This is a genomic window from Wolbachia endosymbiont (group A) of Pherbina coryleti (assembly GCF_964026875.1).
GTDB classification, from domain to species: Bacteria; Pseudomonadota; Alphaproteobacteria; order Rickettsiales; family Anaplasmataceae; genus Wolbachia; species Wolbachia pipientis.
This window is the reverse complement of the sequence record NZ_OZ034706.1, coordinates 1-57,671: the sequence shown is the minus strand read 5'-3', so window position 1 is coordinate 57,671 and position 57,671 is coordinate 1. Positions and strand designations below refer to the sequence as shown.

Here is a 57,671-nt window from a genome sequence, read left to right as displayed (position 1 = left end):
CGATAATTATGATGTATTAATACTAGACACTGCAGGCAGGCTTCATATTGACAATAATATGATGAATGAGTTGAAAGCCGTAAAGGAAATAGCTTCACCTGCAGAAGTTATTTTAGTAGCCGACGCAATGATAGGCCAGGATGCGGTCAACATTGCCAAATCATTCAATGAGGTAATAGGTGTAACCGGCATTATTCTTACCCGTGTTGATGGTGATGCACGTGGTGGTGCTGCTCTTTCTATGAAAATGATCGCCGATTGTCCAATTAAATTTATTGCTTGTGGTGAAAAATTAAGTGACCTCGATGATTTTTATCCAGATAGAATTGCAAAAAGAATACTTAGCATGGGTGATGTTGTCTCATTGGTTGAAAAAGCTGCTGAGATTGTTGGTCAGGAAGAAATTGATAAGTTACAAAAGAAAGTGAAAAAAGGTAAATTCGACCTAAACGACCTAGTGGGAATGTTAAAAACTCTGAGTAAAATGGATGGCATTAGCAACATAATGAAATTCATTCCTAGTTCATTTACAAAAAAGCTAAGTAGCAGTGTGCCAGATGACAATAAAGTGAAAAAATATATAGCCATCATAAACTCAATGACTGAAAAAGAAAGGCAAAATCCAGATATTTTAAATGGCAAAAGAAGACTTAGAATTTCTAAGGGGTCCGGAACAACTGTAACTGACATTAATCTTCTAATTAAGCAGTATAATCAAATGAGCTCTATGGTAAATAAGTTCAGTAAAGTTGACCATAGTAAACTCAAAGAATCTGATTTGATGGATATGCTAAGCAGAAAGTAAGTCAGCAGGTAGTGGAATGAGACAAATCATCAGTAAACCTTTAGCTATATCAAAAGCGGCTTAGGTCTCGCAAAAAAATTTACAGCTTCTTGCTAGCCAAGAAATTTATTATTAATTTTAAGAAATACTATAGCTGACCCAAGCAACACGTCATACCGCGATTCATTTCATAACTGTACGAACATTGTATAGCTCTTTTTACAATAATCCGAACAGATCATAATATGCTACTGCTCTACCATAGCCATAAGCACATATCTTATCCTATTCGGACTATTGCGAGAAGTGCTATAGTGTGGGACACCAGTGGGGTGTCATCCGAGTAGCTTGACTACTTGGATCCAGAAAAAAGAATGGTGTCATGAAAGTAGCCTCCTTCTCCTGTCATCCCAGCGCCCAGAGGTGTCATCCTTTTTTTTGGATTCCAGACTGGAATGACAGCCATACGCGTCAAGTTAAGGAAATAAAGGTATGAAAGAGATAGAATAATAAGGTATAAGTTCTCCCAGATATACTTTTAGTGAGAGAACCAATGAATAAAATAACTTGCTTATCAAAAAAGCTCAAAGAATTTTTTAATGAAAAAGCAGAGAAAATCTCAATTACAACAAGGTTTATAAAAAGAAAGAGAAAGCTAAAAGGTTCATCATTCGTAAAAGCCATGGTCTTGGGTAATATAGGAGTTGATAATTGTAGCGTAGAAACAATGTGTCAATTACTAAACGAGGACTCGATAGATATAACAAAACAAGGTTTGGATTTTAGATTTACTGAAGAAGCAGTGGAATTTATGAAAAGGATGTATAATGAATCTGTGATTCTCTTTAAAAATATCTTGCAAGTTGATTGCAAAATCTTACAGCAATTTAATAGTGTTAAATTATTGGACAGTAGCTATATTACTCTACCTAACAGTATGGAAGAGATGTATAAAGGTTATGGTACTAGCTACAGTGGCTATGAAAGCAATACTAAGTCTGGAATAAAGTTACAATTAGTTTTCGACTACATGAATCAGATAATAGACCAACTTAATTTAACGGAGGGGGTAAGATCAGACCAGGGATATAGGAAACATTTAAGTAATATATTAAGCAATGATTTGCTAATATCTGATCTCGGTTATTTTGTGCCAAGTTCTTTTAAACAAATCAATGAAATAGGAGCTTATTTCATAAGTCGTCGATACCAACATATATGATGTAGAAACAAATCAAAAAATGGAGTTATTAGAATGTTGAGAGGATAAGTTATTTTTAGAAAACGAGGTATTGTTAGGAAAAGAAGCAAAAATTAGAGTAAGAATTATATGTCAGAAACTAACTGAAGAACAGTCTATGGGCAGAAGAAGGAAAGCTAATAGATTAGCAAGATCGCAGATCCTCTAAAAGAAATCAAAAATTGTTGAACTGGTCAATATTTATAACTAATGTTCCAGAAAATAAAATTAGTGCTGAGCAAGTATTAACGATTTACAGAGTAAGGTGGCAAATTGAGTTATTATTTAAATTGTATAAAAGCCATATCAGGCTTGATAAGCTAAAAGGAAAGCCATGCAGAGTATTATGTGAACTATATGCTAAATTGTGCGCAATTCTTATATTTCACGGCATAGTTGGTTGCACAGAAGTGAAAAAGAATACAGAACTTAGCTTAACAAAGGCATTTATTGAGCTAAAAAGGCGGGTTAGAGAGTTATTTTTAGTATTAACCAAAATTAATAGTTTAAAAGCATTTCTTAAAAAACTCACTATAACTTGGTCGCGATTTTCATTAAAAGACAAACGTAGAAGGGCTAGAGTATCCACTTTAACCTCTCTAAATTTGCTCACAATCTCTTAACTTGACGCGTATGGGAATGACAGCAGTCCTACGTCATGCCACCGCGAACCGTCATACCGCGATTCATTCGCGGTATCTCTAGATCCCGCTAACAAGCAGCGGGATGACGAATTACTTAACCATCATCTACACCGTCATACCGCGATTCATTCGCGGTATCTCAAAGCATAGATCCCGCTAACACGTAGCGGGATGACGAGGTCATGCCACCGCGCGAACCGTCATACCGTCACGGTATCTCTAGATCCCGCTAACACGTAGCGGGATGACGAATTACTTAACCATCATCTACACCGTCATACCGCGATTCATTCGCGGTATCTCAAAGCATAGATCCCGCTAACACGTAGCGGGATGACGAGGTCATGCCACCGCGCGAACCGTCATACCGTCACGGTATCTCTAGATCCCGCTAACACGTAGCGGGATGACGAATTACTTAACCATCATCTACACCGTCATACCGCGATTCATTCGCGGTATCTCAAAGCATAGATCCCGCTAACACGTAGCGGGATGACGAGGTCATGCCACCGCGCGAACCGTCATACCGTCACGGTATCTCTAGATCCCGCTAACACGTAGGGGAATGACGAGGTCATGCCGCCGCAAACCGTCATACCGCCGCGGTATCTCTTAGCCGCTAACACGTAGCGGGATGACGGTTGTTGTTTAGCTATAAATATTAAGAAATTTACCAAACGAAAAAAAAGGCAAAAGAAGCCCTGGGGTTATTATCCGCTTTAAAATATTGGCGTTTTTTATGTTTTAAACGCTTGACAAGCAAGATTTAGCTGCTTTTAATTGCAACTAACCTACGCTGCAAATGTTTAAGAAATTTACTAAGCAGAAAAAAAGACAAAGAATCCCCGAGTTAGCTAGTCTTTTACTATCTCTGTCGAGTATTGGCATTTTTTGATGTCTTGTAACGCTTTATAAGCGCGTTCAGCTTATTTAGATAAAAATCTAGATGTAGATGAAGTTTTGTAAAGACATACAGTATCTATATACTGCAAAAAATTGAACATAAGACGCCGATACATTAAGTAATCCTTACCTTTTAATCTGCAGATTGGCGAAAGCAAATACAATAGCTTCAGTTTCATGATAAGGGCGCTGGCGGAGTTTGTCAAGTAAGTTTTTTCGTTTCTATTGTAATGACAGTTATGGCCTGTGCAAGAAATCTATTGATTTACAGCAGGTTCTTTGTTACAGTTCGTAGTTATGCAAAGAAACTTAAAGCCTCATGAGTTTATTTACAGCCAGTGGTTTACATAATTTGGAGCTGTATAGCTGAACATTGTATATGATAATATTAATAACAAACGATGATGGTTTTGGAAGTGAAGGAATAAAATTACTCAAAGAGGTTGCACGGAATTTTGCGTCAGAAATATGGATAGTGGCACCAGATACTGATAGAAGCGGAGCTGCAAGATCTCTTGATTATCCAGTGAAACAATCTATTGGAATAAAACAACATAGTGAAAGGGAATTTAGTGTGTCTGGTACTCCTGCAGATTGTGTCATTATTGCGCTAAATAAAGTTATGAATAAAAAACCAGACTTAATATTGTCCGGAGTAAATATTGGATCAAATGTCGGGGACGATATTTGTTATTCAGGAACAATTGGTGCTGTAATGGAAGGTGCTGCAAGGTCTATACCTTCTATTGCGCTAAGCCAAGTTTATCATGATAAAATAGACTGGCACAATACAAAGGTTTTTGCACCAAAGGTTATTGCCAAGCTAGTTAAGGTTGGTTGGCCTAAAAACATAGTGATGAGTGTAAATTTTCCTGCTACGGAAAAAGTAAAAGGAGTAGAATTTGCTGAACAAGGTGAATATAACATTGATGGGGATTTAACTTTTACTGAAAATTCGAATGGCTCTTTTAGCTTAAATTGGTCTCGAGAGCACTCAGGCAGTGGTAGTATAAATAAAATAAAAGAAGGATTTATTACTATTACACCGGTAAAATTAGATTTTACAGATTATGATACATTGAATACTATGAGAAATTCTTGTGCAGACGAATTTTCTTCTATAGCTGACTGAGAAAAACATTTGCATTGCTCCTAATAGATATTTTCTATTGTGTTATCGCGAGCAATTATTTTTTCTTCACCTGTATCCATGTTTTTAATCTTTAAAGTTTTACTACTCAATTCTTCATCGCCAAAGATTAAAGCAGCTTTAGCATTTGCTTGATTTGCTTTTTTCATTCGGGTTCTGAGCGTTCCGCTATATTCATAGATTACATATAAACCATTTCTGCGCAATTCATTTGCAAGTGTTAAAGCATGTTTTTCAGCCTCTCTACCGATTGGAATTAGGTAAATAGGTCGCTCTTCTTTCGGAGAATAATTGATTAACTCCATTATGCGCTCAATACCCCCTGCAAATCCTATTGCTGGAGTGTGTTTTCCACCTACTGAAGATACTAAATTATCGTATCTTCCACCGGCAAAAACTGCCCCTTGTGCACCTAAATCCTCTGTAACAAACTCAAACACTGTGTGGCAATAATAATCCAAACCTCGAACTAGTTTATTGTTTACGGTATAAGGTATATCAAGAATTGTTAATCCATTTAGTATTTGTTCAAAGAAATCTGAGGACTCTTTCGTATAATAATTGCTGATTTTGGGCGCATCAGAAATTATTGATTTATCTTTCTCGTCCTTGGAATCCAGTATTCTGAGTGGGTTTTTGATCAACCTATTTTTGCTATCTTCTGATAGATCATTTTGATACTTTGTAAAGTATAAGATCAAAGCTTCTCTATATTTAGTTATTGTTTCACCATCACCTAAAGAGTTGATTTCCAGCTTTACATTTTTATTGATGCCAAATTCAGTTAGTAAGTGCTGAGCGAGTGATATCAATTCAATATCAGCTTTTGGATCTTCTATGCCAAAAACCTCAAAATTTATCTGATGAAATTGCCTTTGTCTTCCCTTTTGCGGTCTTTCATAGCGAAATGCAGGTCCTGTTGAGAATAATTTTATCGGTGTTTGCAGTTTTTTTTCAATGAGTAGCCTGACAATCGCTGCAGTGAACTCAGGACGTAAAGTTATGCTCTTTCCCCCTTTATCATTGAAGCTATACATCTCTTTAGTGATGATATCTGAGCTATCACCTAAGGTTTTTGTAAAAACCTCCGTGTATTCAAATATTGGAGTTTGGGCGGGCAAAAAGCCGTATAAACTTGAGATTCTGTTTGCTGTTTGCTCTATGTATTTAAACTTGTACCATTCATCAAACAGGAGATCTTTTGTTCCTCTAACCGTTTGATTAGTCATAGTGTGGTCTCTATACCTGCAATCTCTGGTATGTGGTAGCTCAGCATATTTTGCACTCCTTGCTTTAAAGTAATTGCAGCACTTGGGCATCCAGAGCAAGCTCCTTGCAACTCAACATAAACTATTCCATCTTTATAGCCACGAAATTTGATATCGCCACCATCTTGAGCAACTGCAGGTTTGATATAACTTTCCATCAATTCTTTTATTCTATTTACAATTTCTATATCATTCTCATCGAAAAATTCTTCATCCGGTATATTATTATCATTTACTCCTTCTTTATCTAGTGCTTTTCCACCTGAAGTAAAGTGATCCATGATTGTAGTTAAAATTTCTACTTTTAATGTATCCCAATTAATTCCACCCAATTTTGTTACTGAAATAAAATCATGACCAAAAAACACTCTTACCACATGTTCTATTTGAAAAAGATTTGCTGCTAGTTTAGAATTTTTTATCTCATTTGCATTTGAAAAACCAGCCGTTTCTCCTTCGTTTAAAATTTCAAATCCAGGAAGGAATTTTAGCGTATTTGGGTTTGGTGTTTCTTCAATCTGGATGAACATGTTATTTACCATGACAATTATAATTGTTACTATTTAATCATAAAATGATAAAAAAATATACATGTCATTCATCTTTTTTCTTTTTTTAGTATTCATAGTAATTACATTTGTCTTGCCTAGCGTTGTTGTATTTTTTCTTTTCCTGACAAAAAAAAATAATATGAGTTTCATGATGAACTCTATATTGAGTAAGTTTTTGAACGAATTTAATAGCAGTAGAAGTTGTACTGAAAATTACACTGGTGATAACATGTCCAAGGATGAAGCATTAAAGATACTGGGGCTGAATCCTGAGGCAAGTCAAAATGAAATCAATAAAGCATATCAAAATTTAATGAAATTAGTTCACCCAGATAAGGGAGGCTCGGAATATTTTGCGCAAAAGCTAAATGCGGCACGTGATAAATTGTTAAAAAAGTGATCTTAAAAAAAGTTTTCGTTTAACGAATTTCTTCCTTTGCTTTTTCTAAATACTCCAATATTGCTTCATGTAGTGCAGTCCATGTTATCTGTTCTTCCAGGGAAGGTATAAATTCTTGTCTCCAAGCATTCTTAAACTCCTGAAACCACTGTTTTTCAAAACCCTGAAATTCTAAAGAAATATCTACTTTAAAGCTATCAATTAAACTGGAAACTTCTGCAGCTTTAGAGCTATCTAGTGATTTTAAAGATAACACTCCACTCTTTAAAATCTCTAACTCTTCCAATACATTAAGCTTAAATGGTTTATAGAGTGAAGACCATATGCGATATCTTAAATAAGAATCATAGTATAACTTAATTTTGTACATTAAAGTGGTAGATGCATCAGGAGAAATGTTATTCTCATATTGTGCAAGAGAAGATAATAAATTCTCATAATCTACTTTGCTTAAACATGGTTGTAGAGTCGATTTAATTTTTTCACTAAAGGTTAGATAACTAGAAGAAATGCCATGACTATATTCACTAAAGAATTCAGGAAATATATCTGCTTGTTCTAGTTTAAGAGGTAGATCTTTTCTAATTTCTCTTGGTAAATTATGTATTGAAAACTGATAAATAACCCATACAAAATTCTCATCAAACTCATCTGAGTAATCAGCATTATTATCAGGAAAAATTACATTACCTTTCTTATCATTCCAAGGTTCTATCTTATAGAAAAATCTGTTCAGCCTTTGTTTTAATTTCAAAATACCTTCATTTCTATCACCTGCTTTATACAATGTTTTGCCCATTTTGTGTTTAGCATCTTTAGGGTTTATTCTGTCACTTATGTGCAATCCAATTTCATTTTTCTCTAATAACTCCCAATCAAACAATTTGTGTGGATCTGGTTTACGCATTGTATAGCCAAGCTCTGGATCATACACTATAGTTCCTATTTCAGAATGACTAAATATCATATCCCTTTTAATTTTAAAACGCTCCATAAGGTATAAAATCAGCTCTTTAACAGATCTCATTTGCTCTTCCGGAAAAGGCTCAAGTCCTGTGTTTACAATTTCAATACCTACAGAATAGTTGTTAAGCTTCCGTAACTCTTCAAGCTTACTATCTACCTTAACTCTTGCATAACTAATACCAGCATGCCATGCTTCTTTCTCTAATGGAACCATTAAGGTGATGCTGCCATCCCTATCGACAATAAAATGAACTGACAATCCTCTAGCATTCAGCGTATCTTTTGTACCTTTTAGTGTTGATGTTTCAGTATGGTGAACTATAACCATTAACACTTTTTTACCTGCCCTATCACCATAATTTAAAGCTGAAGCTGGATCTAAAAATAACAAATCCTGATCTTTCAATAATGGTAATTTTTCTTGTAAATCTTGAAAATCATTCTCGATATTGCTTGAACTGGATACTTGCCCAGATATGAGAAATGCTGAGACAGTAATCAGTAAAACTAATAAATATTTGTTGACTTTAGATAGTTGGATTTTCATACCATCTTCATAAACACTTTGTAGATAATTTTTCATTATATAGTTAGAATAGGGTTGTTGAATAAATTTACAAGACAAAATCATACTAGTCTGGTAGTAGTAACATGTTCAGAGATGGAGCATTTAAAGTGCTAGGAATAGATTCTGGAGCGAACCAAAATGAAATCAATAAAGCATATCAAAATTTAATGAAATTAGTTCACCCAGATAAAGGAGGCTCGGAATATTTTGCACAAAAATTAAACGCAGCACGTGACAGGTTGCTGAAGAGGTAATTAATATTGCTTTAAAGTTTTTATTTGTGCGTAAAGGATAAGTTGCTACAATAAAAAAATAAGATAAAAGTAGCAATGGACATGTGTTCAGAAAGGTTTAAGTTATGCAGGAAGATAACAAAAAAGAAACAATAAAAGAAGAAAAAGGCATATTAGGATGGATAGAATATAGATTGCCTATATTTTCTTTTCTAAGACACACTGCTTCTTACCAAGTGCCAAAAAACTTAAATTATGCTTGGAACTTTGGCTCTTTGGCTGGTATAGCGCTGATTTTACAAATAATAACAGGTATATTTCTTGCTATGCACTACACTCCGCATGTTGATTATGCGTTTAATAGTGTAGAGCGCATAATGCGAGATGTGAATTACGGGTGGTTAATACGCTACACTCACGCTGTTGGAGCATCGCTCTTCTTTATGGTAGTCTATGTTCATATAATGCGTGGATTATATTACGGATCTTATAAAAGACCGAGAGAGATGGTGTGGTTTATTGGAATATTTATATTTTTTGCAATGATGGCAACTGCCTTTATGGGATATGTATTGCCTTGGGGACAAATGAGTTTCTGGGGTGCAACAGTTATAACCAACTTATTTTCTGCTATACCTTTAATTGGCAATAAAATAGTTATATGGTTATGGGGTGGTTTTTCAGTGGATAACCCAACACTTAACCGTTTTTTCGCTCTGCATTATCTTCTGCCTTTTGTTATTATTGCTTTAGCTATGCTTCATGTGATAGCTCTGCATAGGTTTGGCTCTGGTAACCCAAGTGGAGTGGAGGTAAAATCAGATAAGGATACCATCCCTCTCTATCCTTATTATATAGTCAAGGATTGCATAACTTTTGGTCTGTTTTTTGTAGTTTTGTTCGCATTTGTTTTCTATGCTCCCAATTATCTTGGGCATCCAGACAATTATATAGAAGCTGATTCTATGGTCACTCCGGTACATATAGTGCCAGAGTGGTATTTTTTACCTTTTTATGCAATGCTACGTTCAATTCCAGATAAACTTACTGGTGTGCTTACCATGTTTGCGTCTATTTTAGTGTGGTTTTTGTTACCTTGGCTTGATAAATCAAAAGTTAAAAGTGGTGCTTATCGCCCGGTGTTTAAGAAATTTTTTTGGGTTTTTGCAATAAATTTTGTACTTCTTGCCTGGCTTGGAGGACAAGAGGTAAAAGAGCCTTACATCACTATGAGTAGGCTATCTACTCTTTATTACTTTGCATACTTTGTGATAGTTTTACCACTGCTTAGTAAGTATGAAAAGCCAAAAGAACCACCAAAAACCTTAAGTGATTCTGTGCCGGAGATGAGGTGATGTCAATTCAAAGCAGATCTCTTACAAAATTCTCTGTCATCCCAGAGCTCTCTTCTGTCATCCCAGAGCCCTCTTTTGTCATCCCAGTGCTTGACACTGGGATCCAGAAAAAAAATAAATGGATTCCAGCATCATGTACACAATTGTATGAACGTTGTATACAACACACAGTGTCATTCCACTATCTTCCGTTGTCATCCCAGTGCTTGACACTGGGATCCAGGTATAAAAATACTTACAAATCATGCAATGGACAACAGATTCTAGGAGTGCATGATAACCATAATGTCAGTGATGAAATAAGCTGGATTCCAGTGTCAGCTACTTGCATGACATCAATTCGAAATTTACTAAAACAGTGGTTATGCATGGGATCTAATGTATTTGCAATCTTCTGCATGTTATTTCTATCTAGTCTTATATCTGCAGAAGAATTTAAATCATCACCAAATAAGAAAATAGACTGGAAATTTGATGGAATTGTCGGATCTTTCGATAGAGAGTCAATTCAGCGTGGCTATAAAGTGTATAAAGAAGTCTGTGCTGCTTGTCATTCAATGAATAGGGTAGCATTTCGTAATTTGCAAGATGTCGGTTTTTCTGAAGAAGATGTAAAACAAATAGCAGCTTCTTATCAAGTTAAAGATGGTCCGAATGATTTGGGTGAAATGTTTGACAGACCTGGAGTACCTTCGGATTATTTTATTGCGCCTTTTGATACAAAAGAAGCAGCTGCAGCAAGCAACAATGGTGCAGTCCCACCAGACTTATCATTAATTATTAAAGCAAGGCATGATGGTGCAAATTATGTCTATTCATTGTTAACAGGCTATCAAAACGGCGAACACGATGAAAATGATTTATATTTTAATTCGTATTTTCCAACAGGCAGATTAGCTATGGCGCCACCACTTTCTGAAGGAATGGTGGAATATGATGGTGCAAGGCAAGCCACAGTTGAAAATATGGCGTATGATGTGATAAATTTTTTACAATGGGCAGCAGAGCCAGAATTAGAGCGCCGGCATAAACTTGGATTAAAAGTAGTGGCGTATTTTATAATTTTAACAGTGTTTTTTGTATTAACTAACAACAAAGTTTGGAGCAAGCTCTATAAAAAGAAGTGATAGTCAATTTTGCCTCAAGCACAATGGTTGTCATCCAAGTAGCTAACACTGGTTCCTTTATGACGGTGTCATCCGAGTAGCTGACACTGGGATGGCTTTGTCGCATCGTACCTTATACGGTAATAATTTACGATAAATTCATGTAGCCATTTCGAATTTAGCCATACCAATGTCAGTAAATTTATTAAGCAAACAGCACTTAATGAGCAGTTCTTTTTCACGATTTATAGCTCTTTTCATAGAAGTCCGGATGTGATAAGGATAGATAATGATAAGGAGGTTGAATGCCAGCAGCATATAGTTATGATTTAAGAAAAAAAGCAATGGAGGCGCTAGACGAAGGAGAAAGCAGAGAAGCAGTGGCAGCAAGATTTAAGATTGGACGAACTACTTTATGGGAGTGGCAGCACTGTAGGCTTGACCATAAATTATGTTAAGATAGAAAATGACTATTTTAGATAGAGCTTGATGTAATGCAGTGCGATACAAAATAACGGTAGAATATAATGGTAGTAATTTCTCTGGTTGGCAAAAACAGCAACACTCTGCTAACTCAATCCAGGAGAAGATAGAAAATGCTATATTTAATTTTAGTGGTGAGAAAATTGCCTTGTACTGTGGTGGCAGGACTGATGCAGGGGTTCATGCTTTAGGACAAGTTGCTCATTTTGATATGGAAAAGGAATTTGAGCTTTATAGAATAAGAAATGCAATAAATTATCATTTAAAATCAATTCCTATAGTCGTGCTCAATGTAGAAGTTGTAGATGATGCGTTTCACGCACGGTTTTCAGCAAAAAAAAGATATTACGAATACAGAATAGTTAATCGCTATGCTCCTGCCGCTCTGGAGACAGGTTATGTATGGCAAGTGTTTAGTCCACTTGATGTAAATATTATGCGTGAAGCTGCTAAACATCTACTTGGAAAACATGACCTTTCAAGTTTCCGTTCAAAAGATTGTCACGCCGCAAATCCGATAAGAACAATTGATGATATCGATATAGTACAAAACGGGAATCATATACACATCAAAATATCTGCTATTTCCTTTTTACATAACCAAGTGAGGATTATTGCGGGTACTTTAGTTGAATTTGGAAAAAATAGAACCAATCCGCAAGAAATGCTACATATATTAAGCCAATGCAAAAGAAGTGCTGCTGGGGTTACCGCGCCGCCTTTTGGCTTGTATTTGGTAAAGATAGATTACTAATTTAATAAAAAGTAACGTTCTTAGTGAAATAAGTGCCATACCGCCGCAGTATCTCCAGATCTCGCTAACAAGCAGCGAGATGACGAGTTTAAGTTCTCATTGGCATCACTACATATAATACACTTGAATCATCTTCATCAGTGATAATTGTAGCACTATTACCATCGGCTAAGCTAAACTTACATTTATTTTTTATGCAAGATAGAACATCAAGCAAATAACGCGAGTTGAACCCTATTTCTATAGGGGCTTCATTGTAGTCCACTTCTATGGATTCAGTTGCATCACTGCACTCTTGGGAGTTTGAATGCAGAGTTAGCAGCTTTTCTTGTAGTGAGAATTTAATAGATTTTACTTTATCAGATACAACAACGGAAACTCGATCTATAACATCTGAAAGTTTTTTACTTTCAATAATCATATGCTTATCTTGAGATGCTGGAATAACTGCTTTATAATTTGGAAAAGTTCCATCTATTAATTTTGATATTAGAATATATTCACCGCATGTAAACTTGATTTTTCTGTCTGAGAGTTTTACATTAATTTCATTACAATCGTCCAATATTTTTAACAGCTCCATAACAGTTTTACGTGGAATGATCACACCAAATTCGCCATTGATGTTCCCAGGCTTTGGCCTCTTTATACATGATAAACGATGGCCATCAGTTGCAACGCAGTACAGAAACTGCTCATCTGTATGTAGATATATTCCATTTAAATTATACCTTGTATCATCTAGTGATACAGCAAATTTTGTTTTAGTTAATAAGTCTATCAGGTCCGTATTTAGTAGAATAAAATCATGTTTATAATTGTCTTCTTCAAGAGCAGGAAAGCTGCTTGAAACTACATTCGGTAAAGAAAAGTTTGCATTTCCGCAAGACATCAATAATTTTCCTTGGTTGTTTACTTCAAAATTGACATCCAAATCAGCGGGTAACTTCTTCACTATGTCATGTAAAGTATGCGCTGAAATTTTTACTTCTCCTTCTGTTAATACGGTTGCAGCAAGTGAGGCAAACATTGAAATGTCAAGATCAGTTGCCATTAATTTTATGCTGCCGTGTTGTGCTTTGATATTTATACACGCCAAAACATCTATTGCATTACGCCTTTCAACCACTCCACTTACTCTGGATAATGTATTTAAAAGACTTGTGCGGCTCACGCTAAAACGCATCTGCTCGCACACAGAATTTTGCTTTTTGATTTCTGTATCTACACCTGCAACCTCTGACATTGCTAACTCTCAAAAATATATTTTAAATGATATCCACATCCCATATAAAGTAAAGTGCTATTTATATTTCCATTGAAAGAGTAGTCTAGTTTATACTATAGCTGGGTATTCTGTTACAATAATTTACTTTGTATGGCATAAATCATGCATTTTTTGATACGCTTTTTGAAAACCAAGTAGGGAATAAGTATCATCAATGGTCACTGTTTTTGTTTTTCCATTAACTACCATTGATAATCCCTGCTTCATTTTTAGAATGAGATCTTGATCTATTTTTGTATGCTCTGCCCACGCAAAACTTCCCTGTATTATGGGCAGTGTATATTTAATTTTTTTGTCGATATTGAGAGCTACAGGCTCCTTATCATACTGAAAACCAGAGGTAACGCTTACCTCATCTGCTTTTTTATCAACATAACTAACCATTACATACGGCTTGCGATTGGTTGTATAATATTCGCTTTTTTTTTTAGGATAGGATACAATATAACATACTTTCTCTCCATCTTCCAATGCAGTATACACGAGCCAATCTTTATATTTTTCCTTCAATTGTACATCACTAACCGATGCAAAAGCGCCTATCGAAAAAAATATTAGAAATATAAAAAAACTACGCATGCAAACAAAATTTCAAACTTTCAGATTGTATATATTGTTTTACCTTAGCCATCGCCTGCTCAGCCAACTGCCTTATTCTTTCTCTTGAAACACAATATTTTTTACTAAGTTCATCCAGAGTTTGAATGTTTTCAGACAAATATCTACTGATAAAAATGTCTCTTGCCCTTTCGTTGAGGCTCGCTAGTGCATTGTTTAAAATTGCTTCTTTTAATTCTTTTTCTTCATGATTCTGATAGGTTACTTCTTGACTAACCAAGTTACATGGGATCATATCTTGTAGCTCCCTTTTAGAGTCATCACCTATTTTTATGCAATCGTTTAGCGACTGATCCTTACAAGCCATACGGTAATTCATCTGCAGAACGTCTCCTTCGGATACAGAAAGCTCATTAGATATTGCTTTTATTTCTTCATTATTTAAGGTTTCCCTGTTTGTATACTGTAAAATTCTTTTTTTTATTTTACGTAAACTAAAAAACAATCTTCTTTGTGCTTGCGTTGTGCCTATTTTCACAAACGACCAAGATTTCAATATAAAGTCTTTTATTGAAGCTTCAATCCACCACACCGCATAAGTTGAAAAACGAAACCCTAAATCAGGATTAAACTTTTTCACTGCATGCATTAAACCCATATTTCCTTCCATGACCAGGTCCATCAACAATAGTCCATAATTTTTGAATTTCATTGCAATTTTCACTACCAAATTCAAATGGCTGGTAATCAATTTATGAGCAGAAGAAACATCCTTATATTGGTTCCAATTTTTTGCTAATCGTACCTCTTCCTCTTGAGACAGCATAGGAAATTTTTGCACCCTAGCAATATATTGCATGAGATTGGTTCTGCTATCGACACATAAGTTTGCCATTGAGGTCAACATAACAACTTAAATTAAAACTTCATGCATATAATATATTGATTTTCCAGCAAAAATTCAAGCTTTGATTTGAAAAAAGTACAAATTTTCCATCTAATTTCTTGGAGACAGTAGGCCGCAGTGTTAGCTAATTGGATAACATTATGTAACTTTAGATGATATTCTACCAGTACAATGGTAAACGTTATAGCTTAAACACATAGCAAATAGTGTTATTCCAGTGCCTTGACACTGGAATGGCTTTGTTGCATCGCTCTTCGGATAGTAGGTAACGCACAATAAATTTATGAAGCTATCTCAAATTTAGCCATACCAATATCAGTGAACTTATTGAGCAAATAGCATTTAACAAGTAGTTCCTTCTCTCTATTTGTCTCAGATTTATTCCTAAAACTAAACCCGAATGTTTGTTTCAGTCGCGAGAAAAAACTTTCTATATAAGATCTTTTTCCGTAGTTTGTTTGCCTTTTCCACCTCTTCATTCCATCTTCGCTGCATGATTTTATTAGTCTAATTGCAGCATTTCTCTCAGCCATATAGTCTAACTTTGGATGCTCTGCTGCGTTGTTTTTCGGAGGAATTTTCGTTTTTATACCATATTGATTACACAGCTTATAGAGCTTTTCTCTGTCATATGCCCTATCTGCATATAGTACTTTTATGACATACTGAAAATCGACTTCTTTTAGCAAATCACAAGCTCCATAGTGATCAGCCGTTACTGTATTTTACAGCTATGGCTTTTTTGCTGTTTGTATTCAACATTACATGCAATTTTCTTGTCTGTTCATAGCTGCGATACTTTCTATCTTCGCTATTTTCTTTGCTATGACCAGGAGTGTTGTTGTATATACTAATTCCTGTACTGTCTATAGCAATTTCGATATCTTCCATATTATTTTCTGCAATCATTGATCTTAATATTGAGTTTCTTAAACCTTCTTGATGATTGTGAATAGCTGATAACTTGCAAATTTTTCCCAATTTGCTCAAGGTATCCTGCTATAAACCCAACTGTTTGCCTCAGGCCTATTCTAAATAAACAAGTTATTATGTGCACCAAAATTACAACTTTATCGCTATAAATATTGTTGCCACCTGGTATTTTTGGACCATTCTCGTACCACTTTTCTATGGCTTCGTTGATATAATGAAAAATATTTCCTCTTTTTTCTAGAAATTTGTTATATTCGCTATGGTTACTGACCCTCATTTTTTGTGGCATATTTTTTCTTTCAAGGTTAAATGGCTATTTTATAATGAATTTTGTCAGTAGCCACCAGATTTTTTCAGTTGCTATGCAACAAAGCCCACTGGAATCCACATTTCTTTTTTCTAGATCCCAGTGTCATGCTACTTGAATGACAAGAAAAAACCCACTGGGATAACAAGACTGAGATAGACTAAAAATTAAACGCTACTCCAGCTTCTGCACCAACAGTGCTGTAAAGGACTGTATGTCCTCCTTTGTCTTTCTCACCACCGCTTTTATCGAAATTAGCACCATAAGAACCGAAATAACGAGCTCCAGCATAAAGTTTGACTTCTGGAGTTACATCATAACTAACACCAGCTTTTACTTGACCAGCAAAACCAAATTTACTTTTTTGATCATTCACAGCGTCTTTCAAAGGAGTGCTAATATACGCTGCACCAACACCAACACCAACATATGGAGTGATAGGCATATCTTCAATTGCTATATCGTAATAAACGTTAACTAGCCCTGAAATTGCTGTTAAGCTGCCCGCAACAGTATCTGGAGTAAGCACTTCATCATTGTTCACATTCTTGTTTAGCTGTGAATATAGCCCTTCAATATCAACTCTAATGTCGTCCATTTTATAACCAAATGCGGCACCACCTCCTATAAAAGAAGCTTTAAAAGGATCAACATCATCAGTCCCCTTTTTAATTTTCATGTTATCAACTTTTGTGAAAAGAGGTAAAACTTCACCGTTGTATTGCAAACGAACGTAGTAGCTAGTTTCTTCATCACTTATTGGACCAACAGGATCTGAAAAAGCAGAGTTTGATAAACTTAGCAACGTTGCTAAAGCGGCTGCTGAAAAAAACTTTTTATAATGCATAATTGTCCTCGTAAAAAAAATTAAAATTCCACTTTAGCAGTCTAAGTAACAACTAAAGTTAAGTCAAGTGCTAACTTAATAACACAAAATATTCTACATTTTAACTAATTTTTAGGAGAAGACAAAGATTTTATTAATGAATAAATACGACTTTTGATTTTTTGGTATAGCTAACACAGGTAAGATTTACTATCGAAAGACCTCGTCATCTCGCTGCTTGTTAGCGGATGAGAAATCCACAACTGTACGAACATTGCAATTTGGGCCTACCAGGAGGGCAATGCCTCTTATCCAAGTACCATCTTCTTGTCATCCCAGTCTGGGATGGCTTTGTTGCATCGCTCAAGTGAAAAGAACTGGCAGTTACTGACAAAATTCATTATAAATAGCCATTTAACTGTTGAAGAAAAAATATGCCACAAAAAATGAGAGTCAGTAACTGCCATGAATATAACAAATTTCTCCAAGAAAGAGGAAGCATTTTTTGTTATATCAATGACGCCATAGAAAATTGGTACGAGAATTGTCCAAAAATGCAGGGCGGCAACTATATTTATAGTGATAAAGTTGTGATTTTGGTGCATATAATCGTCAGTTTCTTTAGAATTGGTTTAAGACAAACAGTCGGGTTTATAAAAGGGTATTTGTAACAAATAGGAAGAGATTTGGCAGTTATCAGCTATTCACAAGCATCAAGAAGGTTTAAGAAACTTAATATTAAGATAAATGATTGCAGAAAATAATATGGAAGATATCGAAATTGCTATAGACAGTACAGGAATTAGTATATACAACAACACACAGCAAGGAAAATAGCACTGACAGAAAATATCGTGGCTATGAGCAAACGAGAAAATTGCACGTAATGTTGAATATAAACAACAAAAAAGCCATAGCTGTAAAATACAGTAACGGTGTCTACTCTGATCACTATGGAGCTTGTGATTTGCTAAAAGAAGTTGATTTTCAGCATGCCATAAAAGCACTATATGCAGATAGAGCATGTGATCATACGCGTCAAGTTAAGAGATTGTGAGCAAATTTAGAGAGGTTAAAGTGGATACTCTAGCCCTTCTACGTTTGTCTTTTAATGAAAATCGCGACCAAGTTATAGTGAGTTTTTTAAGAAATGCTTTTAAACTATTAATTTTGGTTAATACTAAAAATAACTCTCTAACCCGCCTTTTTAGCTCAATAAATGCCTTTGTTAAGCTAAGTTCTGTATTCTTTTTCACTTCTGTGCAACCAACTATGCCGTGAAATATAAGAATTGCGCACAATTTAGCATATAGTTCACATAATACTCTGCATGGCTTTCCTTTTAGCTTATCAAGCCTGATATGGCTTTTATACAATTTAAATAATAACTCAATTTGCCACCTTACTCTGTAAATCGTTAATACTTGCTCAGCACTAATTTTATTTTCTGGAACATTAGTTATAAATATTGACCAGTTCAACAATTTTTGATTTCTTTTAGAGGATCTGCGATCTTGCTAATCTATTAGCTTTCCTTCTTCTGCCCATAGACTGTTCTTCAGTTAGTTTCTGACATATAATTCTTACTCTAATTTTTGCTTCTTTTCCTAACAATACCTCGTTTTCTAAAAATAACTTATCCTCTCAACATTCTAATAACTCCATTTTTTGATTTGTTTCTACATCATATATGTTGGTATCGACGACTTATGAAATAAGCTCCTATTTCATTGATTTGTTTAAAAGAACTTGGCACAAAATAACCGAGATCAGATATTAGCAAATCATTGCTTAATATATTACTTAAATGTTTCCTATATCCCTGGTCTGATCTTACCCCCTCCGTTAAATTAAGTTGGTCTATTATCTGATTCATGTAGTCGAAAACTAATTGTAACTTTATTCCAGACTTAGTATTGCTTTCATAGCCACTGTAGCTAGTACCATAACCTTTATACATCTCTTCCATACTGTTAGGTAGAGTAATATAGCTACTGTCCAATAATTTAACACTATTAAATTGCTGTAAGATTTTGCAATCAACTTGCAAGATATTTTTAAAGAGAATCACAGATTCATTATACATCCTTTTCATAAATTCCACTGCTTCTTCAGTAAATCTAAAATCCAAACCTTGTTTTGTTATATCTATCGAGTCCTCGTTTAGTAATTGACACATTGTTTCTACGCTACAATTATCAACTCCTATATTACCCAAGACCATGGCTTTTACGAATGATGAACCTTTTAGCTTTCTCTTTCTTTTTATAAACCTTGTTGTAATTGAGATTTTCTCTGCTTTTTCATTAAAAAATTCTTTGAGCTTTTTTGATAAGCAAGTTATTTTATTCATTGGTTCTCTCACTAAAAGTATATCTGGGAGAACTTATACCTTATTATTCTATCTCTTTCATACCTTTATTTCCTTAACTTGACGCGTATGGAGCATGTGATAGGCACAAGTTTTATAAGTTGTGTAACGAATATGATATAAAGACAAAAATTCCACCAATAAACAATGCGGCAGAACATCCAGAAATAGATTATATGTCTAACAGGAATGCTGCTATTAGGTTAATAAAATTATACGGTGAAGATGGCATGAAAGAATGGAAAAAAGAAGTAAATTATGGGAAAAGATCTTATATTGAAGGGTTTTTCTCAAGATTAAAGCAAATATTCGGATTTAGTTTTAGGAATAAATCTGAGATAAATCGAGAAAAAGAACTAAATGCTATTTGCTTAATAAATTCACTGATATTGGTATGGCTAAATTTGAGATAGTTACATGAATTTACCATAAATCACCATCTCATAAAGTGTGATGCAACAAAGCCGTCTGGGATCCAGGAATTTTATTAAGTTGGTAAGCATAAAAGTAGCCGTTTTATGTTAAAACACAATGTTCTTGATGAGATTACGGCAAGGCTGGATTCCAGACGGCTTTGTTGCATCGCTCTTCGGATAGTAGGTAACGCACAATAAATTTATGAAGCTATCTCAAATTTAGCCATACCAATATCAGTGAACTTATTGAGCAAATAGCATTTAACAAGTAGTTCCTTCTCTCTATTTGTCTCAGATTTATTCCTAAAACTAAACCCGAATGTTTGTTTCAGTCGCGAGAAAAAACTTTCTATATAAGATCTTTTTCCGTAGTTTGTTTGCCTTTTCCACCTCTTCATTCCATCTTCGCTGCATGATTTTATTAGTCTAATTGCAGCATTTCTCTCAGCCATATAGTCTAACTTTGGATGCTCTGCTGCGTTGTTTTTCGGAGGAATTTTCGTTTTTATACCATATTGATTACACAGCTTATAGAGCTTTTCTCTGTCATATGCCCTATCTGCATATAGTACTTTTATGACATACTGAAAATCGACTTCTTTTAGCAAATCACAAGCTCCATAGTGATCAGCCGTTACTGTATTTTACAGCTATGGCTTTTTTGCTGTTTGTATTCAACATTACATGCAATTTTCTTGTCTGTTCATAGCTGCGATACTTTCTATCTTCGCTATTTTCTTTGCTATGACCAGGAGTGTTGTTGTATATACTAATTCCTGTACTGTCTATAGCAATTTCGATATCTTCCATATTATTTTCTGCAATCATTGATCTTAATATTGAGTTTCTTAAACCTTCTTGATGATTGTGAATAGCTGATAACTTGCAAATTTTTCCCAATTTGCTCAAGGTATCCTGCTATAAACCCAACTGTTTGCCTCAGGCCTATTCTAAATAAACAAGTTATTATGTGCACCAAAATTACAACTTTATCGCTATAAATATTGTTGCCACCTGGTATTTTTGGACCATTCTCGTACCACTTTTCTATGGCTTCGTTGATATAATGAAAAATATTTCCTCTTTTTTCTAGAAATTTGTTATATTCGCTATGGTTACTGACCCTCATTTTTTGTGGCATATTTTTTCTTTCAAGGTTAAATGGCTATTTTATAATGAATTTTGTCAGTAGCCACCAGATTTTTTCAGTTGCTATGCAACAAAGCCATTCCAGACTGGAATGACATCGTTTACTATGTGCCATATTGCAATGTTTGTACAGTTGTGGAATGAATCACGGTATGACGTAGGGCTATGCTAGTATAGGTACATTATATGAAGAAGTACTAGCGTTGGGAATATTAGAAAAAAAATACTTACACTAAAAGAAACTTCAGTAGTAAATTCAAAAAGGAAGTTTAAACCCAGATGGTAAACCCATCATACCTGCAAGATCAGAAGTTGCATTCGCCATATCTTCTTCTGCTTTTTTAACGGCATCATTAAACGCTGCTGTTACTAAATCCTCTACTATATCTTTTTCCTCATTTCTCATAAGTTCTAAGTCTATGTTCACCTTTTTAGCTTTATAGCTACCTATTTTTATGACTTCCACTAATACAGAAACTTTGCCACCACCAGAAATACCTTGAAACTCTTTTCCAACATATTTTTCTTGAGCTTCTGCAAGCTTTTTTTGCATCTCTTGCGCTTGTTTCATTATTTGACTAAAATCCACAACTTACTCCTTATTTTCTATATTAACTACTTTTGCACCTTTAAACGTGTCAAGGATATCCTTAACTGCAGGTGCATAATTTAAATTACTCACTTCCCTGTTTATATAATCTGTATCAACTGCAATAACCCACTCTTGCTGAGTCACCTGGTTTAAGTAATTTTTTAAATCATTGCAAAAATTACTATCCAACTTAGATACAGCTTTTAATTTTAAATATCCAGGTTTACAATCTATTAATTGTAGATTATTACACAGTTGTTTGTAAAGATAAATTTGGTTACTTCGCCTTAATAGTTGCAAAATCTTATCAAAATCGTAATTTTGTTGTTTATTTTCCACATGGATCCCAGTGTCACGCACTGGGATGACAGAGTGGGGTTGTTGTTTACTTTCCACATATTTTTTTGGATCCGAGTAGTCAGCTACTTGGATGACAGAGGGGGAAGGTGCAACAGGTCTGCCCTGTCTATTTCCTTGCTCTACATTCTGTGAAAGAATTTTTTTGATCACCTGTTCTGGAGAAGGTAGATCAGAGAGATAGCAAAGACTAATTAACATCATTTCAGCAGCAACATCGTTGCATGTTGAAGTTTTTATATCTTGAATACCTTTAAGCAACACCTTCCACAATCTCGAAAAAAATATTAAAGATCTCTTTATACTTAAATCTTTTATCCTATTCTTTTCATGCTCTGTAACTGCACTATCAATCTCTTTCGTAATTAAAAAACGGCATACTAACTGAATTGTTTGCAATAGACCTTCAAAAATACTAAGTGGGTTTGCTGTTTTTATCGCCTTGTCAAACACTGATAGAGCTTTCTGTAAATCACCTTCTAATATTGCCCCTAATAGATCAAATATAATATCTTTATCCACTAGGCCAAGTATGTCTGTCACATTTTTAGTGGATATTGCACCATCTCTGCTATATAGCACTGCTTGATTCATCAAAAACAAGGCGTTACGCATTGAATTTCCAGAATGTCGTGCAATTAATTCCAATGCTCCCTTTTCAATGGAATAACTCTCTTTTTGTGCAACATCATTTAAACGTTCCACTATTTTAGCTACAGGAATGTTGTGTAAATCAAATCTTTGACAACGTGCAATAATAGTTATCGGTATCTTTTTTATTTCCGTAGTTGCTAAAATGAACTTTACACTAGATGGTGGCTCTTCTAGGGTTTTAAGTAATGCGTTAAATGCGCTGCTGGATAACATATGTACTTCATCTATAATGTAGACTTTGAATTTAGAGCTTATAGGTGAATAGCAAATATCTCCCAGGATTACTTTAATATCGTCAATGCTAGTGTGACTTGCTGCATCGATTTCAATCACATCTGGATGGCTTGAATTTTTTATTGCTAGACAATTTTCACACAATCCGCAAGGTTCAAAAATTGGCCCCAGGGAACAATTCAAACATAAAGCTATTATCCTTGCAGTGGTGGTTTTACCAACTCCACTACTACCAGAGAGCAGTATAGATTGTGGAATTTTGTTTAAAGTAAAAGCATTTTCTAATACACGCACTAATATATCTTGACCTACTAGATCTTTAAAGCTACTAGGACGATGTTTTAATGCTATATTCACAGCTTCGGATAAAACAAATAATGAAGTAGGTATGCAACCCAAAAAGGTTCCGATATGGCTGCCTCATTTCTGATCTGACCAAATTACAGAGTTTTTGCCTGCATACCTTATAAAATATTATACTTTTTTTTTTATTTAGCAAGGTATATCCTATATTAACCTTAATAATTTATATGTTAGATCTCTTGCAACATTACTTTGGAGTAAACAACTGTTACCTAAAATACTCTTCTTCTGTCATCCCAGTGCTTGACTACTTGGATCCAGAAAACTTAATTTTAAATGAATACATCAGGCTGTTGTATAATAAGAACTGGATTCCAGTGTCAGCTACTTGCATGACACCACCTGCTACGCAAACTTCTGTGGACTACAAAGAAAGTTCGTACAGTTGTAGGTCAAGCCATAGAGTAACAAAAAAAGGATATTGGAATAACAAAAGAGGAATATTATGATTTTATATCATTTTCCTCTTTGTCCATTTTCACGAAAAGTTAGAGCTCTTCTCAAAGAAAAAAAGTTGAGCTGTGATCTAGTGTATGAAAATCCGTGGGAAAAACGGAATGAATTTATGGAGATCAATCCAACCGGGCAAGTACCAGTATTAATAGATAATAACTTTGTAATAGCGGATAGTAATGCCATTTGTGAATATATAGAAGAAACTTACAATAGCGACGTCAAATTATTTGGTTCATCCACTATTATTAAGTCTAAAATACGCGCTCTAATCAATTGGTTCGATAACAAATTTTACAATGAAGTTACTAAGTATATTATGAATGAAAAAGTAATTACTAACCGCAGCCCTGACTCTAGATTTCTTCATGCAGCTCAGCATAACCTGCCTTGCCATATGGAATACATCGAACACTTAATTAACAAGAACGTTTGGCTTGCAACTGATAAGTTCACTTTAGCTGATATTGCTTTAGCATCGCATATTTCCGTAATGGATTATGTAAGTAGTTTTCCATGGGAAAAAAGTAAAATTTTAAAAGAATGGTACTCCATTGTTAAATCAAAGCCTTGTTTTCGTGAGATATTATTAGAGAGAGTTTCCGGTTTAATCCCTCCTAAACATTATGCTGACCTTGATTTTTAACTTATGTTAGCTTTAAAGCTACAGTCATTCCTTCATCAGTTGGAATCAATATAGAGAAATATTTTTTTTCATCTGATAATCTATTATTAAACTCCCTCATAGCATGCCATGATTTTTCTGATACTTCTTTTGGAGGCGATTCTAAAAATACTGTGTTAAACAATAGAGTGTTATCTGCAACGATTAGCCCATCTTGTTTAATGTATGACTCTGCCCAATCTAAATATTTAGGATAACCACCTTTATCAGCATCGATAAATATCATGTCAAATGGTGCTTTTGCTGATAATTCATTAAGTTTTTCCAATGCATTGCCTTCTATTAGAGTAATTTTATCACTCAGATTAAAAGCACTAAAATTTTTTTTTGCTATTCTTGAGTATTGAGGGTTATTTTCTATTGTATATATGTGACCATCTTCCAGTAGAGCTTTTGCCATGCAAATCGACGAATAACCGTATAACGTGCCAATCTCAACAATACTTTTGATTTTATGGATTTTTATAAATAAACTTAATAGCTTTCCTTCTTCAGGGCCAATTTGAATATGTTGCTTTTTTTCAAGAATACAATATTCTTCTATTTTTTTATATTCTTTTGCAAATAGATTTCTTATGTATGACAATTTTATACTAAAATTATTACGCATATATTATAAATTAGGGAGACTTAATTCATACACAATTTATAAATATAATAATATAGTTTAAAATAATAAAAACATTTATTTTAAGTTATTATTTCATAGTATAAAATTTTAAGTGACAAAAATTATTATATATCGTACTATAGTTAACTAGTATAATAAACAGTCGATTATTATGCTAGAATTAAAGGGATTGTTTATGCGCATTTCTCTTTTTAAAATATAATTTTTATAATCAATTAGAGGGGGTTATATGTCTTATACTATTGCTGGTGAAGTTGAAACGTTAAACAAAAAATCTAACAAGAATGAAGGGGTTATGTTACTACATAATCCAGCTTATCGTGAAAAGTATAAAGAACGTTTTGATGAAGCTCAGAGAAAAGTTATGGATATGGTTCAGTTTTATGATGGGACAATAGTATTAATAGAGAATAAAATCGCTATGTATTACTACACTTGGCACAGTAAAAAAAGAGAGTTTGAACGTAAAAAACAACAAACAGTAGTGAAAAACAATGACTCAGCATAGAGTCTTTTATATGGTAAGCTACAGTGGTATTACTTCACTATAGCTTTTCCATATAATTTATCTATCACATTAGTGAAATATTTCAGCTCTTTATACCCTCCATGTTTAACTTTATTATGCTCTATATATGATTTATCATCGTTAAGCTTGATGAAAAATATTGGAGTGGCTGTGATACCAAGTTTATTAATTGCCAGTGATTTATCATTTACGATTTTATCCATTATTTTCTTATCATTAATGCATTGGTTAAATGCATCTTGCTTTAAGTTGCTTAGTGCAGCAATTCTTTGTAGTAAAGTCAAATCACTTAAATTGTAGTAATTCCACGAATCTATTGAGTTAAAAACAGCTTTGTTAAAATTAAAGTAGTCTTCTTGTTTTTCGTAGCAATGACTTAGCATTGCAGCCTTTAGCCCTCTGTAATCCAAAGGAAAATGACGAAATATATATAACATCTTACCTGTGTCTATATATTTCTCTTTAATTTTAGGAAAAACATTCCTATGAAAAAGAGAGCAGTGATAACAAGTTAATGAAGCATATTCTATCATTAGAATTGGTGCTTTTGGATCTCCTAATAATTTATCATTAGGTAATGGCGATAATAGCTCATTTGATGTTATTTCATTGGGTTTTTTTTGAATGTATTGGTTATCGGATAAATCTTGCTTAACAACTGCATAAGAATTAACACTTATGAAAATTAATAAAAACAATAGTCTAAAAATCATTACAATATAAACACTTAACTTACTAAAAAAAATTATACATTTATATTAATAATGTCAAGATAACTTTTGTTTAGCAAGGCTTTCAGCCCTATCTTTAAATGCAGCAATTATTTTACTTTGTGTATACTTATATACTGAGTTTAATAAAGTGGAAAATGAGTTGGACTTAAACTTAAACTCTATATAAAACTTTACCATAGTTTTATTTTCATCTATGGGAATGAATTGCCATTCATTGTATAGATGTTTAAATATTCCATTTGATGATACAGCTTTTATCCAACCTTCATTTGTTCCACTTGGAGAAAGAGAAGTAACTTCTGATGTATATCTACCTTTAATTCCATGAAAAGCTGCGAGGAGATCCACAACCATTTGGTTGTTAATTTTTTCTTTTATATAAACGGCTTTGCACCAAGGAACAAAATCAGGATACCTTTCAACATCAATTACAATTTGGAATACTTCATTAGGCAAACATAGGAAAACACCCTGTTCTTTGTATTGATGAAGCATAAATGTTAAACCAATCAAAATAGGATCCGTATCTACCGTCAGCCTTAGTAGATTCCTGAGACTAAAGTTAAGGTGGGCATCGCGTATCAATTTCAACGAAATTAACAGAGGCAATTCCCTTGACTAGAAATTATCGCTCGGGAAATTTAACTTAACTCATAACGCATAGAACAGACCCTTAATTAATTGTAGATGATTTATACAAGGTGTGTCTATAGATATATTAAAGCTAGCGATTATTATTTAATCTTTATTAAACTTTGCATTCTAAGTATCATAGCTAATAAATATATCTTATGAACATTACTAAAGTTTTAACTATCATTGTTTTTATTGTAATTTCTTCAAGTGCTTACACTAATTGTACAGATCACAAAATTTTTGTGCATACTATGAAGCAACAAGTGGATGGTATATCTACAAAGGAGAATAAAAAAAACCGGGAATGTGTGCAAAAAAAGCTTCAGGAGGTCATTCAAAACAATGTTAACCTCAAAGGAATATCGCAATTCGTCATAGGAAAACATTGGGCTTTAGTTAAACAAAAAGAAAAAGAAGATTTTTTAAGAGAGTATGAAGTGTATCTTACGCGTTTGTGCGTTAAAATTTTATATAAATACATGCATGATAGTGAAATGATCATAATGAGTACAAAAGCAGTTGACGATGAAACTTGCTTAATTGGTACAAGATTTTCTTACGGTGATGAAGAATTTACAAATATTGATTTTAAAGTTACTAAAAATAACAGTTCTTTCTTGATAAGTGATGTTGTAATGAGTGGAATAAGTATTGCTATTAATCAACGTTATCAATTTAGTGAAAAAATCGACACGCATGGCATAGCAAGCGTTATAGCTGAATTAAAATGCAATAACAATCCATGATATATATGCCTCATTGGCCTAAGCCACTTGGTAGCAGGCCGAATGATTTTTCTCTTGATCGCATAAAAGGCTTTCTTAGCAAACTAGATAACCCCGAGAAAAAAGTGCCTCCCGTAATTCATATAGCTGGAACTAATGGGAAAGGCTCAACACTAGCATTTATAAGATATATAATGCAAGCAGCAGGGTATAAGGTACACGCATACACTTCTCCACATTTAGTGAGTTTTAATGAGCATACGCGTCAAGTTAAGGAAATAAAGGTATGAAAGAGATAGAATAATAAGGTATAAGTTCTCCCAGATATACTTTTAGTGAGAGAACCAATGAATAAAATAACTTGCTTATCAAAAAAGCTCAAAGAATTTTTTAATGAAAAAGCAGAGAAAATCTCAATTACAACAAGGTTTATAAAAAGAAAGAGAAAGCTAAAAGGTTCATCATTCGTAAAAGCCATGGTCTTGGGTAATATAGGAGTTGATAATTGTAGCGTAGAAACAATGTGTCAATTACTAAACGAGGACTCGATAGATATAACAAAACAAGGTTTGGATTTTAGATTTACTGAAGAAGCAGTGGAATTTATGAAAAGGATGTATAATGAATCTGTGATTCTCTTTAAAAATATCTTGCAAGTTGATTGCAAAATCTTACAGCAATTTAATAGTGTTAAATTATTGGACAGTAGCTATATTACTCTACCTAACAGTATGGAAGAGATGTATAAAGGTTATGGTACTAGCTACAGTGGCTATGAAAGCAATACTAAGTCTGGAATAAAGTTACAATTAGTTTTCGACTACATGAATCAGATAATAGACCAACTTAATTTAACGGAGGGGGTAAGATCAGACCAGGGATATAGGAAACATTTAAGTAATATATTAAGCAATGATTTGCTAATATCTGATCTCGGTTATTTTGTGCCAAGTTCTTTTAAACAAATCAATGAAATAGGAGCTTATTTCATAAGTCGTCGATACCAACATATATGATGTAGAAACAAATCAAAAAATGGAGTTATTAGAATGTTGAGAGGATAAGTTATTTTTAGAAAACGAGGTATTGTTAGGAAAAGAAGCAAAAATTAGAGTAAGAATTATATGTCAGAAACTAACTGAAGAACAGTCTATGGGCAGAAGAAGGAAAGCTAATAGATTAGCAAGATCGCAGATCCTCTAAAAGAAATCAAAAATTGTTGAACTGGTCAATATTTATAACTAATGTTCCAGAAAATAAAATTAGTGCTGAGCAAGTATTAACGATTTACAGAGTAAGGTGGCAAATTGAGTTATTATTTAAATTGTATAAAAGCCATATCAGGCTTGATAAGCTAAAAGGAAAGCCATGCAGAGTATTATGTGAACTATATGCTAAATTGTGCGCAATTCTTATATTTCACGGCATAGTTGGTTGCACAGAAGTGAAAAAGAATACAGAACTTAGCTTAACAAAGGCATTTATTGAGCTAAAAAGGCGGGTTAGAGAGTTATTTTTAGTATTAACCAAAATTAATAGTTTAAAAGCATTTCTTAAAAAACTCACTATAACTTGGTCGCGATTTTCATTAAAAGACAAACGTAGAAGGGCTAGAGTATCCACTTTAACCTCTCTAAATTTGCTCACAATCTCTTAACTTGACGCGTATGGTTTTAATGAGAGGATAGTGATAGCCGGCAGCTATATCGACGATAATGAATTATATAGCTTATTAGAAGAATGTCGTGCAGTAATTGCAGAACAACCTATCACTCTGTTTGAAGCTGCAACTATTGCAGCTTTTTTAGCTTTTTCTCGTCATAAAGCCGATATAACTTTAGTTGAAGTGGGTATGGGTGGAAGGCTTGATGCAACAAATGTTATAGATAATCCGATTTTAACAATAATTACTTCCATTGCACTTGATCATACGGAATATCTTGGCCCTACTGTAGAAATTATAGCAGGTGAAAAGGCTGGAATAATGAAACCTAATGTTCCTTGCGTAATAGCACCGCAAGAAAAATCTATAGTGAACACGCTAGAACACCACGCAATAAATAAGAAATCTCCCTTGTATAGAGGAGGTCTTGAATGGAATTGCAAAAAAAAGAACAACAAAATGGTTTTTCAATCAGCTATTCAATCAATAGAATTTCCTTTGCCATCTTTAAAGGGTGATCATCAGGTGATTAATGCAGGCAATGCTATTGCAGCATGTAGTATTTTAAGTGGAAAGTATGAATTTGATATTGGAGAAGAGGATATCACTTCAGGTTTACAGTGCACTTATTGGCCTGCACGGCTAGAGTCTATAAAAGAAGGTAATTTAATTTTCCTACTACCGAAAGATTGGCAATTATTTTTAGATGGTGCACACAATAATGATGGTGCTAGAGTACTATCTCAGTGGGTAAAAGATAATTTTGCTGAAGGTATTTATATGGTTTTTGGTGTTACTAGTAACAGAAATGTGGAAGAGTTCTTAGAGCACTTAAAGCCATATATCAAGCTACTATGTGCGGTTTGTGTTAAGTCTGAACCTAAAGCAAGAAATACAAATTTGATTAGGGAAAAAGCCAATAACATAGGAATAAAAGCAGTTGAATGTGAATCAATTGGCGATGCAATATCAAATCACATATTAAAAGCCTCTACCCAAAACGTCAAAACCATACTAATCTGTGGCTCATTGTTCCTAGCTAGAGACTTCGCTATGGAGAATAGCTAACTTTGATGATATTAACTGACCGATGGGGAAATAACTTTGATTGCTCATAGTACTGCTTGGCTTTTCGTTATCGACTTCTATAAACTGATCATCACCTTTAAATTGCTCCTCAATTGAATTTATAGCTGTCTTTTTGAGAATATAATTACTTGCAGCATTTAAAATAGGTGAAGTAACAATTAAAAGCGTGAATGGTAATGAAAGTAATAAGCCGGATAACATCATAGAGTTAGTTATACCAAAGCCGTTGGCAACTAAATCTAATCCCACACCGAAAAACATTAAAGATGTACAGATTGTGTTGCTCAAAATAACTGAATTTTTTAGCCACTTTAATTTAGTCCTATCACTCTTTGAAAAATTTTCGCATTCTTGGTCAAAGTTAAACAATAATAAAATATTAGTCTGATGATTAAACTCTTTCCCATTTCTAGTATAAATGCTCTTAACAGCTAGACTCAAAATAGATCCTGCTAACAAGGGAGCAAGAAAACCTACTGCTATTGGTACATTAGAAGAAATTGTAAGTTAAAAACGTGATATAAAAGAGATAAGAGAGAAAGATAACCCTGCTCACTAGGAATAGCGGGCGTGCGCGACCGAAAGGAAATTGGTATTACAACCGTTGGTATCAAGGTACGCTAGCCCTATCTCTCGATACGTTTGAATAGTTGCTTGGGACATATATATGCACCCGTTTACAATCTTAAATTAACTAAAACTATCGAGGTTTATTATGGTTACATCTTATCAAAATTTTATTGGCATTGACATCGGAAAATTTAAAAATGTCGTTGCAATTCACAAACAGAAGAATGCTGTCGAATTTGATAATAATGCTTCTGGTTGGCAACAATTATTTCAAGAGTTTTCAGATATTCTACCTAATGCTTTAGTGACTTTAGAAAATACAGGGAAATATGAGCTTGGCTTATCACATTTTCTTACCGACAAAAATATTGCCGTGCATCGAGCTAATACTCGTAAAGTAAAAAGCTTTATTTTATCTCACGGAACTTTAGCAAAGTCTGATAGATCAGATGCAAGAGCTCTTGCTCAATATGGATTTGAACGCCATAGAACTATCTCTCTATTTGTACCTACCTCTACAGAACAATCAACTTTGGCTGCACTTTGTCAACGTCGTGATGATATTACGCAAATGAGAACTCAAGAAAAATGCAGACTTGAAGCACCGGAAAATGATCATATAAAAGAAAGCTGTCAAAAGACCATTGAGTTTTTCGATAGTCAAATAAACGAACTCAATGATACTATACAAAAGATTATTGATGAAAGCCGCGAATTACAACAACGCCAAAAAATTCTTAAAACAGTTCCTGGAATAGGTAAAAAGTTATCACAAGATTTTTTGTGTTTAATGCCAGAGCTTGGTTACTTAAATAGAAAAGAAGTAGCAAGTCTTGCCGGAGTTGCACCGCATCCAAAAGAAAGTGGTAAAGCTGTTGGTTACCGAAGGATTACAGGTGGTAGAAGTAACGTTCGTTCAAAGCTCTTTACAGCCGCTATGGCTGCTACAAGGTCGAAATCTATACTTGGCGCCTTTTATTCTAAGCTTGTTGAAAGTGGTAAGAAGAAGATGGTGGCTATAACAGCCCTAATGCGTAAAATTATAGTAATTGCTAATACAAGACTTAAAGAAGCAATTAATTTGCATACTTAAAAATCTTCACAACGGTAACTGAAATTGGCTAATGAATATGTGCGTCCACACAGACTTAAAGCACATATTCATTAGCTTAAGCAGAAATTGCTGTGGTAGCTGTTTGATATAAAATTCTATTTCTATGACAAACGGGTTTTTATTGCCCATATAATTTGCAAAATTACACAAATAAAAAAATTTTTAAAAAACATAGTTGATACCATTAATTATTAAAAATGCAATTGATGTGAAGGATACTAAAAGAACTCCTAAGAGATTTGAATAAGAAGAATATTTTACATAAGCAGTTACATTATTGTTAATTGACTGCTGCTTATTATAGAGTTTATTTCTGCACTTATCATCTAAGTATTTTTGCAATTCTTCATAACTGCGACTCCACAACTTACCGCGTAATTCTTTTATTAAATTATTTCTTTTATTGAGACCTTTCTCCAATGGCTCTATTATAAATTCTTCAAAAAATGGCTTATTTAATGCAATAACCTTAAATTTCTCCTCCGCTTCTTTATTGTTTGGGTTTTTATCTGAGTGATATTTTAACGATAATTTACGGTATTGTTGACTAAGCTTTTTCTTAATATTCTTAATGTCAGAATTTACCACATCCTCCTTTTGAATATTAAATGTTAAAAACAACTGCTTTAAAGCGTGGTACTCATTTTCATTCAAAACATTTCTAGCCACATTACACCTACAAATTAACTAACTATTAATGTTCTATAATATACATATTTCCAAACTATGTCAATTATTTCATAAATATCTTTGGTAAAAATTATTTCTGTTATGACTAGCATGATAAGTGTATGAAGCGACTAAAATTGTCATTACAGCGCTTAGTGTACGACAGTGCTCCAACATTTAGGGTTGCAGTTTTCATGGCAGATCTGAGTAGCTGACCCATCTAAGAGGTGTCATTCAAGTAGCTGACACTGGAATGGCTTTGTTGCATCGCACCTTATACGGTAGTAATTTACAATAAATTCATGTAGCCATTTCGAATTTAGTCATTTCAGTGTTGGCTACTTGGATGACACCACCTGCTATGCTGCAAATTGCAACGTTCGTACACTAAAGTATAGTGTGTTACTAACGAAGGCAAACAAATATCTGCTTTATGAAAACGTTAATATTTTTCATTGAAATAATACATAAATACTAGAAAAACCTTGGCAGGTTATTCGCGTTTGATTATCATAGAGAATTATATAAATTAATAAATGATCTATGGCAAGTAACCCAGAAGAAAGAAATAGTGATAAACAAAAAGCGCTAGATAACGCAATAAGCCAGATTGAAAAAGCATTCGGTAAAGGTGCAATAATGAAGTTGAAGCAAAACCCTGTAGAAAAAATAGACACAATATCCACAGGATCAATTGCGCTTGATTCGGCTCTAGGTGTTGGAGGTCTGCCAAAAGGGCGTATAATTGAAATATTTGGCCCCGAGAGTTCTGGTAAAACCACTCTTGCCTTGCACGTGATTGCTGAAGCACAAAAAAAAGGAGGATCATGCGCATTTATCGATGCAGAACATGCATTGGATGTCTTATATGCTCGTAAACTTGGGGTAAGCACTGATGATTTAGTGATTTCACAACCAGACACTGGAGAGCAGGCGTTGCATATTGTTGAGTATTTAGTGTGTTCTGGTGCGGTTGATGTGATAGTTATTGACTCTGTCGCAGCATTAACTCCAAGAGCTGAAATTGAAGGTGATATGGGTGATCAACATATGGGGCTGCAAGCAAGGCTTCTAAGTCATGGGCTACGGAAACTAACCTCTGCCGTTTCAAAAGCGAACTGTATATTGATATTTATTAATCAAATTCGTATGAAAATAGGAGTAGTGTATGGAAATCCTGAAACTACCACGGGTGGAAATGCATTAAAATTCTATACTTCTGTAAGGCTTGATATAAGAAAAGTTGGTGTAATAAAAGACAAAGAAAATATTACAGGTAATGAAACAAGAGTTAAAGTTGTAAAAAATAAAGTTGCTCCTCCATTTAGAGAAGCGAAATTTGATATAATGTACAATGAAGGTATATCAAAACTCGGAGAAATAATAGATATGGGAGCAAAGCTTGGTGTGCTTGAAAAAGCAGGCGCTTACTATTCATATAACAACACACGTCTTGGGCAAGGAAGAGAGAATGTAAAAACTTACCTAAAAACAAACAAAGAAGTCGCAAATGAAATAGAAACGAAAATCAGAGATTTACTCAGAAATCATGATAATTCTATCATAATAGACGAGGATAGTGAGCAACTTTTAGAAGAATCAGTTTTCTGATCTAAACTTAGGCATTAGATTTTGTGTTGGACGGGTTGTTACAGTATGACGGTAATTCTATGTGCTAATATAACAATCTGTAATGTTACCTTGTATCAAAAAGACTTTGCTGAAGCAGTTAAAAAAAGCTTTTCATGAGAAATTATAAATGATAAATTGTTAACAATAGGTTATTGTTAATAAGATTATGTGTTTTGGTTTACCTAATATAAACAGGGAAGGTTATTCATTTATAGTAGTTTCCTTTATAGTAACGTGTATAGCATTCTCTATATCTTGGGGGTTTGGCGTTACGTGCTTGTTTCCGACATTATTGTGTACTTATTTCTTTCGTGATCCAGCAAGAGCTGTGCCAAACAATAAGAATCTTATATTAAGTCCTGCTGATGGTGTGATTTCAAAAATTGAAGAAGTTAATTATCCTTTATCAGCAGAAAACGGAGAGGAGAAGAAGTTTACGCTTGTTAGCATATTTTTAAGTGTTTTGAACGTCCATGTGAACCGTATACCAATATCTGGTACGATAAAGGAAATGAGTTATAAAAAAGGCAAGTTTGTATCCGCAATGAGCAATAGGTCTAGTAATGAAAATGAAAAGCAGGTTATTGTAATTGAATACGAAAAGGGGAAAGAAATTATTGTGGAGCAAATAGCTGGATTAATTGCACGTCGTATCGTTTGTAATTTAGGAATATCCCAGAACGTAAAAGCAGGTGAAAGGTTTGGAATTATAAGGTTTGGCAGTAGAGTGAATATCTATGTTCCTGCTGATACAGAAGTCAGAGTTTCAGAAGGGCAAACTGTTATTGGTGGTGAAACAATTATAGCAAACTTAAATAAGGAAAACGTTCAAGAGAAGCTTACTTTTGACGTTATATGAATAACGATGGAAGTAACAGTAGATTCTTACCTATTACTAAATTATTCCCAAACTTTATAACTTTATTGGGTTTATGTTCTGGTCTCACTTCACTTAAATTTACATTTAATGAACAATGGGAATTCTCAGTAATTTTTATCATCATTGCAGCAATAATAGATGGAATGGATGGCAGAATAGCTAGAATTCTAAAATCAACTAGCGATTTTGGAGCCCAACTTGATTCTTTTGCAGATTTTCTAAATTTTGGTGCAGCGCCTGCATTTCTTTTGTATTTTTGGAAGCTAAACGAAATCAAAGTCATAGGTTGGATTTTAGTAATGATATACGTAATCTGCATATCAATAAGACTTGCAAGATTTAATGTTTCGCTACACTCAGAACAACCATACTGGGAAAAATTTTTCTTTTCTGGTGTTCCAGCTCCAGTGTGTGCTTTACTTTCTTTGTTACCAATAATTATTACCTTTCAATCTCATGAGAGTGAATACTTACTTCTCATAGAGCGATTTTTTAACACAAGAAACGTAGCTTGTTACTTTCTGGCCATTTCATTTTTTTCGATAAGTCACATTCCAACTTTCTCTGCAAAATATATTTATATTCCCAAAAGCCTATCCTATATATTTGTGTCATTTTTTGGAGTACTTATTGTATTTTTCATCAGTAAGCCCTGGATGACTCTACCAATTTTAGGTATAGTGTATACACTTACTATTCCAATAAGCATCGGGTTTTACATATATTTTACATATAAAACTCGTTAGCTAACAAAAAATAGAAAACTGCATGATTTTGAAGATAAGTGAACTATTAAATTCATTTCTGTATATAAAGATATTCAACATTCCATTTATAATTATTTGGGTAATTGCAACTGGAATCTTTTGTACTGCCCAGTTCAAATTCATTAACTTTAGGTTACTTAAATATGGAATACAGACGCTATTCAATCTAAAGTGTAATAACAGCAACAATGGCATAATCACTCATATTCAAGCGTTTGCAACAGTAATTTCAGGAACAGTTGGTCTTGGAACAATATCAGGAGTTGCAATAGCTATCACAATAGGGGGCCCAAGTGCAGTTTTTTGGATGGTAATTACCGGAATACTTGGTATGTCGATAAAGTTTGCCGAGGTGGTGCTTGCATTTATAGCACTTCTCGCAATAGTCCGAATAGGATAAGATATGTGCTTATGGCTATGGTAGAGCAGTAGCATATTATGATCTGTTCGGATTATTGTAAAAAGAGCTATACTTATCGCTCTGAAAATACAACTGGCGGGGCTTTTTATTACATGAAGTACGGGCTTGCAAAAATTGGATTTGCAAAAACTGGTAGATTTCTTGCCTTCACTTATGCGATTATGCTACTTATTGCAATGATTTTGGGCGGTATACCATTTCAAGCAAATCAAATAGCAGCACTATCAAATAACCTCCTAGAATACAACGCATCCATTATTATATCCCTGCTTGTCTTTATTGTAATATTGGGAGGAATAAAGCGCATTGCTTTCGTTTCAACGAGCTTAACACCAATTATGATAGTGCTATATGTGGGTATGTGTATATATTTAATTTATGTAAACGGAAGTAATTTGCTGAATGCTCTATCCATAATATTCCAAGATATCTTCAATAAATCAGCTATAGGAAGCGGAGTATTGAGCGGATTAATAGCCGGAGTGAGAAGATCAGTGTTTGCTAACGAAGCAGGTACCGGAACAGCAGCTATAGCACATTCAGCTGTAAAAGAAGAAGATCCAATTAAAGTTGGGTGCGTTGCAATGATTGCACCACTTATAGACACAATATTAATCTCATTTTTGACTGGTATTGTGATAATTATCACTGGTATGCATAGCACTGATAACGTGGGTGATATTACACTAATTAGTTCGATATTTTCAACAGCTTTGCCCTTGTTCAGCAAGTTAGTTTTTCCGCTAATGATGTTTTCCTTTGCATTTTCCACAATAATAGCTTATTGTTACTACTGTGAAGTTGCTTTGCTGTATTTATTTGGTAGTAAAAAAATACTGATACCGTTCCAAATTCTTATAGTGGTTTCAGTGTATATCAGCTGTATGTCAAAGAATATAGAATTTATATCTTATCTAGGTGACAGTTTGTTTATGTGCCTTATGATTCCAAATGCTGTTGCAATATATCTACTAAGAAGGGAAGTTTTGAATACAATAGATTCTTATTACAATTCTAAAGGGTATTAACATGATTTATAGATTGCTTTGTATGGTGTTATTTTGCCTATTGTTTAATGATGTGTACGCTGCTTCAGGTTTTTACGAAAGTTATGACGCTGTGTTGAATGGAATAAATAACTTCATGAATGAAGTACTGTTTTTCAAGATCCTTTACGTGCCATTTATAATCCTTCTACTAGTTTTTGGTTATGTGTTTCTAACATTACGTTTTGGATTTCTCAACATAAGAATGTTTAAGCATGCGTTTGCTATTTTATGTGGAAAATATGACACGAATCACCATGATGGTCATATTACGCATTTTCAGGCATTTATGACTGCACTTTCAAGCACAGTAGGCCTTGGAACTGTTGCTGGAGTCGCAATTGCAGTTTCAATGGGTGGACCAGGAGCGGTGCCTTGGATGATGATTACAGGTTTTTTTGGTATGTCAGCAAAATTTGCTGAGGTAACGTTGGCGTTTAGACATAGAACAGAAGATCAGGACCAATTGTTTAGTGGTCCCTTTCAGTATATAAGGAATGGTCTGGAGGAATTTGGATTTAAAAAACTTGGTATTGTGCTGGCTGCCATGTATGCAGTATTCTTTGTATTATCAGGTCTTGGTGGAAGTGTAGCGTTTCAAACCAACCAAATGGTTTCAATATTATCTGGCTATTCAAGTTGGGTAGATGGTCACTCTTGGTTTCTTTCTTCCATAATTTCTGCGCTGCTTGCTCTAGTGATTATTGGCGGAATTAAAAGGATAGCTAGAGTATCTTCTGCACTAGTGCCTATTATGTCACTTATATATATCTTTAGTTGTATTATTATTATTGCATTTAATATTCATAACCTTGGTTATACGTTGAAAATATTATTTTCCACTATGATAGATTTCAATGCTGTTGGCGGAGGGATGGTAGGAGCATTTGTTGCTGGAATTCAAAGGGCAATCTTTGCCAGCGAAGCAGGTGTTGGTTCTGCTTCAATTACTCATGCAACAACTAAAGATGAAGAACCAGTAAGAACTGGACTAGTCGCTATGATAGAACCATGCTTTGACACAATGTTAATTTGCTGTTTAACAGGAATAACAATAGTAATAACAGGTGCATACCAAACAGGTGTTGGTGAGGGAATATTAATTACTCACAAAGCATTTGAGACAGTTTCTCCATGGTTTCCTATCCTTCTAACAGTAGCTGCTCCTTTGTTTGCATTTTCTTCAGTAATTTCGTTTGTATATTGTTGTGAAATGGGGTGGCTATATTTATTCGGTGCAAAAAGTATAGTGATATACCGCATAGCGGTAATAATTGTGGCGTTTTTCTCTGGTCTTTCTAAAGATATAATGGCTATTGCCAATATCGGTGGAACTTTATTCTCTTGTTTAGCTCTCATCAACATGACAGCGCTTATACTGTTTAGTAATCAGATTAACGATGAAGTTCAGTGCTACCTAAAAAGGCTGAGGAATAATAAAATTAATTAGGTTCTTGGTATAATGGAAAAGCATGTAGTCCTTATACTGTCCTACATACTCGGTTCAATACCGTTTAGCTTAATCATTACAAGAATAAAAGGGATAAACTTAAGAGAAGTAGGTTCAGGAAACATTGGTGCTACAAACGTTGCAAGGACGGGAAATAAATTTCTTGCTGCTTTGGCATTATTTCTGGATTCCTTTAAGGGATTTATTGCCGTTTATATAGCACAACAATTTTGTGATAATAACGATTTTTATATATATGTATCTGCAATTTTAGCAGTTTTAGGACACATGTTTCCTATTTGGCTAAAATTCAGTGGAGGAAAGGGCGTTGCAACCACTCTAGGGATACTGATAGCATTTAACATCGATATTACTTTAGTATTCGTAATAATTTGGATAATAGTCTTTCTTGCCTTTAGATACTCTTCCCTTGCTTCACTCAGTGCTACTTCAACGGCTGTAGCATGGTCCTTTTTTTTTCAGAGGAATTTGTTCTTAACATTACTAATTATAGGAGCACTGGTCTTCCTAAAACACCACAGAAATATTGTGAATCTTCTGCAAGGTAAAGAGTATAAATTTTATAGATAATGTACTGCCAAATTATTGACACTTAAACTACGAGACAAATTGCTTGACGGTATGATTTTGTCCTCTTTGTTTAAGTCTATGATTTTTGCTTTTGTTATATTCTCTACTTCTTGAGGTGTTAAAAGACCATCTTCAATGAATTCCTTTTTTGTTTCTCTTATTTTTTCATAAAGTTGAGTAACGTGATCTTTATTTCCTTCATATACACTTTCAATTTCTAACTCTAGCTTATGTGAAGCTCCTTTTTTTAACATTTCATCCATTGCTGCTTTTGTTACTTTTAACCTTTCTTGCAAAATTTTCTTTATTTTTTCCTTATCATTTTCGTTATTTTTACTGAGTTCTACATATACCCTATAACATCTTTTTTCTCTTGGGAGCATTCTTAACCCATCTAACATGCTAATTATCTGACCTTCAATAGTCTTCTCAGCCTTTAATTTAAATTCTGCTACTTCTTCTATTATCTTATTAGCTATTCTCTTAGCTCCATCCAAAGATGAATCCTTGAGAGAAAAATCTGTCTCGAGTAGATCTCGATTTAATAGCTCTAAGAATACTTTTTTTCCGATGTTTTCGAGTAAACTTTCTTGGTCATCTAAATCATGCTCCTGCAGTTTATTTCTCATGTGCTGAACCAGCTCACAACATTGTAATTTATTTAACTTTATAGAGCTAATATTTTTCATTAACGTCAGCACAATTTGTTCACTATATTGAGAAGTAATACTCAATAATTTTCTCATTAAAGGAATACTTACTTCTGAAATAAAATCATCAACTATTTTTTGACTTTCATCGTCTTCATAACCATTTTGAACGTCATACCAAGCCTTAAGAATTTCTTTATTGTTTTTCTTGTTTTTTAACCTGTCTAACATAAACTCACGTGCTTTATTTTGTGCTTCTGAGAGCAACATTTCCCTTGGGGGAGTAAATCTAATTTCTGGATCAGGATGAATACCCTCTAGCGTGCTTAACATTCTATAGATAATACCGGTGAAGCAAGTGTTAGGAATTCGCTCTTTTCTAGAGAAAGTTTGGCTATCAATTAAATTAGAAATCAATGCATCCTTTTTACTCTTAACGGCTTCTCCGTCTCCATCATTGCAAGCCCTTAAAACTAAAAGCAGAACCTGCCCACCTGTAAAGCCGGAGCTATGCTTTTGATCATCTTTGCAAAAGTCATCTAAAAATGCAATTACTCTTCCTTTATCCTCATCACTAAACTCATATGAATTGTTTATATATCCAATGAATTGAATATATTCATCATTTTTGATTACGTCTTCAGGTACTTGTTCACTATACTTACCTTTTAATTTATCAATATTTTTAATGATATCATCATTTAATTGATGGGGCAGTAAATGTTCAAGCTTAACATCAAAACTATTAACCATACCACGTAAATTCTCTTTTATACCTTCCAAAAAGAAATTTATAGAAGCTTTAAGCAGCGTAAATGGGTTAAAATCTTTTGGCCTTAGTTCACTCTGCAATAAAATTAATAGCATTGTAAGTGGTATAGTTCCCAGTAACGAAATAAGCAAGAAAGTGGTAGTGAAAGTTAGATATGTTATGAAAGCAGAAAACAAGAGGAAGGCTGCTACCTTGATTGTATTGTTTTTAAAAAATATTTCCCAATATTCCCTTTTGCTCATTTTTTGCTGTTTTGCCGTTTTTATTTCTTTGTAGATATAAAGAGTTTTAATTTCAGACCTGAAGAACATAGTACCAAGAGAAAAAAGAACATTAACAGGATTAGTGATAATGCTTAACGAGACAAAAGCTCCAAAGTAGCTAACAAATTTTAGCTTACTAGAATCCTTTGAAGGAAATTGTATTTGAGAAATACCTATCATAGCTTACCTTCAACATCATTACACTCTAGTAATAGCATAATAATTTAAAACGTCAATGTTTAAGTATCTTATTATCCGCACACTCATCGTATTCGATCTCGACTGTAGAGTGTGCTATCTCGAACTTATCTAGCAATATTTTTTTTATTTCATATAAAACATTGGTGTGCTGCACATTTTGCTTTATTTTAGCATGCATGGTAATTATAAAATAATTATCAGACAGCGACCATGTATGTATGTGGTGCACATCTATCACTTCAGGTAATTCTGATGTGATCTTACTTTTTATCTCTTCAGCAGATATACCCTCAGGCGTACCTTCAAGGAGTATATGGCAAGAATTTTTGAGAATTTTATAGCCGCTATTTAGAATTATCACACTAACAAATACTGATAAGATTGGATCTACTATTTGCCATCCAGTAAGCATGATAATTATAGATGCAAGTATAGCAGCTACAGAACCTAAAATATCTCCTATAACGTGTAGTACAGCACTTTTTATGTTTATATTGCTCTCGCATTTACTATGTAATATAAAAAAGACTATTATGTTAGAGACAAGACCGAGTGTAGCAATTATTAACATTACTTTCCACTCAACATTGACTGGAAAAATAAACCTCTTTATTGACTCAATTATAATGATTACTGCAATGAGGAATAGAGTTAAACCATTAACAAATGCTGCAATTATCTGCAACCGATGATATCCGTATGATCTCTGCAAATCGGATTTCTTAGCTGAAAACCTATGTGCTAACCAGCTTAAAACCAAGGCAAAGAGGTCAGTGAGCATATGCCCTGCATCTGATAATAGAGCAAGCGAATGTGAAATTATTCCACCTACTATTTCCATAAACATTGTTATCGCAACTATTATTATGGAATAGATTAAGCGCTTGGACTGCGCTGCTGAGTGTTTACCGTTATGCACTGCTGTCATATAAAATCTTTTCATAAACAAAAACGTGGGTAACACTGGGTTCGAACCAGCGACCGCTTGCACGTCAAGCAAGTGCTCTACCAACTGAGCTAATTACCCATCGTGGTTTTAGTATAGTGCTTTGGTGGAATGAAAGTCAATAAACCACTTTGCTTTTGTCCTTGTCCAATGTGATTCCGGAATATAGCTGTATAGAATTTCAGCCATATTCTAAATTTTACATATTAAGTTAACTATCTATACTTTATTTATTAAGATATAAATCATATTAATACAGGGATTTACGTTTTTTTTAGGGAAATTACTTTATGCTTGATATTGAAAGATCAGCAAATTAGAGGTTAAAATTATGACAATTAGTCAACAAGTAAATAAAAATATAATTAAAGCAGAATATTTCAACAATAACGGCAAAGGGTTTAATTCGCCACATGTTATAGAAGTTGAAGATTTAAATATTAAAGTAGAGGTTTATTCTCACAATTTAAGAGCAAGTAAAGTTGCTAACATTGAAAGTGAGATAAGAGAAACAGCTACTAATTTTAAAAACGCATTCGAGTTAGAACGCGGCAGTTCAGAACAAACATTTAAAATTTACATGTTTGATGACAAGGATGATTACACTCACCTTGGCGGAAGCGAGCGTTTCGGTTCTTACCTTGGAGACGAAGGTGGTAAATGTTACTACAAAGGGAAAGCTGACGTTTTTGCTGAAATGTACGTCTACCAGCAAGGTGGCATTCATAACCTTCAGCATGAATTTGCACATGGTTTAACTTACTTGGCTACAGGAGGCAAATCTTTACCTACAGTATTAATGGAAGGAATTGCAGACTACTTTGAGCATCATTCAGATCATAAATTCAATTCTCAAGGATCAAGTATCGACAAAACTGAAGCTGCAAATTTGGATTTAGATAAAATTTTAAGTTTAGAATACTCAAAGGACAGCGAAGCAAATAGCTTGGTTTATAAAACAGGTCATGCGTTGATAATGTACTTACAGGAAAAAGATCCTAGTTTATTAAGAGACTACCTAGATGCTTTACGTCAAGGTAACTCAGATGAGTCAAAAAGTTTCTTGAAAGACATAAAAGGACACGATACTGACTTCAAAAGTTGGCTTGCTGAGAATGATACAGAAACTGCAATGGAACATCTCAACGCTTTGCAAGTTACAAAAGGAGATTTCATAGCAATTGGTCAAGAAATAGTGGGTGGAGAAATTAAAAACGTATCCTACTATAAAGCAAATATAGAAAAAATGGATGGAGAAAACGTTGGAAGTTTTTCTCCTGTAGAACACGTTGCATTTTATGATGTTGCTCGTGCTATAAATAGGGCAACAAATGATACACTTGATATATCAAAGGAATATCATTTCCTCAAGGTAGTAAAAACTTCCGATGGACAGGATAAACTAACTTACTCTGACCAACAAGGTAATGAATATCGAAATAGTCAAGAGTATAAAAATCAGGCTTTAAGGATATTATCAAAATATGATACAGAAATTAAGAATCAGGTAGATGAATTTGATAATTTGAATAAAGAACGTGGTGAAATGTATCAAAAATATCATAAAGGAGAGATTACTATTGAAGAGTTACGTAATGAGGAAAATACAAAATACAGACCAGCATTTTTAAAGTTTGATCAACTAAAAAACAAAGCTGTTGATAAGATTGAAAATAATTCCCAAGCAGCAAAAATATTAGATGGGCTGGTCAATATCGATCCAAACTTAATCAGAGGTACTCATATTGATCTACAAGAAGGTAAGATTTTTTCTATGCAAGCTCATGGTCAAGGAGATATGGGTGCACTGTCTATATATGACGGAAATACAAAGCTTGGAGAATTATTGAGCGAATCAGGATTTTTTAAGCAAGTTGAAGGCCAAACTAAAGAAACTTTCGTTTTTGAGGATATATTACACAACTTAAATGTTTCATACGAAGGTGGTGCTTACATGGCAGTTACAAAAGAAAACGGTCATTATAAAGCTTCCCTAATAGATGGCAGAACAGTTGAACGTGATGAATACTTTGATGAGGCGCATTTACATGAAAATGAATTGTTGCATCCTAGCACTGGACACATCCAAAAAGATTTAGATTCTCTGCTCCTTAGAGGTACCAAAATTTTGAATCATCAGGATTCAGAGCATGCCCAATATTCTGATGAGCAAAAGGCAAATGGAGTAATCGTAGAAAAAGGAAAACTACTGGATAATAAGGGAACAGATAGGACAGACGACGATGTACACGAAGCGGTTGTAAAACAAGGAGGCGAAAATTTACATACATTCAAAAATATGGGCTTTTATATTACCGAAAAAGGTGATCTATTTATTCATGACCATGGAGCAAATGTAAGGTTTCAACTACCACAAAGTATTACTCATCTAAAATTAGTGGAAAAAGACGGAACATATAAGCTTGTTCCGGTGACGAAAGATGGAAATGAACATCCAATAGGTATGCCAAATATATCAGATGAATATAGATACATAGATCCAATATTTGCACATGAATATGAAAAGAGAGATTATTCCCATAAACATGTAAATGTGGGCCTTATAAACTTAGAGAAATATGGCTCTGGCAAACTTTTTGCTATAAAGTACGACCCAAATGATTATCACATACAAAGAAACTCCAGCGGTGAAATAGTTAGAATAAAAGATCAAACATATTTCACTAAAGTAAAATTGTTTGATGGTGATGAAGAAATTGGAATGTTGTCTAATAACTTTCACAATTTCAAAGGGAAAATATTCTTTTCTGCTGACTACAACTACAGTTATAACGATTTCCTAGCATCTGTTTCTCCTCAAGTTGAAATTGAAGATATGGGAAATGGAAGTAAAAAAATAACTTTTGATCAAGGCAGTGGCGATATCGGTGATACTAATAGAGGCTACACGGACTATCAGAGAATATTTACAAAAGAGAAACAAACCGAAAGTCCAAAAGGGCAAGTAAGTGAAACTAAGACAGAAGTTCATAGTACTACTAATGTTGTTGCACAAGCTGCTGAAGAGAAAACTGCATCAAACGACAATAGTGAAATGCAGTCTGATCAGCCACAAATTCCAACAAGGGCAAAAAGGTCAGCTTCAGTGGAGGAGAAAGAGCAAGAACAGGTAGTATTAAAAGACACAATTCTCAAAATAGAAAAGAGCTACGAGCAGGACTCAGAAGGGAAGCATAAGGCAAATGTAACGATAAATTATAATGATGTGAAAGCCTTGTATGATAGAGCGGAAGGAGCAGAAAAGCAATCTGTGTTAGATTTTTGGAACAAACTGCACACATCAGATTATAAGGTTGGTGCTTTGCCGGAAGACAAATACTATTTTGAAAAAGGCAAATTCGTAATCCACGATAGTGGCACAAAGAAGCTTATAGTGTTACCTGAAGATAAGGTGTCCATCAAGATAATGAAGGGATGGTGATAGTTATAGTTTAGCTATATCAAGTGGTAATGGCAAAGTAATAAACAGCATTAGTAAAATAGATAATCCAAATTACGAATTGCTGTCAGATTCAAGTCATTTCAATTCAGGGGAGCAAGATAATATTGTATTATCAGATCAACATCACGAATATAATCTTTATCTAGAGAATGGTTTTGTGAAAATGTTCGATTGCGCAAGCGATCACATTTATCACGACCACAACTCGGCCTATATCTAATACATACAAGGAGGGCAGTGCCCTCTTCTTGTCATTCCAGTGTCAAGCACTGCCGTCTTGGATGGAAACCAGCGTCACGCCCTGGAATGACAGGGTTTGTCATCCGAGTAGCCCCTTCGGTGTCATCCCAGTGCCCAGACACTGGGATGGCTTTGTTGCATCGCTACTTATGAAAGGCTAACTATAATTAGGATTATAAGCAACCTATTGAAAATCTTGTTTTTTTGCAATCAATCTGATCAAATTTAAGAATAGTAATTTATTATTTATATTAATAAATTTAATTCTATTGAAAATAGCTAAAGCATTGAAATTCTTGAATTTTAGCCGGATTGGTAAATGGTAGTGAAATTTCTTTTACTCAAATTTAGGTATTCATTGACCGTTCTTGTTATAAATACCAGAATAATAAGCTACTGATATTCCCTATCTTTTTTATCTTTAATCCATCATAGCTAGCGATGCAACAAAGCCCACTGGGATCCAGAAAACTTAACTTTAAATAAGTGGCTGCATAATAAAGGCTGGATTCCAGACTGGAATGACATCATCTGCTACACACTTGAATGACAAGAGAAGAATTCTGAAACAACAAGTTTCAAGGAAATCTTATGTAAAATCTAGCATTAACAAAAATTATACTATTTTCATGCATGCTATGGTTTTTGTAATTAATGGAGGGTGATATGGCGTTGAGTGAAAAATTGAGTACAATAGATACAATAGAAAACCTTGCAACTAACAAAAATTTTTTAGGAAAATTGATAGTGGAACTCAATAAAGGTGCTAATGATAAAGGTATATATACTAAAAAAGGTGTGGATGATGAGTTGAGAAAGAAAGCTAATACTGCAGATGTTTACACTAAAAGAAATGTAAATGATGAGTTGGCAAAAAAAGCTGACAAGAATTACGTCGATGCTGAGCTAGGAGAGAAAGCTGGTGCAGCTGATCTAGCCAACAAAGCTAATACTACAGATGTTTACACTAAAACTGATGCAGACACTGCTTTTGTCAAAGCTACAGAGCTTAAAACAAAAGCTGCAGCGAAAGATGTCGTGGATGCTATAATTGCTTCTACTGATTTTACCGATAAAGTATACACTAAAAATGATGCAGATACTGCGTTTGTTAAAACTGCAGATCTTGCAACAAAAGTTGCAAAAAAAGCTGTTGTGGATGCTTTAATACCAGAATTAGCAAAAGGTGATGATGATAATGGTATCTATACTAAAAAAGGTGTTGATGACACGTTTCTTAAAACTGCAGATCTTGGAACAAAAGTTGCAGAAAAAGCTGTTGTGGATGCTTTAATACCACAATTAGCAAAAGGTGATGATGATAATGGTATCTATACCAAAAAAGGTGTTGATGATGCATTTGTTAAAACTTTAGGACTTACAGATACGCTAAAAACAGAAGTAGTAAAACAGCCTGTTGTGGATGCTTTAATACCAGAATTAGCAAAAGGTGATGATGATAATGGTATCTATACTAAAAAAGGTGTGGATGACACGTTTCTTAAAACTGCAGATCTTGGAACAAAAGTTGCAGAAAAAGCTGTTGTGGATGCTTTAATACCACAATTAGCAAAAGGTGCTGATGATAAAGGTATCTATACCAAAAAAGGTGTTGATGATGCATTTGTTAAAACTTTAGGACTTACAGATACGCTAAAAACAGAAGTAGTAAAACAGCCTGTTGTGGATGCTATAACTGCTTCTCCTGATTTTACAAATAAGGTATATATTAAAGCTGCTCCAGCCGATGAAGTTTACACTAAAACTGCTGCAGAGACTGCTTTTGTTAAAGCTACAGAGCTTAAAACAAAAGCTGCAGCGAAAGATGTCGTGAATGCTATATTTGATGCAAAAGACGGCGACAAATCAATTTTAGTGGATAAATTAGGAGGATTTCTTGATGCTACTGACACAGCGTATGGTGACAAAAATGATCAAACAGCAAAGGTGTTCTTAGGAGGTAAAGGGCTAAAAGGGGAGACAGGAGCCACTGGTCCTAAAGGAGCAGATGGTAAAGATGGAGCTCAAGGCCCACAAGGAGAGACAGGGGAGACAGGAGCAGATGGTAAAAGTCCAATAGCTGCTGAGAAAGCCTTACAAGAGCATGTAACAAAGATAAGCATACAAAGTCCAGAATTTAAAAGAGCTGTGCAAGAGGAAATGTCACAACCGTATTTTGAGCCTTCAACAAGTGATGATGCTGCACTTAATTGGACTTGGTAATACAGCTTAGATCCAAGTATTCACGCTACTTGGATGACGTCATATGGTCCTCTGATGACGGAAAAAGGACTCGGATAACACCCTACAATGTCATTCCAGCGCGTGACGCTGGAATCCAGCCTTTTCATAATCATTAAAATGTTGTATTTTAACATAAAACGGCTACTTTTATGCTTACCAACTTAATAAAATTCCTGGATCCCAGTGTCTGGGCACTGGGATGACAAAGGAGAGCAGTGTCAAGCACTGGGATGACACCCTACTAGCAGAAGTTACTCTCAAATGTTTGTTCATGTTAGCTACAAACATTAAGAAATTTACCAAACGAAAAAAAAGGCAAAAGAAGCCCCAGTCATTGTTTATTTTCAGTATTGGCGTTTTTTAAGTCTTAAACACTGCAGTTTAGCTGCTTTTAAGTGCAACTCACCTTAGTTTAAATGTTTAAGAAATTTACTAAGCAGAAAAAAAGGCAAAGAAAACCTAGGGTAGCTAGTATTCAAATTCTCCCTTGTTCTATTTGACGTCTTTTGATGTCTTAAACGCTTTATAAGCGCGTTTCGGCTTGTATAGGTAGAAACCCAGAAGTTTTATAAAGACATGAGGTGCACATAGTGCAAAAAATTAAGCATGATTTACGCCAAATACAAAGTTCCCTTTGTCGTTTTAATCTGCAGATTGCGAAGATAAATAAATAGCTTCAGTTTCATGATAAGGGCGCTGGCGGAGTTTGTCAAGCAAGTTTTTCGTTTCTGCGGGCTACTTCCACATAAATTAATAAATAGGAAAATTACTACAAATCCTTTCAACTTTAGTTTTTACTGCTTTTTCAACATCTGAGCTATTTTCGCTGATTAATCCCTGAACCACTTCATTTATTAGGCCGGCTATTTCTTTAAAATTTTCTGCCTCAAGCCCGCGTGTTGTCTCAGCAGCGGTGCCAAAACGGAGCCCTGAGGTGATGGTTGGCTTTTCTGTGTCAAATGGTACAGAGTTTTTATTGCAGGTAATACCGGCTCTCTCAAGGCTATCTACAACGTCTTTTCCAGTTAATTTCTGCGATCTTAAGTCAACTAGCACTATATGAGAGTCAGTGCCACCGGTTATAATGTCGAGTCCATGCTTTTGCAATTCTTGAGCTAGTACTTTCGCATTTTCCACGACTTTCTTGCTATAAGTTTTAAACTCTGGCGCTAACGCTTCTTTAAATGCAACAGCTTTTGCAGCTATCACATGCATAAGTGGCCCGCCCTGCAATCCTGGAAAAACTGCAGATTGAATTTTTTTGTGTAATGCTTCATCATTGGTCATCACTATTCCACCACGAGGACCACGCAAAGTTTTGTGAGTTGTGGAAGTCATAACATGTGCATATTCAGCAGGGGATGGATATTCGCCCGCTGCAATAAGCCCTGCATAGTGAGCAATGTCTGCAAGCAAATAAGCACCAACTTTATCTGCAATTTCGCGAAAGCGTTTGAAGTCCATTTTTCCTGGATAAGCAGAAGCACCAGCTATGATCAATTTTGGTTTATGCTCCAGCGCCAGCTTTTCTATCTCATCCATATCCAGCAAGTAAGTGTCTTTATTCACTGTATATTGAATTGACTTAAACCATTTACCAGAAAGGCTTGGTGCCGCACCATGAGTTAGATGCCCACCGCAATTCAGTGACAATCCAAGTATCGTATCACCTGGAGCAAGTAGTGAAGCAAACACTGCTTGATTCGCCTGAGAACCAGAGTGAGGTTGAACGTTTGCAAATTTTACACCAAACAACTTACAAAGTCTCTCTATAGCCAGACTTTCAATTTTGTCCACATGCTCACAACCACAGTAATATCTTTTACCTGGATAACCTTCTGCGTATTTATTAGTCAGAAAAGAGCCTTGTGCCTCCATTACCGCTTTGCTTGCAAAATTTTCTGATGCAATTAATTGCAATTGTGATTTTTGGCGTTGTAATTCTTTTTCTATAGACTGATAAACCTCGTTATCAAAAGACTTTAAACTATTTTTAGAGCCACAGATTTTTTTTAAAACACTCATCATAGATCAAACCTCGCTTTAATTTTAAGATGCACAAGCAATTTTAAGACTGCTTATCCTGCTTTTTTAACCATAAGAGCCCAAAAACAGCTATCAGCAAACATACAGGAATAATAGATGTTGCTTTTATCAGCAATTCAGCACTATACACAGGATTTCCTTGTATCACTGTCCTATCCCAACACAAATCTATTATTTTTGCGATCCCAGTGTGAAAAAAATAGCCAAAAACCATGACTATCATATTTGACACAGCTGTAGTTAATCCTATTAAGTTATTATTTACATAACTTAATGCTTTGTACAGTGTTACTATTTGATATCCAGAAGCGAAACCTATAACAAGAAGTGCAGGCAATACAATATACAATCCGCCAGCCTGTGTAAAAAGTAAAAGGAAACTAGCAATCATTGCAAAGGAACAGACAATAATAACTTCATAATGTCTATTTGGATATTTTTCTAATATGTGAGCAAAAGAGAGCAATCCAGCTGCAAATCCTACATATATAACAGAAGAAATTGAAGACGCTAGATCACCGGCCATTTGATATACCTCACATAAAAAAGCTTTTGTCCAAGCATCAGCAAAACCTTCTAGTGGACCTACCATTAAGCCACCAAAAAAACTAATTAGAATGATATATTTATTGAAAAGCACAGTTTTTAGATCCTTCATGCTAATTTTTTCTTTTCGAAAGTCGTAAGCATTGTAAGGAATAACTAAAAATAAAGATAAAGCGAGTAAGAAACCAAACCCTGAAAGAATATAAATTACGTAATTCCAACCAAACTCATCAAGCAAAAGTTCTATTGGTAGACCACCATATATTGCCCCTAATAGCCCTATAATAACAGATATGCTTGCCATTTTTGCTGATTTTTCTCGCGGAAAATACATACTGGCAACTTTAAATACTCCTATTACTGACGCAGACGAGCCAATCCCAACAATTATTCTACCTAATACTGAATAATACCACTCATCAAAGCACACAAGAGGTAATGTTCCAATAGATACCAAGACAGCACAAATAGGTAAAACAATTTTTGGACCGAATCTATCAAAACAAAGACCAACAGGGATATGAACTAGTGTAAATCCCACATAGTAGAGACCATTAAATTGCCCTAAATCTGCAATGCTTATATTAAATTTTGTTATTAATACAGGCGCAATTATGTTTGGCATGACACGTAACACATACTGGTATGCATAGAAAAGAGATACTATCAGCCATACAAAAAAATTACTTTTCGACATACCTACCACCTAATAAAACCCTATTACAATTAAAACAAAAATATCAAAGTAAAATAAAGTATTATATTTCATAATAACAAGAGCCTTAAATTAGTACATCTAACGATTTTATCATACGAGCCTTCGATAAATTATCTACTTATTACAATCAACTTCTCTAAAATCTTTATTTTTTAACCATAAGAGCCCAAAAACAGCCACCAGCAAACATACAGGAATAACTGATGTTGCTTTTATCAGCAATTCAGCACCATACACAGGATTTCCTTGTATTATTGTTCTATCCCAACACAAATCTACTATTTTTGCGATCCCAGTGTGAAAAAAATAGCCAAAAATCATAACTATCATGTTTGACACAGCTGTAGCCAGGCCTACTAAGTTATTATTTACATAACTTATCGCTTTGTAAATGGTAACCACCTGATATCCAGATGTGAAGCCAATAATAAAAAGCGTAGGTAATACAACATACAAGCCACCAATCTGAGTAAAAAGCAAAAGAAAACTAGCGATCATTGCAAATGAGCATGCAATTATTACTTCATAATGCTTATTTTTATATTTTTCCAATAAATAAGCCAAAGAGAATGATCCTGTTAACATTCCTATCAATATTACGGAAGAGAGAGAAGATGCCAAGTCTTCATTCATTTTATATACTTCAAAAAAGAATGCTTTCACCCAACCATCGGCAAAACCTTGCATTGGACCGACCATGAGTCCACCAAAAAAGCTAATTAGAATAATATGCTTGTTGAAAAGTATGTTTTTTAAGTCTCTAATGCTAACTTTTTCCTGTTGAGCATTGCTTTCAGGCGTTACTAAGAACAGCAACAGAGCAAGTAAACACCCAAATGCTGAGAATGTATAGATAACATAATTCCAGCCAAATTTATCGAGTAAGAAGTCTAAAGGTAACCCGCCACATATCCCTCCCAAAATTCCTATAATTATAGATAAGCTGGCCATTCTTGCTGATTTTTCTTGCGCAAAATACATGCTTGCAACTTTAAAGATTCCAATTGCCGAAGCGGATGACCCAATTCCCACAATTATTCTTCCAATTATTGAATAACTCCACTCATCAAAGCATATAAGCGGTAGTGTTCCGGTAAATGTCAAAACGGTACAAGCAGGTAAAACAAACTTTGGTCCAAATCTATCAAGGAAAAGACCAATAGGTATATGAGCTAGCGTATAGCCTACATAGTATAACCCACCAAACTGGCCAACATCTGCAATACTTATGTTAAATTTTGTTATTAATTCAGGCGCAATTATGTTTGGAATTACGCGTAATATATATTGGTATGCATAAAACAGTGACGTCAACAACCAGATTAAAAAATTCCTCTGCAACATGAATCTCAGCTAAAATTTAGGATTATAGATACTTTAGTTATAAAAAACAATACTATATTAATCATCTAAATCTGCTTAGCTCTTTTTACAGCTTATAACTTTAAGTAACCAAAAGCCTATCATTCCTATTAGTAGGCATATAGGTATTATTAACATAGACTTAACCATTACATCAGTTCCATAAAATGGCTTTCCATCGATAATTTCACCGTTCCAATAAAAATTCATTATATTTGCAATAATGACGTGAAAAAAATAACCAAAACTCATAACTATGGAATTACCTACAGATCCTGCACTTGCTACTGCTTCGTTTTTTACACAACTTACAACTTTAGCAGTAAAAACAATTTGGTATGCAGAAGCAAGACCAATAATGAATAGTAATATACATGCCAGGAGTTCACTAATATTGCATATAAAAAGTAATAAGAACACAATTATCATGGCCATAGCACAAGAAATTATTATTTCATAGTGCTTGGTTGGATTTTTTGCTAATATGTAAGGAAGTAATAAATGCCCAAAGCCAAAGCCTATTAGTATCCATTTTGAAATGCTATATGCAATGTGTCTATCTATAGCGTACATCTCATGCAAGAATGTTGCGGACCACGCATCTGCAAAGCCTTCTAATGGTCCAACCATAAAACCGCCAAACAAACCTATCAATAAAATATCTTTATTAAATATAACTTTGCTTAAATTTTTAATATTTAATTCTTCGTCTGAGGTGCCAACTTTAGGTATAGATATAAAGGTAGTTAAAGCAAGCAATAATCCAAGCATTATACACACAGTAAATAAATAATCCCACCCAAACTTATCAAGTAAGACATGTAATGGTTTGGTGGCAAATACACCACCTGAAATGCCAATAATAACCGATATGCTGAACATCATGGCAAATTTTTCTCTATGGTAATAGATTCTTATTATTTTAAAGAGTCCAAGTACTGAAGCAGAGGATCCAATACCAGTAATTATTCTTCCAATAATAGAATAACTCCAATCATTAGAACTGACTAAAGGTAAAGCACCTAAAGATGTTAATGCAATACAAATCGGTATAACAACTTTAGAACCAAATCTATCTAAAAGAATACCTACAGGAATATGTGCTAACACATAACCTACATAATACAGTCCACAAAATTGTCCTATTTCTGTTGTTCCTATATTAAACCTTACTACCAATTCAGGAATTATAATATTTGGAATTACGCGTAATATATATTGGTATGCATAAAACAGTGACGCCAACAACCAGATTAAAAAATTCCTCTGCAATACTTTACCCCAAAGCTAGCATTATAGATACTCTGTTTATAGAAAACAATATTTTTATGAATACTTATTTTAATTTACCGGAATTTTATACAGTTGAACTCATAGCCAACATAAGTAGTTTATGCATTAACTAAATTTTCCAGGTTCAAGTTTGGATGATGGAAAAAGTTCACTTTTTCTATTTTTAAAAGAGACCTTTTATTTTACTTATAATTTTTTCTACCATATCTACAACTGGCTCATGAATAAGGTATATGAAAAAAATTACACCACAAATGATAAGTATATTTATGATTTTACCCTTATTCATCTTTATCTTGAGCTTCACTTTTGTTACAAGATCCATTTTATTTATGTTTTTATTTCATGCTGACAATTATATCTTAAATACCATAATTTTCAGTAAAATTTGACTTCAGAAGTATTCTATTAATTCAATATTAACCTTTTTATGTGTAAAATAGTTAATATAATATTAAAGCAGGCTGATGAATATAAGCACGATAGATAATACGCTGCAAAATTACATAACAAAATACATTGAACAAACATTCGCTACACACGTGCTAGGCAATAGATACGACAAATTGTATAGGAAACTTCTAAGTGGTATAGAAGAGATAATAAAGCTTGCTGTAAATGAAGCAAAACACTACGATGAAAATTTAGAAGATCTATATAACGATTCAAGATTTAATAAGAAATTTATTCAAGCTGTTGCTAAACATCAGGTGTCGGAATTTTTAAATACTTATCCGAAAAGAAAAGAAATTGTTGCAGAATTTTACAATGAACATCACATTAACGAAAGTGATTTAAAGACTCTGGAAAAGGGGAAAGATTTAGTAAATAAAATAAATAACATTAACTTACTGCAACAAAATGAAAAAAATGAGGAATTCAATATTAGAAAGACACTTGCTCAATCAATAAAAATGCCTTCCATAGAAAAACACAAGTTAGAACATTCAAAATAACCTTGGCGAAGTATGGCAAAATATACAACTTATGGATAGTCTATTTCATTTTAACTCCTGGCACGCTTTAGTAATACTATCACATCCAATTTCTAATTGTTCCTGAGAGGTTGCATAAGAAATTCTGATAAAATTTTCTAGACCAAATGCAATTCCTGGAACCACAGCAACCAAATGATCTCCCAGTAAGTATTCAGTAAAATCTAAATCATTATTTATTATCTTACCACTTTTTGTGCTTTTACTGAGCAATCCTTCACATGAGACAAATAAATAAAACGCACCTTGTGGAACAGACGCTGATAATCCCGGGGCAGAATTTAGCTCTTTCACCATAAAATCTCTACGACTCTTAAAAATCCTTGTTCTTTCTTTCAAAAAACTATGATCACCGTTTAATGCTGCTGCTGCTGCTGCTTGTGCTATCGAATTTGGATTAGAAGTGCTTTGAGACTGCAGCGTAGAGATAGCTTTTACCACATCACTTCTACCTGCAATATACCCTATCCTCCAGCCTGTCATTGCATAGGCTTTTGATACTCCATTGACTACAAAAACTCTATCATAAAGCTTCGGCTCAACCTGAGCGATAGTAAAAAACTTTTCGTCGTATATTATATGCTCATAAATATCATCTGTAACGACATTCATATGTGGATATTCAAGCAATATTTGTGCTATGTCTTTCAATTCATCACATGTGTACACAGCTCCTGCAGGGTTGTTCGGTGAGTTAAGAATTAACCATTTAGTTTTTTTAGTTATCCTGCTTTTCAATAATTCCGCTGTCAGTTTAAAATTTTGTTTGCATTCTACTACAACTGGCAAGCCGCCAAAAAGACTTACCATATCAACATATGAAACCCAATAAGGAGCTGGAATAATAACTTCATCTCCAGAGTTAATTGTTGCCATGAACAAATTGAATAACACCTGCTTAGCACCTGTACCAACACAGATTTGGTTAAGCGTGTACTCGAGGTTATTATCCTTTCTTAACTTATTAATTATTGCTTCTTTCAGCTCACGCGTTCCATCAACAGCAGTATATTTAGTCTTACCTTCACTTATTGCTTGAATAGCTGCTTTTTTTATATGATCTGGAGTATCAAAATCCGGTTCTCCTGCAGCTAAAACACAGATCTTTTTTCCTTCATTTTTCAACTTATTTGCCTTATCAGTTACAGCAATCGTAGGTGATGGTTTTATTAGGGACATTCTTTTTGCAAGGTCTGACATATCTTACTGAAGCTAAATTCAAATGATAAACCCCGTACAACAAAAAAGCTAGAATTTTGTGTATTGTATTAGTAGCTTTTTACCAGGTTTACCAACGCAGCAATATTTTCAACTGGAGTATCAGGGAGTACTCCATGTCCGAGATTAAATATGAAGGGTAAATCTCTAAAGCAATCTATTATACGTTTTGCTTCTTTGATTGCTTCCGTTTTATTATAGGCTAAAAGATTAGGATCAAGGTTTCCTTGTAGAGGGATGTTTAGATTCGCTTTCGCCCATTTTATTGGAACATTATAATCTATACTTACTGCAGATACACCTGTTTGTTCGCAGTAATCTTTATAAAGATTTCCAGCAGACCTTGGAAAACCTATTATTGGAAAATCAGAAAATCTATCCTTTATTGCCAAGATAATTCTCTTTGTTGGTTCGATAACATATTCTTTAAACAATGGTTCCGATAACGCACCAGCATTACTGTCAAATAGCTGAATAACATCTGCTCCAAATTCTATCTGTTTAATTAGATAAATAATCGTTACTTCCGTTATTCGTTCAATTATTTCCTTCAAACACGAAGGATAAAAATTTAATACTTTGGAAAAAGTTTTGCTGCTCCCACCTTCTATGATGTATGAGGCTACTGTCCATGGTCCACCAGCAAATCCTATGAGAGATTTTTCTTTTGGTAATTGGCTTCTGACTTTTTTTATAGCGTTTAGAATTGGTAAGGTTTTAGTTTCAATTTCTTGTGGACCCTTCAATTCCTTAGGACTTTCCACGGGTTTTATTATTGGACCTACACCGCGTACGAAATTCACGTCACAACCCAAAACATCAGCTATTATTAAAATGTCTGAAAAAATTATAGCCGCATCCATGTCAAATCTTGTCACCGGCTGTAACGTCAATTCTGTCACTAAATCTGTGTTGTAGCATATCTCCATAAAATTATTCATATTTTCTACTGCTTTGCGGTACTCAGGAAGAGACCTGCCAGCCTGACGCATTAGCCAGATAGGCACTCTTCCACCCGGCTCATTTCTCTTAATAATTTTCGCTATTGTTGTTTTGCCGCTTTCCA

Annotated in this window: 49 protein-coding genes, 1 tRNA gene, 2 other RNA genes and 11 pseudogenes (1 of these 63 running past the window's edge); 30 read left to right on the top strand and 33 right to left on the bottom strand. The window is 34.2% G+C overall.

Annotated elements, in window-relative coordinates:
- From ffh to surE, 3 genes and pseudogenes are all read left to right on the top strand, one after another.
- On the top strand, positions 1-805 hold the 3' portion of the coding sequence (gene ffh / locus AAGD87_RS00315; RefSeq protein ID WP_151808007.1) for a signal recognition particle protein. Its footprint begins 539 nt before the window's first position; only the last 805 of its 1,344 coding nucleotides appear in the window; the start codon falls outside the window, past its left edge; it ends in the stop codon at positions 803-805.
- Between the two features lie 532 nt (positions 806-1,337).
- A pseudogene (locus AAGD87_RS00310) lies at positions 1,338-2,647 on the top strand (IS4 family transposase).
- 1,306 nt (positions 2,648-3,953) lie between these two features.
- Positions 3,954-4,706 carry a 5'/3'-nucleotidase SurE gene (gene surE / locus AAGD87_RS00305; protein ID WP_264339531.1) on the top strand — a complete coding sequence of 251 codons (753 nt, stop codon included), beginning with the start codon at positions 3,954-3,956 and terminating at the stop codon, positions 4,704-4,706.
- A 20-nt stretch (positions 4,707-4,726) separates the two neighbouring features.
- On the opposite strand, the gene hisS is transcribed toward surE, so the two are convergent.
- Entirely contained in the window at positions 4,727-5,953 is a 1,227-nt protein-coding gene (gene hisS, locus AAGD87_RS00300; protein ID WP_265024086.1) for a histidine--tRNA ligase, read from the bottom strand.
- Positions 5,950-6,522, bottom strand: coding sequence for a NifU family protein (locus tag AAGD87_RS00295; protein ID WP_341817787.1), 573 nt, complete (start codon positions 6,520-6,522; stop codon positions 5,950-5,952). Before AAGD87_RS00295 ends, hisS begins: the two co-directional genes overlap by 4 nt.
- A 172-nt stretch (positions 6,523-6,694) precedes the next feature.
- Between AAGD87_RS00295 and AAGD87_RS00290 the strand changes: the two genes are divergently transcribed.
- The gene (locus AAGD87_RS00290; RefSeq protein ID WP_264339529.1) at positions 6,695-6,943 is read left to right on the top strand and encodes a J domain-containing protein; all 249 of its coding nucleotides are present in this window, start codon (positions 6,695-6,697) and stop codon (positions 6,941-6,943) included.
- 19 nt (positions 6,944-6,962) lie between these two features.
- Here the strand turns inward: AAGD87_RS00290 and AAGD87_RS00285 are convergent, their stop codons facing one another.
- Positions 6,963-8,492: an N-acetylmuramoyl-L-alanine amidase gene (locus AAGD87_RS00285; protein WP_223823148.1), complete on the bottom strand. Its 1,530-nt coding sequence runs from the start codon at positions 8,490-8,492 to the stop codon at positions 6,963-6,965.
- A gap of 92 nt (positions 8,493-8,584) precedes the next feature.
- On the opposite strand from AAGD87_RS00285, the gene AAGD87_RS00280 reads away from it, so the two are divergent.
- The 3 genes from AAGD87_RS00280 to AAGD87_RS00270 all read left to right on the top strand — a co-directional run bounded on the left by AAGD87_RS00280 (position 8,585) and on the right by AAGD87_RS00270 (position 11,192).
- Positions 8,585-8,731, top strand: coding sequence for a J domain-containing protein (locus AAGD87_RS00280; RefSeq protein ID WP_244663040.1), 147 nt, complete (start codon positions 8,585-8,587; stop codon positions 8,729-8,731).
- Positions 8,732-8,835: 104 nt separating this feature from the next.
- Positions 8,836-10,065, top strand: coding sequence for a cytochrome b (locus tag AAGD87_RS00275; protein ID WP_006280242.1), 1,230 nt, complete (start codon positions 8,836-8,838; stop codon positions 10,063-10,065).
- 368 nt (positions 10,066-10,433) lie between these two features.
- A complete protein-coding gene (locus AAGD87_RS00270) occupies positions 10,434-11,192 on the top strand; it encodes a cytochrome c1 (protein ID WP_010963022.1) in 759 nt (252 codons plus the stop codon).
- Between the two features lie 68 nt (positions 11,193-11,260).
- On the opposite strand, the gene AAGD87_RS00265 is transcribed toward AAGD87_RS00270, so the two are convergent.
- The gene (locus AAGD87_RS00265; RefSeq protein ID WP_182309768.1) at positions 11,261-11,413 is read right to left on the bottom strand and encodes a hypothetical protein; all 153 of its coding nucleotides are present in this window, start codon (positions 11,411-11,413) and stop codon (positions 11,261-11,263) included.
- 63 nt (positions 11,414-11,476) lie between these two features.
- On the opposite strand from AAGD87_RS00265, the pseudogene AAGD87_RS00260 reads away from it, so the two are divergent.
- Positions 11,477-11,599: pseudogene (locus AAGD87_RS00260) on the top strand (IS630 transposase-related protein); the annotation flags it as partial.
- A 71-nt stretch (positions 11,600-11,670) separates the two neighbouring features.
- Positions 11,671-12,408: a tRNA pseudouridine(38-40) synthase TruA gene (gene truA / locus AAGD87_RS00255; RefSeq protein ID WP_264719016.1), complete on the top strand. Its 738-nt coding sequence runs from the start codon at positions 11,671-11,673 to the stop codon at positions 12,406-12,408.
- A gap of 88 nt (positions 12,409-12,496) precedes the next feature.
- On the opposite strand, the gene dnaN is transcribed toward truA, so the two are convergent.
- The 7 genes from dnaN to AAGD87_RS00220 all read right to left on the bottom strand — a co-directional run bounded on the left by dnaN (position 12,497) and on the right by AAGD87_RS00220 (position 17,248).
- The gene (dnaN, locus tag AAGD87_RS00250; protein WP_264719014.1) at positions 12,497-13,654 is read right to left on the bottom strand and encodes a DNA polymerase III subunit beta; all 1,158 of its coding nucleotides are present in this window, start codon (positions 13,652-13,654) and stop codon (positions 12,497-12,499) included.
- A 123-nt stretch (positions 13,655-13,777) separates the two neighbouring features.
- Positions 13,778-14,275, bottom strand: coding sequence for an invasion associated locus B family protein (locus AAGD87_RS00245; RefSeq protein ID WP_006279310.1), 498 nt, complete (start codon positions 14,273-14,275; stop codon positions 13,778-13,780).
- Complete coding sequence (locus tag AAGD87_RS00240) at positions 14,268-15,161, bottom strand: RNA polymerase factor sigma-32 (RefSeq protein ID WP_041582625.1); 894 nt, start codon at positions 15,159-15,161, stop codon at positions 14,268-14,270. Before AAGD87_RS00240 ends, AAGD87_RS00245 begins: the two co-directional genes overlap by 8 nt.
- A gap of 281 nt (positions 15,162-15,442) precedes the next feature.
- Positions 15,443-15,850 carry a transposase gene (locus tag AAGD87_RS00235; RefSeq protein ID WP_264339099.1) on the bottom strand — a complete coding sequence of 136 codons (408 nt, stop codon included), beginning with the start codon at positions 15,848-15,850 and terminating at the stop codon, positions 15,443-15,445.
- Between the two features lie 19 nt (positions 15,851-15,869).
- Positions 15,870-16,070, bottom strand: coding sequence for a hypothetical protein (locus tag AAGD87_RS00230; RefSeq protein ID WP_010082383.1), 201 nt, complete (start codon positions 16,068-16,070; stop codon positions 15,870-15,872).
- Positions 16,054-16,383, bottom strand: a complete 330-nt coding sequence (locus tag AAGD87_RS00225) for a transposase (protein ID WP_007548762.1) — start codon at positions 16,381-16,383, stop codon at positions 16,054-16,056. Before AAGD87_RS00225 ends, AAGD87_RS00230 begins: the two co-directional genes overlap by 17 nt.
- Positions 16,384-16,561: 178 nt before the next feature.
- On the bottom strand, positions 16,562-17,248 hold the full coding sequence (locus AAGD87_RS00220) for an acyloxyacyl hydrolase (protein ID WP_264723010.1): 687 nt from the start codon (positions 17,246-17,248) through the stop codon (positions 16,562-16,564).
- 413 nt (positions 17,249-17,661) lie between these two features.
- Here AAGD87_RS00220 and AAGD87_RS00215 point away from each other — a divergent pair, with 413 nt between their 5' ends.
- Positions 17,662-17,898 (top strand): transposase, encoded by a 237-nt coding sequence (locus AAGD87_RS00215; RefSeq protein WP_264339149.1) that lies wholly within the window; start codon positions 17,662-17,664, stop codon positions 17,896-17,898.
- A 215-nt stretch (positions 17,899-18,113) separates the two neighbouring features.
- On the top strand, positions 18,114-18,284 hold the full coding sequence (locus AAGD87_RS00210) for a hypothetical protein (RefSeq protein ID WP_341810660.1): 171 nt from the start codon (positions 18,114-18,116) through the stop codon (positions 18,282-18,284).
- Here AAGD87_RS00210 and AAGD87_RS00205 read toward each other — a convergent pair.
- Positions 18,271-19,580, bottom strand: a pseudogene (locus tag AAGD87_RS00205) (IS4 family transposase). The gene AAGD87_RS00210 and the pseudogene AAGD87_RS00205 overlap by 14 nt on opposite strands.
- Before the next feature lie 119 nt (positions 19,581-19,699).
- Here AAGD87_RS00205 and AAGD87_RS00200 point away from each other — a divergent pair.
- Positions 19,700-20,011 (top strand): transposase, encoded by a 312-nt coding sequence (locus tag AAGD87_RS00200; RefSeq protein WP_341817619.1) that lies wholly within the window; start codon positions 19,700-19,702, stop codon positions 20,009-20,011.
- 203 nt (positions 20,012-20,214) lie between these two features.
- Here AAGD87_RS00200 and AAGD87_RS00195 read toward each other — a convergent pair whose 3' ends face one another.
- The 6 genes from AAGD87_RS00195 to ffs all read right to left on the bottom strand — a co-directional run bounded on the left by AAGD87_RS00195 (position 20,215) and on the right by ffs (position 23,468).
- Positions 20,215-20,622 (bottom strand): transposase, encoded by a 408-nt coding sequence (locus AAGD87_RS00195; protein ID WP_264339099.1) that lies wholly within the window; start codon positions 20,620-20,622, stop codon positions 20,215-20,217.
- Positions 20,623-20,641: 19 nt separating this feature from the next.
- On the bottom strand, positions 20,642-20,842 hold the full coding sequence (locus AAGD87_RS00190; RefSeq protein WP_010082383.1) for a hypothetical protein: 201 nt from the start codon (positions 20,840-20,842) through the stop codon (positions 20,642-20,644).
- Entirely contained in the window at positions 20,826-21,155 is a 330-nt protein-coding gene (locus AAGD87_RS00185; RefSeq protein WP_007548762.1) for a transposase, read from the bottom strand. Before AAGD87_RS00185 ends, AAGD87_RS00190 begins: the two co-directional genes overlap by 17 nt.
- 264 nt (positions 21,156-21,419) lie before the next feature.
- Positions 21,420-21,752: a YbaB/EbfC family nucleoid-associated protein gene (locus tag AAGD87_RS00180; protein ID WP_010963017.1), complete on the bottom strand. Its 333-nt coding sequence runs from the start codon at positions 21,750-21,752 to the stop codon at positions 21,420-21,422.
- Between the two features lie 3 nt (positions 21,753-21,755).
- Positions 21,756-23,357 (bottom strand): DNA polymerase III subunit gamma/tau, encoded by a 1,602-nt coding sequence (gene dnaX, locus AAGD87_RS00175; protein WP_341817618.1) that lies wholly within the window; start codon positions 23,355-23,357, stop codon positions 21,756-21,758.
- A 21-nt stretch (positions 23,358-23,378) separates the two neighbouring features.
- An RNA gene (gene ffs / locus AAGD87_RS00170) (signal recognition particle sRNA small type) lies at positions 23,379-23,468 on the bottom strand.
- A 113-nt stretch (positions 23,469-23,581) separates the two neighbouring features.
- On the opposite strand from ffs, the pseudogene AAGD87_RS07720 reads away from it, so the two are divergent.
- Both AAGD87_RS07720 and AAGD87_RS00160 read left to right on the top strand, forming a co-directional pair.
- A pseudogene (locus AAGD87_RS07720) lies at positions 23,582-23,722 on the top strand (WPE palindromic element domain-containing protein); the annotation flags it as partial.
- Positions 23,723-23,808: 86 nt separating this feature from the next.
- On the top strand, positions 23,809-24,462 hold the full coding sequence (locus AAGD87_RS00160; protein WP_182309739.1) for a glutathione S-transferase family protein: 654 nt from the start codon (positions 23,809-23,811) through the stop codon (positions 24,460-24,462).
- Between the two features lies 1 nt (position 24,463).
- On the opposite strand, the gene AAGD87_RS00155 is transcribed toward AAGD87_RS00160, so the two are convergent.
- Complete coding sequence (locus AAGD87_RS00155; protein WP_264339524.1) at positions 24,464-25,111, bottom strand: O-methyltransferase; 648 nt, start codon at positions 25,109-25,111, stop codon at positions 24,464-24,466.
- A 250-nt stretch (positions 25,112-25,361) separates the two neighbouring features.
- Between AAGD87_RS00155 and AAGD87_RS00150 the strand changes: the two genes are divergently transcribed.
- The gene (locus tag AAGD87_RS00150) at positions 25,362-25,640 is read left to right on the top strand and encodes a DUF2671 domain-containing protein (protein WP_006279425.1); all 279 of its coding nucleotides are present in this window, start codon (positions 25,362-25,364) and stop codon (positions 25,638-25,640) included.
- Positions 25,641-25,669: 29 nt separating this feature from the next.
- Here AAGD87_RS00150 and AAGD87_RS00145 read toward each other — a convergent pair whose 3' ends face one another.
- From AAGD87_RS00145 to ssrS, 3 genes are all read right to left on the bottom strand, one after another.
- On the bottom strand, positions 25,670-26,374 hold the full coding sequence (locus AAGD87_RS00145; protein WP_038199341.1) for a DsbA family protein: 705 nt from the start codon (positions 26,372-26,374) through the stop codon (positions 25,670-25,672).
- Between the two features lie 54 nt (positions 26,375-26,428).
- Positions 26,429-26,908 (bottom strand): type II toxin-antitoxin system RatA family toxin, encoded by a 480-nt coding sequence (locus AAGD87_RS00140; protein WP_244663039.1) that lies wholly within the window; start codon positions 26,906-26,908, stop codon positions 26,429-26,431.
- A 1-nt stretch (position 26,909) separates the two neighbouring features.
- Positions 26,910-27,070, bottom strand: a non-coding RNA gene (gene ssrS / locus AAGD87_RS00135) — 6S RNA.
- Between the two features lie 116 nt (positions 27,071-27,186).
- On the opposite strand from ssrS, the gene AAGD87_RS00130 reads away from it, so the two are divergent.
- The 4 genes and pseudogenes from AAGD87_RS00130 to AAGD87_RS00115 all read left to right on the top strand — a co-directional run.
- The gene (locus AAGD87_RS00130) at positions 27,187-27,777 is read left to right on the top strand and encodes a phospholipid-binding protein MlaC (protein ID WP_010963011.1); all 591 of its coding nucleotides are present in this window, start codon (positions 27,187-27,189) and stop codon (positions 27,775-27,777) included.
- Positions 27,774-28,013 (top strand): annotated as a pseudogene (locus AAGD87_RS00125) (bifunctional folylpolyglutamate synthase/dihydrofolate synthase); the annotation flags it as partial. The gene AAGD87_RS00130 and the pseudogene AAGD87_RS00125, both read left to right, overlap by 4 nt.
- Positions 28,014-28,103: 90 nt before the next feature.
- Positions 28,104-29,413, top strand: a pseudogene (locus AAGD87_RS00120) (IS4 family transposase).
- Positions 29,414-29,428: 15 nt separating this feature from the next.
- Positions 29,429-30,487, top strand: a pseudogene (locus AAGD87_RS00115) (bifunctional folylpolyglutamate synthase/dihydrofolate synthase); the annotation flags it as partial.
- Here AAGD87_RS00115 and AAGD87_RS00110 read toward each other — a convergent pair.
- A complete protein-coding gene (locus tag AAGD87_RS00110) occupies positions 30,455-30,967 on the bottom strand; it encodes a hypothetical protein (protein ID WP_246484378.1) in 513 nt (170 codons plus the stop codon). The pseudogene AAGD87_RS00115 and the gene AAGD87_RS00110 sit on opposite strands and share 33 nt — an antisense overlap.
- 256 nt (positions 30,968-31,223) lie before the next feature.
- On the opposite strand from AAGD87_RS00110, the gene AAGD87_RS00105 reads away from it, so the two are divergent.
- Positions 31,224-32,171, top strand: coding sequence for an IS110 family transposase (locus AAGD87_RS00105; protein ID WP_209472550.1), 948 nt, complete (start codon positions 31,224-31,226; stop codon positions 32,169-32,171).
- A 480-nt stretch (positions 32,172-32,651) separates the two neighbouring features.
- Here the strand turns inward: AAGD87_RS00105 and AAGD87_RS00100 are convergent.
- Positions 32,652-32,780 (bottom strand): annotated as a pseudogene (locus AAGD87_RS00100) (DnaJ domain-containing protein); the annotation flags it as partial.
- Positions 32,781-33,404: 624 nt separating this feature from the next.
- On the opposite strand from AAGD87_RS00100, the gene recA reads away from it, so the two are divergent.
- The 7 genes and pseudogenes from recA (at position 33,405) to plsY (ending at position 39,648) form a co-directional block, all read left to right on the top strand.
- Positions 33,405-34,472 carry a recombinase RecA gene (recA, locus tag AAGD87_RS00095; RefSeq protein WP_010963008.1) on the top strand — a complete coding sequence of 356 codons (1,068 nt, stop codon included), beginning with the start codon at positions 33,405-33,407 and terminating at the stop codon, positions 34,470-34,472.
- 187 nt (positions 34,473-34,659) lie between these two features.
- Positions 34,660-35,352 (top strand): phosphatidylserine decarboxylase, encoded by a 693-nt coding sequence (locus AAGD87_RS00090; RefSeq protein ID WP_007548750.1) that lies wholly within the window; start codon positions 34,660-34,662, stop codon positions 35,350-35,352.
- Positions 35,349-36,119, top strand: a complete 771-nt coding sequence (locus AAGD87_RS00085) for a CDP-alcohol phosphatidyltransferase family protein (protein WP_015589351.1) — start codon at positions 35,349-35,351, stop codon at positions 36,117-36,119. Before AAGD87_RS00090 ends, AAGD87_RS00085 begins: the two co-directional genes overlap by 4 nt.
- A 22-nt stretch (positions 36,120-36,141) precedes the next feature.
- Positions 36,142-36,507 (top strand): annotated as a pseudogene (locus AAGD87_RS00080) (alanine:cation symporter family protein); the annotation flags it as partial.
- Positions 36,508-36,611: 104 nt separating this feature from the next.
- A pseudogene (locus AAGD87_RS00075) lies at positions 36,612-37,589 on the top strand (alanine:cation symporter family protein); the annotation flags it as partial.
- Between the two features lies 1 nt (position 37,590).
- A complete protein-coding gene (locus AAGD87_RS00070; protein ID WP_155969383.1) occupies positions 37,591-39,057 on the top strand; it encodes an alanine/glycine:cation symporter family protein in 1,467 nt (488 codons plus the stop codon).
- 12 nt (positions 39,058-39,069) lie between these two features.
- Positions 39,070-39,648, top strand: coding sequence for a glycerol-3-phosphate 1-O-acyltransferase PlsY (gene plsY, locus AAGD87_RS00065; protein ID WP_265024077.1), 579 nt, complete (start codon positions 39,070-39,072; stop codon positions 39,646-39,648).
- Here the strand turns inward: plsY and AAGD87_RS00060 are convergent.
- From AAGD87_RS00060 to AAGD87_RS00050, 3 genes are all read right to left on the bottom strand, one after another.
- On the bottom strand, positions 39,639-41,513 hold the full coding sequence (locus AAGD87_RS00060; protein ID WP_264339520.1) for a hypothetical protein: 1,875 nt from the start codon (positions 41,511-41,513) through the stop codon (positions 39,639-39,641). The genes plsY and AAGD87_RS00060 overlap by 10 nt on opposite strands.
- 52 nt (positions 41,514-41,565) lie before the next feature.
- Entirely contained in the window at positions 41,566-42,462 is an 897-nt protein-coding gene (locus tag AAGD87_RS00055) for a cation diffusion facilitator family transporter (protein WP_006280506.1), read from the bottom strand.
- A gap of 26 nt (positions 42,463-42,488) precedes the next feature.
- Positions 42,489-42,561, bottom strand: a tRNA-Val gene (locus tag AAGD87_RS00050).
- 250 nt (positions 42,562-42,811) lie between these two features.
- Here AAGD87_RS00050 and AAGD87_RS00045 point away from each other — a divergent pair.
- Together AAGD87_RS00045 and AAGD87_RS00040 are read left to right on the top strand one after the other, a co-directional pair.
- A pseudogene (locus AAGD87_RS00045) lies at positions 42,812-46,163 on the top strand (peptidase M2).
- Between the two features lie 686 nt (positions 46,164-46,849).
- Positions 46,850-48,406, top strand: a complete 1,557-nt coding sequence (locus AAGD87_RS00040; protein WP_341817615.1) for a collagen-like protein — start codon at positions 46,850-46,852, stop codon at positions 48,404-48,406.
- Between the two features lie 771 nt (positions 48,407-49,177).
- On the opposite strand, the gene glyA is transcribed toward AAGD87_RS00040, so the two are convergent.
- From glyA to AAGD87_RS00020, 4 genes are all read right to left on the bottom strand, one after another.
- A complete protein-coding gene (gene glyA, locus AAGD87_RS00035) occupies positions 49,178-50,455 on the bottom strand; it encodes a serine hydroxymethyltransferase (RefSeq protein WP_341817614.1) in 1,278 nt (425 codons plus the stop codon).
- A gap of 40 nt (positions 50,456-50,495) precedes the next feature.
- Entirely contained in the window at positions 50,496-51,716 is a 1,221-nt protein-coding gene (locus tag AAGD87_RS00030) for an MFS transporter (protein ID WP_010081954.1), read from the bottom strand.
- A 135-nt stretch (positions 51,717-51,851) separates the two neighbouring features.
- Complete coding sequence (locus AAGD87_RS00025) at positions 51,852-53,081, bottom strand: MFS transporter (protein ID WP_341817613.1); 1,230 nt, start codon at positions 53,079-53,081, stop codon at positions 51,852-51,854.
- A 75-nt stretch (positions 53,082-53,156) separates the two neighbouring features.
- Positions 53,157-54,371, bottom strand: a complete 1,215-nt coding sequence (locus tag AAGD87_RS00020) for an MFS transporter (RefSeq protein ID WP_174515889.1) — start codon at positions 54,369-54,371, stop codon at positions 53,157-53,159.
- Between the two features lie 488 nt (positions 54,372-54,859).
- Here AAGD87_RS00020 and AAGD87_RS00015 point away from each other — a divergent pair, with 488 nt between their 5' ends.
- Positions 54,860-55,348, top strand: coding sequence for a hypothetical protein (locus AAGD87_RS00015; protein ID WP_006280043.1), 489 nt, complete (start codon positions 54,860-54,862; stop codon positions 55,346-55,348).
- 45 nt (positions 55,349-55,393) lie between these two features.
- On the opposite strand, the gene AAGD87_RS00010 is transcribed toward AAGD87_RS00015, so the two are convergent.
- Both AAGD87_RS00010 and hemE read right to left on the bottom strand, forming a co-directional pair.
- A complete protein-coding gene (locus AAGD87_RS00010; protein ID WP_010082012.1) occupies positions 55,394-56,587 on the bottom strand; it encodes a pyridoxal phosphate-dependent aminotransferase in 1,194 nt (397 codons plus the stop codon).
- A gap of 68 nt (positions 56,588-56,655) precedes the next feature.
- Entirely contained in the window at positions 56,656-57,651 is a 996-nt protein-coding gene (gene hemE, locus AAGD87_RS00005) for a uroporphyrinogen decarboxylase (RefSeq protein ID WP_410541890.1), read from the bottom strand.
- Between the last annotated feature and the right edge of the window lie 20 nt (positions 57,652-57,671).

What these genes read in the sequence shown, in the direction of transcription:
- AAGD87_RS00190 (WP_010082383.1), bottom strand. Translation starts at nt 20,842, where the DNA reads ATGATTGCAGAAAATAATATGGAAGATATCGAAATTGCTATAGACAGT.
- plsY (WP_265024077.1), top strand. Translation starts at nt 39,070, where the DNA reads ATGGAAAAGCATGTAGTCCTTATACTGTCCTACATACTCGGTTCAATA.
- AAGD87_RS00245 (WP_006279310.1), bottom strand. Translation starts at nt 14,275, where the DNA reads ATGCGTAGTTTTTTTATATTTCTAATATTTTTTTCGATAGGCGCTTTT.
- AAGD87_RS00155 (WP_264339524.1), bottom strand. Translation starts at nt 25,111, where the DNA reads ATGCGTAATAATTTTAGTATAAAATTGTCATACATAAGAAATCTATTT.
- AAGD87_RS00105 (WP_209472550.1), top strand. Translation starts at nt 31,224, where the DNA reads ATGGTTACATCTTATCAAAATTTTATTGGCATTGACATCGGAAAATTT.
- AAGD87_RS00215 (WP_264339149.1), top strand. Translation starts at nt 17,662, where the DNA reads ATGCCACAAAAAATGAGAGTCAGTAACTGCCATGAATATAACAAATTT.
- AAGD87_RS00055 (WP_006280506.1), bottom strand. Translation starts at nt 42,462, where the DNA reads ATGACAGCAGTGCATAACGGTAAACACTCAGCAGCGCAGTCCAAGCGC.
- AAGD87_RS00220 (WP_264723010.1), bottom strand. Translation starts at nt 17,248, where the DNA reads ATGCATTATAAAAAGTTTTTTTCAGCAGCCGCTTTAGCAACGTTGCTA.
- AAGD87_RS00145 (WP_038199341.1), bottom strand. Translation starts at nt 26,374, where the DNA reads ATGATTTTTAGACTATTGTTTTTATTAATTTTCATAAGTGTTAATTCT.
- AAGD87_RS00160 (WP_182309739.1), top strand. Translation starts at nt 23,809, where the DNA reads ATGATTTTATATCATTTTCCTCTTTGTCCATTTTCACGAAAAGTTAGA.
- AAGD87_RS00030 (WP_010081954.1), bottom strand. Translation starts at nt 51,716, where the DNA reads ATGTCGAAAAGTAATTTTTTTGTATGGCTGATAGTATCTCTTTTCTAT.
- glyA (WP_341817614.1), bottom strand. Translation starts at nt 50,455, where the DNA reads ATGATGAGTGTTTTAAAAAAAATCTGTGGCTCTAAAAATAGTTTAAAG.
- recA (WP_010963008.1), top strand. Translation starts at nt 33,405, where the DNA reads ATGGCAAGTAACCCAGAAGAAAGAAATAGTGATAAACAAAAAGCGCTA.
- AAGD87_RS00285 (WP_223823148.1), bottom strand. Translation starts at nt 8,492, where the DNA reads ATGAAAAATTATCTACAAAGTGTTTATGAAGATGGTATGAAAATCCAA.
- AAGD87_RS00210 (WP_341810660.1), top strand. Translation starts at nt 18,114, where the DNA reads ATGTTGAATATAAACAACAAAAAAGCCATAGCTGTAAAATACAGTAAC.
- AAGD87_RS00225 (WP_007548762.1), bottom strand. Translation starts at nt 16,383, where the DNA reads ATGCCACAAAAAATGAGGGTCAGTAACCATAGCGAATATAACAAATTT.
- AAGD87_RS00090 (WP_007548750.1), top strand. Translation starts at nt 34,660, where the DNA reads ATGTGTTTTGGTTTACCTAATATAAACAGGGAAGGTTATTCATTTATA.
- AAGD87_RS00185 (WP_007548762.1), bottom strand. Translation starts at nt 21,155, where the DNA reads ATGCCACAAAAAATGAGGGTCAGTAACCATAGCGAATATAACAAATTT.
- AAGD87_RS00290 (WP_264339529.1), top strand. Translation starts at nt 6,695, where the DNA reads ATGAACTCTATATTGAGTAAGTTTTTGAACGAATTTAATAGCAGTAGA.
- AAGD87_RS00150 (WP_006279425.1), top strand. Translation starts at nt 25,362, where the DNA reads ATGTCTTATACTATTGCTGGTGAAGTTGAAACGTTAAACAAAAAATCT.
- AAGD87_RS00270 (WP_010963022.1), top strand. Translation starts at nt 10,434, where the DNA reads ATGGGATCTAATGTATTTGCAATCTTCTGCATGTTATTTCTATCTAGT.
- AAGD87_RS00010 (WP_010082012.1), bottom strand. Translation starts at nt 56,587, where the DNA reads ATGTCAGACCTTGCAAAAAGAATGTCCCTAATAAAACCATCACCTACG.
- AAGD87_RS00295 (WP_341817787.1), bottom strand. Translation starts at nt 6,522, where the DNA reads ATGTTCATCCAGATTGAAGAAACACCAAACCCAAATACGCTAAAATTC.
- AAGD87_RS00240 (WP_041582625.1), bottom strand. Translation starts at nt 15,161, where the DNA reads ATGTTGACCTCAATGGCAAACTTATGTGTCGATAGCAGAACCAATCTC.
- dnaN (WP_264719014.1), bottom strand. Translation starts at nt 13,654, where the DNA reads ATGTCAGAGGTTGCAGGTGTAGATACAGAAATCAAAAAGCAAAATTCT.
- AAGD87_RS00025 (WP_341817613.1), bottom strand. Translation starts at nt 53,081, where the DNA reads ATGTTGCAGAGGAATTTTTTAATCTGGTTGTTGACGTCACTGTTTTAT.
- AAGD87_RS00015 (WP_006280043.1), top strand. Translation starts at nt 54,860, where the DNA reads ATGAATATAAGCACGATAGATAATACGCTGCAAAATTACATAACAAAA.
- AAGD87_RS00275 (WP_006280242.1), top strand. Translation starts at nt 8,836, where the DNA reads ATGCAGGAAGATAACAAAAAAGAAACAATAAAAGAAGAAAAAGGCATA.
- AAGD87_RS00085 (WP_015589351.1), top strand. Translation starts at nt 35,349, where the DNA reads ATGAATAACGATGGAAGTAACAGTAGATTCTTACCTATTACTAAATTA.
- AAGD87_RS00070 (WP_155969383.1), top strand. Translation starts at nt 37,591, where the DNA reads ATGATTTATAGATTGCTTTGTATGGTGTTATTTTGCCTATTGTTTAAT.
- hisS (WP_265024086.1), bottom strand. Translation starts at nt 5,953, where the DNA reads ATGACTAATCAAACGGTTAGAGGAACAAAAGATCTCCTGTTTGATGAA.
- AAGD87_RS00130 (WP_010963011.1), top strand. Translation starts at nt 27,187, where the DNA reads ATGAACATTACTAAAGTTTTAACTATCATTGTTTTTATTGTAATTTCT.
- AAGD87_RS00060 (WP_264339520.1), bottom strand. Translation starts at nt 41,513, where the DNA reads ATGATAGGTATTTCTCAAATACAATTTCCTTCAAAGGATTCTAGTAAG.
- AAGD87_RS00040 (WP_341817615.1), top strand. Translation starts at nt 46,850, where the DNA reads ATGGCGTTGAGTGAAAAATTGAGTACAATAGATACAATAGAAAACCTT.
- surE (WP_264339531.1), top strand. Translation starts at nt 3,954, where the DNA reads ATGATAATATTAATAACAAACGATGATGGTTTTGGAAGTGAAGGAATA.
- AAGD87_RS00230 (WP_010082383.1), bottom strand. Translation starts at nt 16,070, where the DNA reads ATGATTGCAGAAAATAATATGGAAGATATCGAAATTGCTATAGACAGT.